This window comes from Streptomyces sp. NPDC045701, assembly GCF_056432045.1.
This window is the reverse complement of record NZ_JBWKJV010000026.1, coordinates 1-57671: the sequence shown is the minus strand read 5'-3', so window position 1 is coordinate 57671 and position 57671 is coordinate 1. Positions and strand designations below refer to the sequence as shown.

The window sequence follows — 57671 nt, the reverse complement described above, 5'->3', positions numbered from 1 at the left end:
GCCCGTCCCCGGCCGTCGACGTACGCGTACCCCGGCCTGTCCTTCACGTCGCGCGAGACGACGAGCCGCAGGGTGCGCAGCATGTACGCGTGGTCCGGCCCGTGGCCGGCGCCGCGGATCTCCTCGTCCAGCCGGTCCATCCACTCGAAGTCGGACTCCTTGCCGTCCCGCAGGCCCTCGACGGTGGGAAGGGTGGACCGGTCGACGGTGCCGACCATGCGCATCTGCGGGTGGAGCGTGAAGCCCGCCAGCCGGTAGCGCCGGGTCGCCCCGGGGTGGACGGTGGAGGAGAACATGCCCCGGCGGCCGTCCGCGTGCGCCAGGACGGCGTCCATCAGCCGCTTCCCGACGCCCTTGCCCTGCTGTCCGGTGAGAACGCCGTACGTGGCCAGGTACCAGAGCTTCCCGCGGTTCTGCGAGATCGCGAACCCGACGATTTCCTCGTCCTGGTCCACCGCCACCCAGCAGCCTTCCGGGTCCTGTGCCAGGAAGTGGCCCATGCGCTCGATCCACTGTTCCGACTGTGCCGCCGAACGCGGTTCGATCTCGGGCTCGCTGACCCTTCTGCTCTGCCGGTCGGCCTCGTAGAAGGTCACCGCCGACGCCCGCTCCGCCGGCCGGAGGTCTTCCTCGCGCATCAGTCGCACTCGCACAGAGTCCATGATGTCCATCATACCGTCAGTTTTCCTGCCTAATCGTGGTGTTGGGGATTTCCCGGGCATCACCTCGGGCGCCCCCGCCGGGGCGGGGTGGCGGGCGAGCCCGACGCTCCGCGTGCCGGCGCGCCGTGCGGTCAGGTCGCCGCCTCCCGGGGGGCGGCGACGCCTTCCCCGCCGCGCAGGCCCGCCAGTGTCTCGGCCAGTCCACGCCATGTCTCGGCGGCCAGGTCGACGTTGCGCGCCTCGTGCGCCCGCGCGGCGAGCTCCCTCATCCGCCGTACGCCCGACTCCGTGCGGCCGTCGAGGATGTCCAGCCTGCCGCGCAGTGCCTGCAACCGGATGTGGTCGCGGAAGGAGAGCCGCGCGCCCGTGCGCTCCACCTCGGCGCACAGGGCCCTGGCCTCGTCCGGCCGGCCCTCGGCGAAGGCCAGGTGGGCCCGGATCGACAGCACCTCGTGCCGGTGCCGCTCGGTGCCGACCAGTTCGAGGGCCGGCCCGGTCTCGTCGAGCAGGGCCCGCGCCCGCGTGGTGGGCTGCGGCGTGATCTGCAGCAACAGCGAGGCCGCCGCGAATCGCAGCCGCATCCACAGGACGAGGTCCTCGCGGCTGTCCAGAGTCCGCAGCGCCCGCTCCAGCAGGTCGCGCGCCTCTCGGTGGGCGCCCTGCCGGATGCAGACGGCGGCCGTGGCCCACAGCGCCTTGGTGTACGCCGCGCCGCCGCGTTCCTCGGTGAGCTCACACATCTGCTCGGCGTGCCCCCGGGCCTCGGCCAGCCTTCCCGACTCCGCCTCGGCGGACACCAGCGCCTGCAGGGCGGTGACGCGGTCCCCTGCGGGCAGGCCGGCGGCCAGCGCGACGGCCTCGCCGGCGTGCCCGCGCGCCGCGGCGGTGTCGCCCAGGGTGAGCGCGCAGCGGGAGAGCCGGGCGCACACCCTGGCGCGCAGCTCCGGCAGGGCCAGTTCACCCGCCAGCTCCGCCAGTTCGGTGAGCAGGGCGTACTCGTCGCCGTGCCGCCCCTGCGCCCCGCGTGTCCGCACCAGGAGCCACAGTGCCTGCCAGCGCAGTGCGGGGGCCTGCCCGTCGTCGGTCCGCAGGGCCTCGGTCAGCGCCTCGGCCACCTCCTCGGCCGGGCGCTCCTCGGCCGCCGAGGCGACGGACGCCAGCAGCTCGGCCAGCGACGCCCCCCGCCGCGCCGCGAAGTGCGACACGGGGACCCCGAGCCGGCCGGCCAGATACGTGACGATCCTGACGGTCGGCGGCCGGGCCCCGGACTCCAGCCGGGACAGATAGCCGGGCGACATCGACCCCCCGGCGAGCGTCGCCTGGGACAGTCCCCGCTCCACCCGAAGCGCCTTGAGGCGTTGCCCGAAATACGGCTGTTCCAGCATCTGGACCTCGGAGGCTCGTCGGCACCTGCGAGGTGCACCGGTCACGTGCGTGGGAGCTCCCGGGCGATTGTGACAGATATGAAGGATGTTTGGCAATATTGGTCAAGTGATTGGTCGGTGGATTTTCGGCGAAACGCGGTGATGGGCGCCCGACAGCTGGGCGCCCCGGCGGGTGGGTGGTCCGCCGGGGCGTGTCTGCTCGGGCCGGGTGCGCCCGGTGGCCGACGGCCGGGCCGCCGTCCGCCGGCCGTGGTCAATACCGGTCGACGCCGTCCCGCCCGCCCAGGAGAGCGGGCCCGCCGGGTCGTGGCGTCGGCCAGTCGATGTCGCCGGCCACCGCCGTGAGACTGCCGGCGGGACCGCCCTGGACCGGCCAGTCGATGTCGTTCGCCGCGCCGAGCATGAAGACGCCCAGGCTGGTTACAAGGAAACCGGCGGTCGTTACTAACTGCATGCGCATGACAAAGCCCCCGTGCGGGTCGATGTGGGAGGGAGGGTTGTCCGATGGAAGTGCCGAGACGTGTGCGTCGCGCTCGGCGTGGCCACGAATCTAGGGCGCCGAGTACCCGCTGGCAAGCTTTTTTGACTTTTGTTGCCAAATCTCCCGCTTAACCCAGTGGTGTTCGGCAAATATGTGGCACAGTCCTGTCATTGCCTGGGCTGTCACGTTGCCTTACCATGCAGGCATCCTGACCTGCGCGCCACGGACCGCCGGCGCACACCGAGTTGACGATTGCGGGGCCGCCATGGCAGAAGAGACGCCCTTCGGCTTCCGTCTCAGAGCCCTGAGACAGCAGCGGGGACTGTCCCAGGCCGCGCTGGCCGGCGAGGAGATCTCCACGGGATACCTGTCCCGCCTGGAGTCCGGCGCCCGGCAGCCCACCGAGCGCGTGATCACATACCTCGCCCAGCGCCTCGGGGTCGACCGCTCCGCCTTCTTCGCCCCACCCAGCAGCAGCTCCCTCAGCCGCGCGGTGAGCATCGCCGCGTCCACCGACGGCGAGGAGGCCGTCGAGCACCTCGTCGACGTCCTGGCCTCGGCCCCGGACGAGGACCCGCTGCTCCGCTGGCACGCCCTGTGGCTCATCGCCGAGTTCCGGCACCGGCGCGGTCAGCGCGCCGAGGAGCGGGCCTGCCTCGAAGAGCTGGCGCAGATCGCCGAAGGTCTCGCCCTCCCCGAGCTGCAGTGCCGGTCACGCACGCGCCTCGCCCACTGCCTGCGCTCGGAGGGGCTGCTCCCGCAGGCCCTGGAACTGGCCCTCAGCGCCTACCAGGTGGCGAAGCTGGCGGATCTCTCCGTGGCGGACACCGGGAAGGCGCTGCAGACCCTCGTCTCCGTCGAGGCGGAGGCCGGCCGCCTTCCCGACGCCCGCTCCCACGTCGACGAGCTGGTGCGGCTCATGGCAGACCGGCCGGAGGTCCCCCGCGCCGAGGCCCTGTGGTCGGCCGCCACCGTCCGCTCCCGGCAGGGCGAGGACGAGGACGCCCGGGCGTACATCCAGCGGGCCATGAGCGTCCTGGACAGCCGCGACGACCCCGTGCTGTGGGCGCGGCTGCGCCTCGCGGCGGCTTCCCTGTACCTCCAGGCCAGGCCGCCCCTCACCGAGGCCGCCCGGGCGTGCCTGGCCGAGGCGCAGGCGGCGCTCGTGCTCGTCGGGACGCCCCTCCAGCAGCAGGAACTGCTGGCGCTGCAGGCGCACCTCGCCTTCGAGGAGGGCCGCCCCGGCGACGCCCGGACCGCCCTCGACCAGCTGGACGTCGACGCGATGGTCCTCGGCTACCGGGACCGGGTCAGGCTCCAGACCCTCGACAGCCTGCTGCTCATCGCGGAGGGCGACCGCGAACGCGGACTCGCCCGGCTCAAGCGCCTCGGGGAGGAAGCCCACCGCGCGTCGAACATGGACCTCGCCGCCGAGATCTGGCGGGTCCTCGCCGAGGCACTGGAGAGGGCCGGCCGGGACGACGCCGCGGTCGCCTGACTCCCGGCCGCCCCGTACGGCGAGGGCCCGGTCCGTGCGGACCGGGCCCTCGCCGTACGGGCAGGGCGGCTCACCGGCCCACGGCGACCTCCCCGGCCGGCTCCGCCACGTCCTCCACGACGAACTCGACCGACTCCGCCAGCCGCCGCGCCAGCTCGCGGGCCCCGGCCGGCGTCGGCGCGCCGACCACGACGTACCCCGCGCGGTCGCCGGACTCCCGGACGGGCGCCACCCGTGTGCCCGGCCCCGAGGTCAGTTCGGCGTGCAGCACGGCCGGATGGGCGAGGACCCCCTCCCACCCGCGGACGGCGGTGATCCGGCCCGGCGGCGGCGCCAGGAACCGCACCGCCGCCGCGCGGGTGGCCGCCGGCCGCTCCACCGGACGTCCGAGCACGTCGTCGTACAGGAGGCCGAACAGTTCGAGACCGGGCATCGCGTACGACATCAGCCGGTGCAGCCAGTCCCCGCCCGGGCGGGGATGCACCTCGCCGAGCACCACCCCCTCCCGCGTGAGCCACAGCTCCACGTGGAAGACCCCGAAGCGCAGGCCCAGCACGGTGAGGGCCCGCGCGACCTGCTGTTCGACGTCGAGCAGGAGCTCCTCGGGAAGATCGGCGGGGAGTACGTGACCGACCTCCACGAAGTGCGGGGGCGGCAGCGTCTCCTTGGCCGTCACCGCCAGCACCATCGGCCTGCCGCCGACGAACACGCCCTCCGCGCTGAACTCCGCTCCGTCGACGAACTCCTCCACCAGGAACACGTCCGGGTCCGGCAGTCCGGCGAGCGCCGCGGGCAGGTCACCGGGCCCGGTCACCTTGCGCACGCCGACGCTGCCCGAGCCGTCCGGCGGCTTGACGACCCAGGGCCCGGCCGACTCCCGCAGGAACGCCGCGGCCTGCGCCGCCGAGGTGCACCGGCGGACCGCCGGCTGGCGGAAGCCCGCCGCGGCCAGGGCGGCCCGGCAGGCATCCTTGTTCCGCACCCGGTGCACCACCTCCGGGGGGTTGCCCGGTGCGCCGGCCGCCTCGGCGGCCAGCGCCGTCGCGACCTGGACACTGTCCCGCAGCCCGAGGACCACGTCGAACCCCTCGCCCCCGGTCACGCGTCCGGCGATCCACCGCAGCGTCTCCTCGGGACTGTCCGGATCCACCGCGGACACCTCACCGGCGAGGCGGGTCACCGGGCGGGTGCGGGCCAGCATCTCCGCCCGGTGCGTCGTATGGGTGCGCATGCCCCGGGCCGCGGCCTGGTCCAGCGCCTGCCCGACGATGTCGAGGCTCGACGGCAGCGGGTTCGCCCCGCCGACGATCAGGAGCCGGGGCGCGGACGCCGCCTCCACGGCCCCTCCGGCCGGGTCGCGGGCGGGGTCCCGCGGGTGCCGGCTCATCGGGCCAGCACCCGCCGCAGCCAGGCCACGCGTGCCTGGTGCGCCGCGCGGGAGACGACCGCGTCCGGAACCCACTCGTCGAAGCTGTGGAACGCCCCCGACCAGACGTGAAGTTCGGCCTGGCCGCCGGCCCGCCAGACCCGGGACGCGTACGCGACGCCCTCGTCGCGCAGGGCCTCCACGGAGCCGACCTCGACCAGCGCCGGCGGCAGACCGGACAGGTCCTCGGCCCGGGCCGGAGCGGCGTAGCGGGACACCTCCGGCGTGCCGCGCCGCTCACCCAGCAGAGCCGTCCAGCCGGCCCGGTTGGACAGTCCGTCCCACAGGCCCACCCGGGCCATCTGGCGGGCGGAGAAGGAGTCGCACCGGTCGTCGAGCATCGGGAACTGCAGGTGCTGCCCGACCGGGCGCGGACCCGAGCGGTCGCGGGCCAGCAGGGCCAGACCGGCGGCGAGCGCCCCGCCCGCGCTGTTGCCGCTCAGGACGATCCGGTCCGGATCCACGCCCACGTCGGACGCGTGGGCGGCCAGCCAGCACAACCCGGCGTAGCAGTCCTCGACCGGGGCGGGGTCGGGATGTTCCGGCGCGAGCCGGTACGCGACGGAGACGACCGCCAGCCCCAGCTCCTGCGCCCGGTTCAGCTCGCCGGCCAGCTCCGTGCTGCGGTGGCTGCCGGCCACCATGCCGCCGCCGTGGGTGTGGTAGATCGCCGGGACCGGGCCGTCCGCGGCGGCGGGCCGGCAGATCAGCAGGGTGATCGAGGGCGCCCCGGCCGGGCCGGGCACGGTGCGCTCCTCGGTCTCGAACGCGCCGTCGCGGCGGATCTCCGCGTCGCTCAGACGGCCCGCCAGGGACCGGCGGCGGCGGTCCGCGACCAGCTCCGGGGTCAGGGGCGTGGGCAGGTCGTCCAGGATCCGCCGCAGGGGGGCGGCCAGTTCGGCGTCGAACGGCGGCGGCGCGGCCTGCGCGTCCGCCGGCCCGGTGTGCGTGGTCGTGACGGTCATGGCGTTCCTCACTCCGTGTCGGTCAGGGCGAGCGCGTCCACCTCGAGCAGCAGGTCGGGGCGGTAGAGCGCGACGACCTGGACCACCGTGCTCGCCGGGGGACGTCGGGTACCGACGAACTCGTCGCGGACGGCGAGGACGTCCGGCACGAACGCGATGTCGGTGACGTAGTAGGTGAGCTTGACGACGTCGTCGAAGGTGGCGCCGGCCGCGGCGAGGCAGCGCTCCATGTTGGTGAACACCTGCCGCGCCTGGGCCACCGGGTCGCCCGGTCCAACCAGTTCGCCCTCGGTGTCGAACGCCATCTGGCCGGCGATGGCCGCCAGCCGTCCGCGACCGGACACCACATGGGTGTAGCCGGAGCTCGGTGCCACATCGGGCGGCTCGGAGAGGTGGGTGAGCCCGCCGCGCCGTGCGCCCGTGTCCGCGCCCGGCCCGCCCTCCGGCCGGACCACAGACTCCTCCGGGAACCACCGCGCCATCCGCCGCATGCGCTGGACCACCTGCTCCTCGTCCGCCCCCTCCACGACGGCCAGGGCGGCCGGGACGTTGGACGCCTTCGCCGGGTCGGGCCGAAGGTCGCCGGGGCGGGCCCGCAGGGACACCTGCCGCACGCCGTCGCACCGGGCCACGTCGTCCTCGCCGGGACACGACTCCAGCACGCCCCCCGGGGTGAACAGGGACACCCACCCGAACCACGTCCGGGCGACCGAGGGCGTGGCGGTCGGTGCCAGGCCGAGCAGGGCCCGCGCCCATTCCACGTCGAGGTCCACCCCGTGCTGGTGGCGGACCATGGCGGCGATCTCCCCGCCGGGGATGCGGCCGGCGTACTCACCGAAGACCAGCCGGTCGTCCTGCTCGAACGCCTCCATGTGGAAGACGCCGTCGCGGTGCCGCAGCGCCGTGGAGGCGCGCTGTGCGAGGTCCCGCGCGCGGGCGTACAGCTTGTCGTACGCCAGCGGGTGCAGCACCCGGGACGCGAAGACGCCCCCGCCCCTGATCTCCAGGGCGTTCTGCAGGTAGCGGCCGACGGAGACGAACACCACCTCGCCGTCGCGCACCACGCCGTCCACGTGGACCTCCGAGCCCTCCACCCACTCCTCCGCGAGCCACGGACCGCGGGTGCCCTCCTCGGTCAGCCGCCGGGCCAGGTCCAGGCGCTCCTCCTCGCCGTGCCAGGCCAGCACACCGACGGTCCCCGTGCCGTCGAGCGGCTTGAGGACGCCGCGCCGCCGGGTGAACCCGACCAGCTCGCGGGCGTGCACGACGGGCCGGGAGTCCGCGACGGGGACGCCGGCCGCCCGGACGCGCCTCTTCTGCAGGTCCTTGTCCCGCAGCAGCAGCGCGTCCCGCGGGGCCATCGCCCCGCGCCCGCCCGCGAGCACGGCGGCGGCGAGGAGCGGGTTCTCGCCCGGCGCGCAGATCACGTCGAAGTCCGTGACCGACAGGCCGTACCGCTCCAGGCCGGCCAGCACCGACCCGGCGTCCGCCGGGTCCTGCACGGGAACCGTGTGGGCGTCGTCGAGGAGGCTCGCCCGCTTCTCGTCGTCGGCGGCGGTCAGCACGCAGGTGACGTCGGCGCCGAGGTCGCGCAGAGCCGTCAGCGACTCGCGCCGCCAGCCGAGCTGAAGCACCTTCTGATCCGTCATGTGGTCGGCTCCTTGAGGAGAGTCGGGGGGTACGGGGAGGGGGACGCGGTGCGTGGGGACACGGGCCGTCACCTCGGGACGAGGTGCACGGGCAGCCGCTCCGGCCCGTTGACGGCGATGGAGCGCAGCCGCCGGACCGGACCGGCCTGCTCGATACGGCTCGTGGAGTCGAGCAGCGCGGAGAAGAGCACGCCCATCTCCGCCCGGGCGAGGGTGCTGCCGATGCAGAAGTGCTCACCGGCGGCGAGGGCGATGTGACGGTTGGGCCTGCGGGAGATGTCGAACCGGTACGGGTCGTCGAAGACGCCCTCGTCGCGGTTGGCGGACGGCAGCCACAGCACGACCCGGTCGCCCGCCTCGATCCGCTCGCCACGGATCTCGCACGGCCGCGTCGCGACGCGCATGCTGTGCGTGGCGCTGGACGTCCACCGCAGGATCTCCTCGACGGCCCCCGGCAGCAGGCTCCGGTCGGCCGCCAGTCGCCGCCACTCACCGGGGTGCTCCAGGAACGCCTGCATGCCGCCGATCAGCGCCAGACGGCCGTTCTCCGTCGCCCCGATGAGGTTCTCGCAGTTGAGGACGGCTTCCTCCTCGGTGAGCAGTTCGCCGTCCACCGTGCCGTGCACCAGGGCGCTGACCAGGTCGTCGGTGGGCTCCTCCATCCGCTGGAACAGCAGCTCGGTGAAGTACTCCACGATCCTGGGGTGCGCCAGCAGCGAGGTGTGGGCCTCGAACGCCTCGTTGGTCCAGCGGTACAGGTCCTCGTGATCCCGCTCGGGGACACCGATGATGTGGCTGATGACCGACAGCGACAGCCGTCCGCCGATGTCGGTGGCGAAGTCGCAGGTGCCGTGGGCGAACGCGCGGTCGAGGACGGCGCGGGTCGCCGCGCGGATGTAGCCGTCCAGCGCGCGCACGGCACGCGTGTTGAACCAGTCGGCCATGAGGCCGCGCAGCTTGCGGTGACGGGGCGCGTCGGTGAGCGCCAGGGCCAGGCCGCCGCCCGGGTCGTCTCCCAGGCCGGCCCTGCGCAGCAGCACCCCCCGCGTGGAGCTGAACGTGGCACCGTCCTGGTAGACGGCGCGGATGTCCTCGTGACGGGTCAGCGACCAGAAGGCGGGCAGGTCCGTCGCGGGTTGCCGGTGGACGGGGGCGTGCGCGCGCATCCACGCCCACACCGTGTGCGGGTCGCCCTCCGCGTGCGTGGCCGGGTCCGTGAGCAGGGCGGGGTCGGTGAGCAGGGCGGGCGGCGCGGTGGTCGTCGTCATGAGGAGGCTCCTGAGGCGTCGGTGTGCAGGCGCTCCGCGAAGAGCTTGGCGACGTCCCGGGCGGTGCTCTCCGCCACCGCCTCGGGCCGGTGGGACACGTCCAGGCGCAGCCCGCCGTCCCGCTCGGGCCAGAGCTCGGCGTGCAGTTCGAGGGGCAGGTCGAGGTACGGCTGCCGTACGAAGGTGGTCCGCGCGGGAGCGAGGTCGAGCGCGGGCGGCGCGTTGTCCTGGTAGGCGAAGAGCGTCTGGTACAGCGGAGGCCGGCCGGCCGGCGGCGGCTCCGCCACGTCCAGGACGTCCGCGAACGGCACCTCCTGCGCGGCGAGCGCGCGCGCGGCGATCCGCGCCGTCGCCTCCACCGCCGCCCTTCCGCCGCCCAGCGCGGCACCGCGCAGGCGTGGGCAGACCATCGTGATGTGGCAGCCGACGGCCCGCTCCAGCTCCGGCGCGTCACGCTGGGCGACCGGTACGCCGACCGCGAAGTCCCGCCGGCCGGTGACCTCCGCCAGGCTCGCGCCCCACCGGGCCAGCAGGACCGCGAAGCGGGTGGCGCCCGCCTCGGCGGCTGCCGCGTCCACCCCGGCGACGGCCTGGGGGGACACCGCCACCTCGACACGGCCCGGTTCTCCCGGACCGTCCGCCGGCGCGCCCGCCGGCCACCGCAGCGCCGGTACGCCGGCCAGTTCGGCCCGCAGGAGGTCGCGGTGGGCGGCCGCCCCGGACTGCCGCAGGCGCTCCCGGCGTACGGCGTGCAGCGCCGCCAGCGACGGCCGGGGGCCGATCGTGGCGGACCCGGAGGCGCGCGCCGTGCGGTAGCCGGCGGCGAGGTCGTCCGCGAGGACGCGCTCGGACCAGCCGTCGAAGGCGACGTGGTGCACCACGCAGCCGAACACCGCCGTCCGGCCGCCGTCGCCGACCGGGACCAGGACGGTGCGCCACACCTCGCCCTCCTCGGGGGCGAGGCCGTCGCCGAGCGCGGTGCGGGCGGTGCGCAGCGCGTCCTCGGCGGAGGCCCGGGAGGGAAGGACCTCCAGCGGCGGCGGGCCGATGTCCACGAGCCGGGCCACGGGCCGGGGGTCGAGGACGTACGCCGCGCGCAGTGCCTCGTGCCGGTGGTGCGCCTCGGCGATGGCCGCCCGGAGCGCGGCCGGGTCCAGTTCGCCCTCCACCACCCAGGTCAGCAGGCAGTGCCCCGTGCGGTCCGCCGGATCGAGCAACGTCCTGGTCAGCTGCGCCAGTTGCACGGCCGACAGTGGGATGCCGGCCGGATCGGCGGTCTCGCCGGGGGGCGCCGGCGGCGGTGCGGCGGCCAGCCTGCGGGCGAGGCCGGTGACGGTGGGGTGCTCGTGGAGCCAGGCGACGGGGACGGGCCGGGAGAGCCGCGCCGACAGCCGGGCGCACACCCGTCCGGCGCCGAGCGACGTGCCGCCGAGCCGGACGAACGGCACGCCGACCGGGACGGCATCGCGCTCCAGCACCGACGCGAAGGCCTCCGCCACCGCGCGCTCCACCGGATCGGCCAGGTCCCGGGGGCGCACGCCGCCGTCCGGGGGCGCGCCCGGCCCCCCGGGTGCCGGCGACGCGGCCGGCGGCGCCAGGGCGAGCAGCCTCCGCTCGTCGAGCTTGCCCTGCGCGGTCATCGGGAAGGCGTCCACGCTCACCACCGCCGCCGGCCTCTGGTACGGCACCAGGGCGTCGTGCAGCACCGCCGGCGCGCCGTCCAGCGGATCGCCGGGGCTCACCGGCACGCAGAACGCGACGAGGTGGCGCTCACCGCGGGCGGCGTCGCCCCGGGGCAGCACCCGGCACCGGCGTACGTCCGGCAGCAGCCGCTCCACCTGCCGTTCGACCTCGGCCGGCTCGACGCGGTGTCCCCGGATCTTCACCTGCCGGTCGGCCCGGCCCGCGAAGCGCAGCAGCCCGTCCGGGCCCCAGTGCCCCAGGTCGCCGGTGCGGTAGACGCGCTCCTCGCGCCCGTCGACGCCGATCCGGGTGAACTTCGCGTCGGTGAGGGCCCGGTCGCCCAGGTAGCCCAGCGCCAGTCCGTCGCCCGCCAGGCAGATCTCCCCGGTCTCGCCGACCGCGCACGGCCGGGTTCCGTCCAGCACGTGGACGCGGGTGCCGGGGACCGGGCGGCCCAGGGGGATGCCGCCGGGCAGGTCGCAGTCCGCCTCGGTGACGCGGTGGGTGGTGGCGAACACGGTCGACTCGACGGGGCCGTAGCCGTTGAGGAGGGTGATGCCGGGGTGCCGGCGCAGGAACCGCCGGACGTGGCCGGGGGAGAGGCGCTCGCCGCCGGTGAGGACCTGGCGCAGCCCTCCGAAGGCCTCCGGGGCCTCGTCGACGACCAGGTTGAACAGGCTGCTGGTGAGCCACACGGTGTCCGCCCCGTGGCGGGACACGGCGTCGCCCAGCGCGGCGGGGGAGAGATAGGGGTCGGCCACGACCAGGGATGTGCCGCCGTTGAGGAGCACCGACCAGAGTTCCAGGGAGAAGGCGTCCCAGGGCGTGGCGGCGGCGAGCGGCATCACCGTGTCGGCGCCGAAGCGGGCGAAGCCGTTCGGCTGGAACAGGCGGGCGGTGGCCCGGTGCGGACTGAGCACGCCCTTGGGCCGGCCGGTCGTGCCCGAGGTGAAGAAGACGCACGCCGGGGCGTCGGCGCCGACGGCCGCGGGCCGGAAGCCGGCCGGGGCGGCGGCGTCCGCGCCGGGCGGTGACCACACGGCGGCGGCGCCCGGAACCGACCCGCCGGTGTGTGTGACCGCTAGCGGTGGCCGCAGTTGCCGTACCACCTCCCCGAGGCGGTCGGCCGGCCAGTCCGGGGGAAGCAGCGCGTAGGCGGCGCCCGTCTTGAGCACCGCGAGGAGCGCGGTCACCAGGTCGGTGCCGCGCGGCAGCAGCACCGGCACCACGGAGCCGGCGGTAACCCCGGCGGCGGCGAGGCGCGCGGCCCACGCGTCGGCCGTGGCGTCCAGCCGTCCGTACGTCGTGGTGCGTTCGCCGTCGATGAGCGCGGGGGCCTCCGGGTGCGCGCGTGCCCGGCGGGCGAACGCTTCGTGCAGCCCCCCGCCGGGCGCGGTGTTCGGGGGCCCGGCGGTCCAGGTCGGATCCGGTCGCAAGCTGTCCCTCTCCCCTCGGTGCCGGGCGGTGCGCGTCAGGCCGCTCCGCCGCCCACCGCGGTGGTGGCCCACCACCGCGTTGACAACGACATTGCCATTAACTTGCCTATGCTGGCAACCTTGTGGAGACCTCCCGGGCCGCCACCGTGTGCGGCGCCCCGGGCCGGTTCGCCGTCCCGGCCCAGAGGACGGCCCAGTGCTGATCGAAGGTGGTTGCATGGCGCGCGATCGTTCCCTTGACATCGCCGTGACCGGCGTCTCCGGACGGTTTCCGGGCTCGTCGGACCTGGCGGAGTGGTGGGCGTCCCTCCAGGCGGGACGGATCCTCACCACGCGGTACGACGAACAGCGGATGCTCGACGCCGGAGTCTCCGAGGACCTGGTCCGCGACCCCGACTACGTGCCGGTCCACGGTCATCTGGAGGACGCCGACCGTTTCGAGCACGCCCTCTTCCGGGTCAGCCCCCGCGAGGCGGAACTGATGGACCCCCAGCACCGGCTCATGCTGGAGTGCGCGTGGGCCGCCCTGGAGGACGCCGGCGTCGACCCGCTGGGCGGCACGCGCACCACCGGCGTGTACGCCTCCGCCAGCGGCAGCGGATACCTGCGCGCCATGCTCGCCGGCGGCGAACTGGACCCGCTCACCCTGGAGGACGTCCTCCACGGCACCGAACCCGACTTCCTGGCGAGCCTCATCTCGTACAAGCTCGACCTGACCGGGCCCGCGCTCTCCGTCCAGACCGCCTGCTCCTCGTCCCTGGTCGCGGTCCACCTGGCCGTACAGGCCCTGCTCAACGGCGAGTGCGACCAGGCCCTCGTGGTGGCCGCCGGCATGGCCTACCCGCAGGCCGGCCACCTCTGGCTGCCCGGGGGCATCCACTCGGCCTCCGGCGACTGCCGGCCCTTCGACGCGGGCGCCGACGGCGTGGTGGCGGGCTCCGGCGTGGCGTGCGTCGTCCTGCGCCGCCTGGCCGACGCCCTGGAGGACGGCCCCGATCCGTACGGAGTGGTCCTGGGCACGGCGGTCAACAACGACGGGGCCGCCAAGGCCGGTTACTACGCCCCCTCCGTCACCGGCCAGGAGCGGGTGATCGAGGCCGCGCTGGAGGCCGCCGACGTGGACGGCGCGAGCATCGGCTACCTGGAGACCCACGGCACCGGCACCCGCGTCGGAGACCCCATCGAGTGGTCCGCCGCCTCCTCCGCGCTCCGCGCGGCGGGCGCGCGCCCCGGCCAGGTGGCCGTGGGGGCGCTCAAGGCGAACACCGGCCACCTCGACAACGCCGCCGGACTGGCCGGACTGATCAAGGCGTTGCTCGTCGTACGGGACGGGGTGGTGCCGCCCGTCGCGGGCTTCACCCGGCTCAACCCGCTGCTCGAAGCGGAGGACTCGCCCCTGTACGTACCGGAAAGGGCCGCCCCCTGGACGGGACCCGAGCCGCGCCGGGCGGGCGTCAGCTCGTTCGGTGTGGGCGGCACCAACGTGCACGTGGTCGTCGAACGCGCCCCCGCCCCCGTCCCCGCCCCGGACGACGGCACCCCGGCGGCCCACCTGGTGCTGCTGTCCGCCGCCGACACGGACGCCCTGACCCGCTCCGCCGACGCGCTCGCCCGCCACCTCACCGACCACGGCCCCCGGCCGGCCGATGTGTCGCGGACGCTGGCCACCGGGCGCGCCGCGCTCACCGAGCGGCTGGCCGTGACCGGGCGCACCGCCGCCAAGATCGCCGCGCGACTCGCCTCGGGCGCCGCGGTACGCGGCAGCCGCCCGCCGGAAGGGCCCGCGCCCCTCGTGCTCGCCTTCCCCGGCCAGGGCTCCCAGCGCCCCGGCATGGCCGTCCCGCTCGGCGCGGCCCTCCCCGGCTTCGACCGGGCGCTCGCCGACTGCCTCGACGCCTTCGAACCCGAACTCGCCGCCACACTGGAACGCGCCCTGTCCGACCCCGGCTTCCCGGTGGCCGAGCTGTCCCGCACGTGGCTGGCGCAGCCGGCGCTCTTCGCGGTCGAGTACGCCGCCGCCGCCGCGCTGCGCGGGCTGGGCCCGGCACCCGCCGCGCTGGTCGGGCACAGCCTCGGCGAGATCACCGCCGCCTGCGCGGCCGGGGTCCTCACCCCGCGCGACGCAGCGCGGCTCGTGACCGTGCGCGGCCGGGCGATGGAGGAGTGCCCGCCGGGCGCCATGCTCGCCCTCGGCTGCGGCGAGAGCGAGGCCCGGGAACGGATCACCGCCTCCGGTCTCGCCCTGGACCTGGCCGCCGTCAACTCCCCGGAGGGAACCGTGGTGGCCGGCACCCCCCAGGCGGTCGAGGCGTTCCGCGCCCTGCTGGAGGGGCAGGTCCACACCCACCGGCTGCGCACCGGCCGCGCCTTCCACTCCCGGCTCATCGAGCCCGCCCTCGCCCCGCTGGCCGACGAGCTGTCCCGCACCACCCTGCGCCCGCCCACACTGCCCTGGGCCACCGGCAGCGGCCGGCTGCTGCTGCCGGGGGCGGACGTCGGCCCGGAGCTGTTCACCGGGCAGGCCCGCGACACCGTGCGCTTCGCCGACGCGCTCGACGCGCTCGCCGCGCACCTGCCGGGCGCCCTCGTGGTGGAGACGGGACCCGGCCGGGCGCTGTCGGCCATGGCCGAGGCGGCCGACCTGGCCGCCGTCCCGCTCGCCCCCGACCGCACGGCGCACCCCGACGAGGAGGTGCTGGCGGCGCTCGGCGCGCTGTGGACGCGGGGCCAACCGCTCGACGCGGGGGCCCTCTGCCGCCCGGGCCGCCCGGTCCACCTGCCCGGCTACCCCTTCGCCGGCCCCGGCCGGATCGCCCCGGAAGCGGCCCCCCGCGCCGCCGCGGCCCGGCGCGCGGACGGCCGGAGGGCGCGACCCGCGCCGGCCGCGGCACCGGACACCGGTCGCACGGCGCCCGCCGGCCGCCCCGGGCCGCTCCCGGTGAGGCCGGGGGCGGCCGGCGGGACGGCCGGCACCGACGTGCCCGAACTGCTGCGGCGGCTCTGGGCGGACCTGCTCGGCCATCAGGGGCTCGCCGACGACGCCGACTTCTTCGCGCTCGGCGGGGACTCGCTGCTGGTCACCCACCTCGCCCGCAAGCTCCGCGAGGCGCTCGGTGTCCGGGTCCCGATGCGGGACCTGCTGGTGGGCAGGACGCTCGGCCGGCAGGCGGAGGTGGTGCGCGGCATTCTGGAGCAGGCCCCGGCGGCCGTACCCGCGACCGCCCCGGCCGCGCCCCCCGCCCCGGCCGCGGTCGGCGCAGCCCGCTGACCGGCGCCCACTCCGGCGGCTCCGCAGACGCCTCCGCCCCGGACCGGAGTCCGGGGCGGAGGCGCGTACGTGTCCGGGTGGCCGGGCGTCAGCCGGGTCCCTCCGTCAGCCCGATCCGGCGGACGCCCGGCGCGTCGAACCCGAACACCTCCGCGTACGCGGCGAGTTCGGCCTCCAGGCAGGCGGCGATGGTCTCCGCCCGGCGGAAGCCGTGCTGCTCGCCCTCGAAGGTGAGGTACGCGTACGGGACCCCGCCGTCCTTCAGCCGCTCCAGGAACCGCTCCGCCAGTTCCGGGAGGCAGACCGGGTCGTCCAGCCCCTGGAACATGACGAACGGCGAGCGCACCCGGCCGGCCCGCCGCAGCGGCGACACCTCGGCGTACCGCGCCGCCGCCCGCGGCCACGGCCCGATCAGGCTGTCGAGGTACCGCGACTCGAAGTCGTGCGTACCTCCTTCGCTCCAGCCCTCCGGATCCAGCAGCGGGTAGTAGATCCCGGCCACGCGGTACAGGTCCGGCTCGGCGGCCAGCGACGCCGCCGAGGTCCAGCCGCCCGCGCTGCCGCCGCGGATGCCGATCCGGTCCGGATCGGCCGCCCCCTCCGCCACCAGGCCCCGGGCGGCCGTCGCGCAGTCGCGCACGTCGACCACCCCCCACCGGCCGCGCAGCCGTTCGCGGTAGGCCCGTCCGAACCCGGTGGAGCCGCCGTACTGCACGTCGACGACACCGATGCCGCGGCTGGTGAAGTAGGCCACCGACAGGTCCGCAGCCAGCGGCGTGCGCGTGGTGGGACCGCCGTGGGCCTGCACCAGGAACGGCGGCAGTTCGCCGTCCGGCGCCGCGAACCCGGGGTTGTACGGCGGGTAGACGTGGGCGTGCACCTCGCTGCCCTCCGCGTCGCGGAACACCGCGTGGTAGCCGGGCGGCAGGTGGTCCGCGTACGTCGTGTCCGGCGCCCGCAGCACCTCGGCCACGGGAGCCCGCCGATCGGGGTCGACGAGCAGCAGCACGCGGGGGTGGCGGGGCCCGACGGCCGTCGCCACCACCCGCCGGCCGTCACCGGCCAGCGCCGCCCACTCGCCGTACGGTTCCTCCCCGCAGACGTCGCGGAGCGAGCCGTCCGCCTCCAGCACCGCCAGACGCCGCCCGGCCGTGCCGTGCGTGACGAGGAGCCGCCCGCCGCCCGCCGGGAAGAACCACTGCGCCCCGATGCGCCACAGCGCGCCGCCGAACTCCTCCTCGCGGGGGCACAGCGCCCGGGCCGCGCCCGTCAGGTCCACCTCGTAGAGGTTCCACCAGCCGTCGGGATCGCTCAGCACGTACAGCGTGTCCGGCCGGTCCGGCGCCCACTCGGCCTGGCTCACGGCGACTCCGGGGCCGCCCGTCACCACCCGGGCGGGGCCGAGCGTGCCGTCCGGGCCGACCGGCGCGCACATCAGCTCGGTCCCGTCCCACGGCATCGTCGGATGGTCCCAGCCGAGCCAGCACACCTGCCGGCCGTCGGGGGACACCTTCGGGCCCGTCATGAAGTGGTGGCTCGCGCCGAGCACCCGGACCGCCGCCGGATCACGCCCCGCCGACCCGTCGAGCGGCAGCGCGACCAGATCCCGCCGCACGTCGGCCGGGTGGGGGCCGGTGATCTCCTCGCGCAGGCACCACACCTCGGCGCCGACCCGTGCGAAGTCGCCGTAGCGCGCCCCGGCGGGCCGCGCGGGCTCGGGGCTGATCGGCTCGGGGCCGCCGCCGGGCACCGCCCGGTACACGCGCTGGTCCTCCCCGTGCGTGAACACGAACCCGGCCGAGGGGTCCGCGCCGAGCGGCAGCCAGGGCCGCCCGCCGTACTCGATGACGCGGGTGCGCACGTCCCAGCGGGGGCCGAGCACGTCGGCGACCGAGCCGTCCGGGGCGCGGCGGACCAGCGCGGTGCGGCCCGACTCGCCGGGGCGCAGCTCCGTCCACCACACCTCGTCGCCGACGAACGCCGCCCACTCGACCTGGGTCTCCCCGGCCGCCGCCGCGGCGGCGCCGACCGGGGACGCCCAGGTGCCGAAGGGGGCGCGCCGCACCTCTCTTCCCGCCCGCGCCGCCTCGTGCCCGCCGCGCGTCGTGTTCTCCGTGGTCACGGCGTCAGCCGGCGTCGGCACCGGTGCCGACGCCCGTGCTGTAGGCGCTCGTGTCGCCGCGCAGGGCCACGCTCGGCCGGCCGTCGACGCCCACCGGTGTGGGCGCGGCGACGGTGAGGCGCTCGCCCCGCCGGTACTGGTCGCCGTAGTCGAGGATGGCGTAGTGCGCGGTCGACTGGTTGTCCCAGATGGCCACGTCCCCGACGCGCCAGCGCCACCGCACGGTCTGCTCGGGCCGGGTCAGGTACTCCTGGAGCAGCCTGATGATGTCGCGGGACGCCTGGGGGCCGTAGCCGACCACGCTGCGGGCGAAGCCGCCGAGCAGCAGCGACCGTTCGCCGGTCTCGGGGTGCACCCGCACGGCGGGGTGCTCGGCCTCGAACGGGGTGGAGATGTAGTGGCCGCGCTCGATGACGGTGTCGTCGGTGAAGTCGCAGTCGTTGCTGTGCACGATCCGCAGCCGGTCGGCGAACTCCCGCAGCTCCGGCGGCATGGACCGGTAGGCGGTCGCGGCGTTGGCCCAGATCGTGTCGCCGCCGAAGGGCGGGATGACCTTGCTGTGCAGGAACGCGAAGGCCGGCGGGCGCTCGATGAAGGTGAGGTCGGTGTGCCAGTGGTTGGCGCGGGTGCCCTGCTTGGAGTCCATCTCCCGCAGGTTCGGCCGTCCCTCGGGCGCTTCGTAGATGGGGTGGCCGAGGGTCAGCGTGCCGAAGCGCCCGGCGAAGGCGACCTGGGCGTCGTAGTCGAGGTCCTGGTCCCGCAGGAACACCACCTTGTGCGTCAGCAACGCCGATCGGATGTGCGCGACGGTCTGGTCGGAGAGCGGGCCGCCGGCGTCCACACCGCCGATCTCGGCCCCGATGTTTCCGGCGAGCGGGGTGACGGTCACGCCGGTCCTGGTCAGCAGCTCGGTCATCGTCCTGGCCTTTCCACGGAGTCGCCACACGGGCACGAATGTCAGGCGAGGCAAAAGGTTGCCACGACTTTGACTACCCTGGCAATATCGTGCCTCGCGCAGCTTCAGACGGGTCGGCCCCCGGCGACGAGCCTTACCGGCGGGGCGGCGGGCCCGGACACCGACGACCAGTGGAGGAATCCTGATGGCGACGCTGTCGCAGAACGACGTGCCGGGCACCCCGGCCGCCGCGTCCCTGCCGAGGGGGCACGGCGAACCACTGCCTCCCGGCGCGCTCACCCCGGTCCACGAGCTGGTCGCCGGACACGCCGGGCGGACCCCCGCGCGCATCGCCGTGCGGAGCGGCACGAGCAGCATCGGCTACGGCGACCTCGACACGTGGGCCGGCGAGGTGGCCGCCCGGCTCGCCGAGGCGGGGGTGGAGCGCGGCGACCGGGTGGGCGTGTTCGTCGAGCCCTCCGTCGCCATGGTCGCCGCCGTCCTCGGCGTGCTGCGGCGTGGCGCCGCCTACGTCCCCGTGGACCCGGCCCACCCCGACCGGCGCGTCGCGGAGGTCCTGACCGACGCCCGGGTCAGCGCCGCCGTCGTCGGCGAGACGACCCTCCCGCGCCTCGCCGCGTCCGGCCTGCCCCTGATACGGGCGGAACGCGCCGCCCGCCGGGACGGCGCCCACGACCCCGCCGGCCCCGCACCCGGGCCGCCGCCCGCCGCCGTGACCGCGTCGGACCCGGCGTACCTCATCTACACCTCCGGCAGCACCGGGGAGCCCAAGGGCGTCGTGGTGGAGCACGGCCAGCTCGCGGCGTCCACCCTGGCCCGCCGCATGGTCTATCCGGGCGAGCCGGTCTTCCTGCTCGTCTCGCCGCTCGCGTTCGACTCCTCCGTGGCCGGTCTGTGGGGGACCCTGACCGCCGGCGGAACCCTCGTCGTGGCCACGGCGGACGAGGTCCGCGACCCCGAGCGCCTCGTCGGGCTCGTCGGTGAACACCGGATCACCCATCTGCTCTGCGTGCCCTCGCTCTACAGCGTCCTGCTCGACGCGGCGGTCCGGCTCGGGGCGGACCGGCTGGGCTCGCTGGAGACCGTGATCCTGGCCGGGGAGCCGCTGCCGCCGGAACTGGTGGCCCGTCACTTCGCCCGGCGCACCGGCCCCGCGGTGCTCGTCAACGAGTACGGGCCCACCGAGGCCACCGTCTGGGCCAGTCACCACCGCTTCGACGCCCCCGGCCCCGTCTCCATCGGCCGCCCCGTGCCCGGCGCCCGGCTGTACCTGCTGGACGACCGCCTGCGTCCCGTGCCGCCGGGCGCCGAGGGCGAACTGTTCATCGGCGGGGCGGGCGTCGCCCGCGGTTACCACGACAGGCCCGAGAGCACCGCACGGGTGTTCCTGGACGACCCCTTCGCTCCGACACCGGGCGCCCGCATGTACCGCACGGGAGATCTCGCCCGCTGGAACGAGGACGGGACGCTGGAGTTCCTGGGCCGCCGCGACCACCAGGTCAAGGTCCGCGGCCACCGGGTGGAGCTCACCGCCGTCGAGGCCCACCTGTGCGCGCTTCCCGGAGTGCGGGAGGCGACCGTCGTCGTGGACGACACGGCCGACGCGCTGGTCGGTTTCGTCCTCGCCCCGGCGGCCCCGGCTTCCGCCCCGACCCCGGAAGTCCTCAGGGAGCAGCTGGCCGGCCGGCTGCCCGCCGCCATGGTGCCGGCCCGTATCGAGGTGCTCGACGACTTCCCGCGCACCGTCAACGGCAAGACCGACCGCGCCGCGCTCAGGACCAGGGCCGGCGAGCGGCCCGCGCCCGCCGTCTCCGGCACGGAGCCCGTGGCCCCGGGGGCCCGCCCGGCCGCCGGCGGCGAGGCGGGCGACCTCACCGCTCGGGTCGGCCGCGGCGTGGGCCGAGGTGCTGAAGAGGCCGCACGTGCCGACCGACGTCAACTTCTTCGACCTGGGCGGTCATTCGCTGGCCATGTTCCAGCTCAGGGAGGCCCTGGAGCGGCACACCGGGGAACGGCCGCCCGTCGTCGCGCTGTTCAGGCACACCACCGTGGAGGCCCAGGCCGCGATGCTCCGCGAGGGCGCCGGCCGGACCGGCGCGGCGGGCGGGGAGGACGTACGCGCCCGGCAGGCGGCGGCCCGCCGCGCGCGGGCGGAGCGCGCACGGCGCCGTGCCGCCGGTCAGGAGGTGGCCCGGTGACCGCCTCCGCGCTCTGGCTGCACTGCCCCGCCCCCCTGACCGATCCGGCCGTACGCCTGGTGTGCTTCCCCCACGCCGGCGGCTCCGCGTCGTTCTTCCGCGACTGGGCGCACCGGCTGCCGGGCGTCGAGGTGTACGCCGTCCGCTACCCCGGGCGCGCCGAGAGGATCGCGGAACCGCCGCCGACGGACCTGCGCCTGCTGGGCCAGGAGGTCGCGGACGCGGTGGCGGAGCTGGCCGACCTCCCCGTGGCGCTGTTCGGCCACAGCATGGGGGCGGCGGTCGCCCTGGAGACGGCGGTGGCGCTGGAGGCCCGGGGCATCGAACCGGCCCACCTCTTCGCGTCCGGCTCCCGCGACGCCCCGTACCCGCCGCCGGAAGAGTGGGAGGAGAGTGCCGAGGAGGACGACGCGGCCGTCGTCGAACGTCTGCTCACCCTGGGCGGCACCGACCCCGAACTGGCCGCCGACCCGGACTTCCAGGAGCTGGTGCTCCCGTACGTCCGGGCCGACGGGCGCATGTTCCACACGTACGTCCCACAACCCGGGCCCGTCGTACGGTGCCCGGTGACGACGATCGCCGGTGACGTGGACGAGGACGCCGACCGCCGCCCCTGGAGCCGGCTGACCCGAGGCGCCGTGCGGGAGGTGACCGTGCCGGGCGACCACTTCTACCTGGTGGCCGAACCGCCCCTCACCCTGGTCCGGGAGTCCCTGCCGTCCCGGGCCGTCCGCTGAGACGACCGCCGCCCGGCACCGCCCGTGACCGATGTACGGTCACGGGCGGTGCCGGGCGCGTTCCACGGGCGGTGCCGGCGCGGCCACCCGGAGGCCGGCGGCGCGCCGGGTACCCGGAACGACGGGGGTTGTTCAGGGAGTCCGCTGGTTCACCCAGCGCCGCAGGCCGTCGGGCCACTTCCCACCGGCCGGCCCCGCCGCGGCCCTCCGCCCGGCTCCGGGCTGTTCGGCGGTACCGGCCTTTCCGGCGTTCCCGGTCCCGGCCTTCTCACGCGGCCGTTCGCGTTCGGCGAGGCCCCCGGCCGCCACGATGACCAGGGTCACCATCCCCCCGCCCAGGACGGCTGCCGCGGGGGACAGGAAGGTCAGCACCAGCGCCGAGGAGGCGGCCACGACGCTGTACCCGACGCCCGTCGCGGCGTACATGATCGCGTACCCGGCGGTGTGCGAGGCGGCGGGCAGCCGTTCACGGAGCGAGAGGTTCCGGGTCACCAGCACCGCGGCCTGGAAGGCGCCGCCGACCGCGAGGCCGAAGCCCATCCCGACCGCTCCGGGGAGGAGGGCGACGGACGTCAGGGCGACGGTGGTCACCAGCAGGCAGACCAGGCTCTGCCGGCGCACGCCGCCCGGCCACGGCCGGCGGCCGTACACGACACCACCGGCCACACAGCTCACCCAGAAGACCATCAGCAGCGGCGCCGCCGTGCCGACGTCCATGCCCCGGTACTCCACGAGGGCGGGCAGCACCAGCTCCATGGTGGACAGCATCGCCATGGAGGCGGCGGCCGTGAGGTACACGGGCCAGGCGCGGACGAGCAGGCCGAGCGCCGACGGGGTCTCCTCCGCCTCCGCACCCGCCGTCCCCCGCCCGGCCGCGTCCGCGTCACCGTCCGCCCGAGCGCGGACGTCGTCGTCGGCCGCGCCGCGCCGCCCGGCCGGCAGCACCATCACCAGGCACAGGGCGGCGACGTCGAGGGCGGCCGCGACGGCGAACGGCACCCCGGGGTGGGTCGCCAGCGCGACGAACGCGACGAGCGGCGGCGCGCCCGCCCACACCAGCCCGTTGAGCACCACCTCGGCGCTCAGCACCTTCGACACGTCCCGCTCGGGCACGAGTTCCGTGAGCAGGGCCCGCATCCCGCCCGGCGTGGCCGCCGGCCCGAAGCCCGCGAGGAACACCAGCGCCACCACGGCGGGTGTCGGCAGCGAAGGCCCGAAGAAGAGGGCCGCGTACGCGACGGCCCCGGTCCCCAGGCCCAGTCCCAGGTGGAACCCGGCGCGCTCCGGCCGGAACAGCAGCCCGAGGACGGGTGCGCCGACGACCTCGGCGACCACCCAGACCGCCGCCAGGGTCGCCCCCAGGGCGTAGCCGCCGGGCCGCTCCCGGGCCAGGAAGACGCACGCCAGGGGCGCCATGGAGATCGGCAGTTTGTTGGCCAGCGCGGCGACCGACCACACGTACACCTGCTTGGTCGCGATGCTGCGATATCCCACTGCGGTCATGCCCGTCCGCTCTCCCCGCTCACCCGTACTCGTACCTCCCTGTCCGGTGCCGTCCCGGCTCCGTCAGTCGCCGAACAGCCCCACCATCGTCCGCTCCAGTTCCTCGGCCTCCCCGGCGTCCCGGCCGATGACGGCCGCCTCGCCCCCGAGCCCGTCCGGTCCGGTCCCGTACACCGGGATCAGGACACCCGTCCGGGTCTCCGGGTCGTACGCCAGGCCGTGCTCCTCCAGGGTCCGCAGCGCCGTACCGAAGGACGGGAAGGCCGTCTCGCGGCGTTCGATCAGGCAGCGGTCCCGCAGGAAGTCCCCGCCCACCACCCGCCGTCCGATGGCGAACAGATGGCTGGAGCCGCCGTAGCGGCCGTTCCACTCGTTGAACATGACGCGTCCGTCGGCGGTCAGCATCGCGTCGATGTTGGTCACCCCCCGGTAGCCCATGGCCCGCATCGCCTCGGCGAGGCGCTCGAGGTCGCGCAGGAAGCGGGGAAGGGCCTTCGCGTGGCCCGACGACCCGGGTACGGGGATGACCACGCCGTCGCACACCGGCTTCATCCGGATCCTGCCGTAGCCGTACACGTCGACCGACTCCTCGGCGACCACGGCCTCGCCCCAGACGGGCAGGGCGCCGTCCACGTAGTGCTCGACGACCACCCGGCCGCCGGTTCCCGCCGTGTACCAGGCCCACCGCTCGGCCACGTGGTCGGCGAGCGCGCCGCGGTCGGTGAACACGTGGCAGCGCAGGGCGCCCAGCGCCTCGATGCCGGCGGTCGGGGTGAGGATCTCGTTGCCGAACCCGCCGGCGTTCACGTCCTGCTTGACGATGGCCGCGCGGCCCGACGACAGCATCTCCCACACGAAGTCGACCACCGTCTCCGGCGCGTCGGCGACCACGCCGTCGGGGAGCGGCAGCCCGATCCCGCTCGCCACGGCACGGAACGCCACCTTCCCGTTGAGCAGTTCGTTGCCGCCCTGGTCCATGAAGGCGAAGCCCGTCGTGCCCTCGGCCAGGCCGAGGGCCTTGACGAACCGGTTGACGTAGCCGTCGAGGTAGTACGGCTCGGCGGCCCGGACGCCGCGTTCCCGCAGCAGGCCGCGCAGTCCGGTGAGGAACCCCTCGTCCATGAGGCGGTCGCCGGTCAGGACGTCCCCGCCGAGCTTGCCCTCGGGCGGGACGACCACGGTGAGGGACGAGGCGGGGAAGCCGAGCTTCCCGGCGACGTACGCGAGGAAGTCCTCGTCCGGAGCGAGCGGCAGGACGACGACGTCACCCGGCCGGGACAGCCACAGCATGCGCTGCCCCTGACTGCCGACGTGCCTGCGCTGTTCGGGCGGCATGTCCGCCGGTCCGGTCTCGTTGGCCCAGTTCCCGACGACGAGCCTTGCCATGGAGTCACCCCAATTCGGTGCGCGCGATGGACGGTCCGGAAGACCCCGGTTCCCGCTAGAAGAACGTCCGGACGAAGTCGACGACGGTCTCTCCCCGGGTCACCGGGATGAGTTGCCACTTGTCGAACGCCGTGCACGGATAGGCGAGGCCGATGCCGGCCCAGTCCCCGACCTCCATCGTGTTGCCCGGCGCGAGCCGGATGAACGCGTGCTGGTCGTTGATCTCCTTGATGACGCAGTCCCGCAGCGGACGGGTCACGCCGTCGGGCCCGCGCACCACCTGCGGTTCGGGCGGCCAGGCGTCGAAGGACAGGTCCCGCTTCCCCGCCGTGACGAGCGCCAGGCCGGGCTCCGGCCGGGAGGTCACCCGCGCCCAGGCCCGCAGGGCGGGACGCAGCGAGCCATCGGCGCCCGCGTCGCGGGAGAAGGGCGACATCCAGCGGTAGAAGCCGTCGTCGTGCGCGACGTAGCAGCCGCTGCGCAGCACCGGCCGGACGTTCAGGCCGTCCGGCCACGGCCGGTTCAGCATGTCGGCGACCTGGTCGAAGAAGCAGCTGCCGCCCGCGGTCACGATCACCGTGTCGGTCTCGAACAGGCCTTGCCGGTGCAGGAGTTCGGTCACTTCCCGCATCCGGCCCAGGAAGCCGTCGATCACGCTGAGGCTGTACGGCGACGGGTCGTTGACCAGGACGCCCTCGTACCCTCCGACGCCGGCCAGGCGCAGCACCGGGCTCGCGGCCACGGCACGGGCGGTGGCGAGCGCGTCCTCCACGGTGCGCGCCCCGGCGCGGCCGCCGGTCCTGCCGATCTCGACCAGCACGTCGACGGGCCGGGACGGCGCCGGCCGCAGGGCGGTGAGCGCCTCGGTCATCCGCGTGACGACGGCGGGGGAGTCGGCGAAGCAGCTGAAGGTGAAGCCGGGGTCGCGGTCCAGTTGGTCCGCGACCCAGGCCAGGGAGGGGGCGTCCACGAGTTCGTTGGCGAACAGCACGTCGGCCACGCCGAACGCGCGGTACACCCGCAACTGGGCGGTGTTGGCGGCGGTGATCCCGCAGGCCCCGGCGTCGAGCTGGCGGGCCCACAGCTGCGGGGCCATCGTGGTCTTGCCGTGCGGAGCGAGGTGGACGCCGCGTTCCGCGCACCACTTGGCCATGGTGGTGATGTTGTGTTCCAGGGCGTCGGCGTCCAGGGTGAGGAGCGGACCGACGAACCCGTCGTCGAACACGTTGAGACGGCGGGCGGCCAGCTCGGCGACCGTACTGCCCTCCGCCGAGACCGGCAGCCCCTTGAACCGCCAGTCGACCCGCTCGTCACCGAGCGCCCGTACGGCCGCCCTGTCGATCGCGTGTTCCGCCCCCACGGGGCCTCCCGTCAGCTCGCCCTGTTCCATGGACCCGCCCTCCTCCTGTGATCGATGTGGTCTTTCACGGCGAACGCCGGCAGCGCGCCTCGCGGTGGTTCACCGGCCCCGCCTCGGGACCCGGCCGCCCCGCCCGGTCTCAGAGCGCCGCGACGGGACGCCGGCGCAGCACCTCGCCGAGCGCCCCGGCGAACTCCTCGATGTCGTCGGGGCCGTTGTGGTGGTGCGGGGACACACGGACCGCCTCCGTCACCCCGTGCCGCCGCATGTAGAGCGGCGTGTGGCTGCCCAGCGCCACCCAGACGTTGACGCCGCGGGCGGCCAGCTCCTCCCGTACCCGCGCCGCCGGGACGTGCTCGCAGACGAAGGTGACGAGGGAGGCGTGTCGGGTGCCCGGATCGACGAGCCGGGTTCCCGGCAGGCTCTCCACCACGGCGCGCACCCGCTCGCGCAGCGGCGACGGCCGGACCTCCCCGCGCTCCGCGTGCTCCAGGTGGTGGCGGAGCGCCGCGTGGAGACCGGCCACCGCGGCGCCGCTGCGCTCGGCGTACTCGAACCGCCGCGCCCCGTCGGTGTGGACCTCGTACGCGTCGTCGGAGGTCATGTCGGCGACGTGCAGGTCGTGGAAGGGCGGGGACGCCGCGGCGCGCAGCCGCGGTCCGACGAAGGCGAACCCGGTCCCGCGCGGCCCGCGCAGGAACTTGCGGCCCGCCCCGGTGAGCAGGTCGCACCGGATCTCCCGCACCGATACCGGAAGCTGTCCCACCGACTGGCAGGCGTCCACCAGGTACAGGCAGGGCCAGTCCGCGAGGATCCGCCCGATCTCCTCGACCGGGTTGACGATCCCGCAGCCCGAGGGGACGTGCGGGACGGAGACGACGGCGACGTCCTCCCGGATGTTCCGGCGCATCCAGTCCAGGTCCGGGTCCCCGTCCGGCAGCAGCGGCACCACCTCGACGCGCACCCCGGCGCGACGGCGCAACTCGGTCCACAGGATGAGGTTGCCCGCGTACTCGTACGGGGTGACCCAGACCCGGTCCCCGGGGCGGAGGCGGAGCGACCCGACGGCCGAACTCCAGGCCCGGGTCGCGCTGTCGAACAGCGCCATGTCCTCGACGGGCGCGTCGACCACGCGCGCGAGGGTCTCGTACACGCCCTTCTCCAGGACGGACGCGTGCCGCTGCTCGGTCTCGTAGGCGCCGCCCGCGGCCTCCTCGCGCAGGTAGGCGGTCATGGCCTCGACGACGGCGGGCGGCATGAGACCCGCCCCGGCGGTGTTGAGGTGCACGGGCATCCGGCGGTCTCCGTTCGGGTCAGGCGGACCGGGCGAGCGCCGCGGCCTCGGCGAAGGAACCGCCGCCGTCGATGTGTGCGGGATCGCCGCCCGTCCGGCGCCAGCGGCGGTACTTCGCGGCGTAGCTGAGCAGCGTCTCCTGGTCCTTGCGGCCCCGGGAACGGGTGAGGACGCCGGCCCACAGGCCGTCCCAGCGGGCGTAGGCGGGGTCCTGGAGCAGCACCCGGTGCGCACGCTTCATGTTCCAGAACGGCACGCCCGTGTTGAGGTGGTGCACCAGGTGGTAGTTGTCGTGGTGGCGGCCGAGCAGGAAGCGTTCGAGCGCCCAGCCGTGCCGGTTGCGGGTCATCAGGATCTGCCGTGACTCGCTCTCCGGCAGCGGGTAGTGCTCCGCCAGCTCCGACAGCCAGCCGATGGCGATGGCCGTGGTGAACAGGGGGACGAACCAGAACAGCAGCAGTTCCAGCAGCCATCCCTGCCAGGCGCACAGGGACACGATCGCGGCCCACTGCAGGAGCAGCAGCACCCGCTCGGTCCCCTGCCGCACCGGCATCGACACGGCGACGTCCTCCGCCCGGAACAGGACGCGGTCCCGGACGACGTACGTCACATACGCGGCGGCCCGCAGGCCGAGGACCGCGGAGGCGATGTTCCGCACGAAGAACTTCCGGTCGGACTGCGTGTGGTCGTAGATGCCGACGTCCACGTGGAAGCTGTAGTCGGGGTCCTTCTCCGGGTCGCCGAGGAAGCGGTGGTGGAACCCTATGTGGGAGTTGCGGTACGGGTTGTACATGTGCAGGACGAGGTAGCCCGAGAACACCGTGCCGAAGAGCAGGTTGAGACGCCCGTTCCTGGCCAGCACCTTGTGCGAGGACTCGTGCAGCAGGTTCACGAACGCCCGCTGCGTCGACCCGATGAGGACGAGGGCGAGGGGGTAGAACCAGTAGGAGACTCCCACGCACAGGTACACGGACGCGGCGACGAGCGCGTAGTCGCCGAGGAGCGCCAGGGGCGCGTGGTGGTTGTCCAGGGCGCAGAGCTCCCTCAGCTGCTTGCGCACCCGGCGGTCGAGCCTGCTGAAGTCGAGACGGAGATCCTCGTTCTCCAGGGATGTCGTCACGTTGCCTCTCCATGGTCTGAGGGGAGCGGAGACGGACCCGCGGTGGGGGTCGCGGGGCGTGCGGGATCGCGCGGGCGCGGGCGGCGCCGGCGGCGCGGTCCCGCCCGGCCGCGCCGCCGCCCGCGGTCCGGGGGCGCCGGCCGCCCCGGGGGGTCATTCCGCCACGGGCCCGGCCAGGATCGCGTCGAGCAGCGGGGCGGGCCCGTACCGGAGCACGTCCGTGGCGGGCAGCCCGGTCTCGGCCTCGATGCGGGCGAGCTCCGCCCGCGCCTCGGAGTCGGGGACCCCCTTGGTGATCACGGAGATCCCCACCACCCGGCCGGGGCCGTCGGGCCACAGCCACTGGGCCGCCTGTTCGTTGATCTCGACCGCCCGGCGCAGCGGGGGCAGCGGCCACTCGGGCATCAGCTTGATGGCCGGACGCCGCAGGTCGTGGCAGAGGATCATCGCGTCCGGCCGGGTGCCGTGCAGCAGGCCGAGCGTCACCGCCGAGAAGCGCGGGTGGTTGAGCGCGCCCTGGCCCTCGACCAGCACCAGGTCGTGGTCGCGCGTGGCGGTGCACACCTCGTCCTCGACGACGCTGTTCACGAAGTCGCTCATGATCGCGTCGACGGCCACCCCGCGCCCCGTGATCATCATGCCGATCTGACCGGTGGCCACGAAGTGGGGCGCGAGTCCGCGCCCGGTGGCCTCCCGTTCGATCTCCAGCATCGTCGTCATCTTGCCGATGCCGCAGTCCGTGCCCACCGCCAGCACGGTCCGGCTGCCGGGACGGTGTTCCCGCGCTCTCAGGACGGGCCGGCCGTCCGGCGCGACCTCCGTCCGGTAACGTTCGGTCGGCTCGCGGCGCACGTCCCAGATCGTGGCCCCGGAGCGCTCGGCGGCCGCGCGGATCTCCTCGTCCGCCGACAGCTGGGCGTGCAGGCCGTTGACGACGTCGAGGCCCGCCTCGACGGCGGCGAGTATCTCCGCCCGCCAGTACGGGTGCAGCGCGCCGCCGGTGGGCTCGGTGGCCAGGAGCACCGCGTCCGGCTGGAGGTCCCTCGCCGCGGCGACGTCGCGGACCACGGGGATGCCGTGGCCGAGGCCCACGACCTCTCCCGTGTCGCGGCCGGCGTTGCCGCGGTCGACGACCGCCACCACCCGGTCGGACCGGTACCGCAGCACACCGGCCAGGGTCTTCGACGGTTGGGGGGTCATCTCCTCGTCCGCCAGGACGGCAAGGCGCTTCAGGTGGTCCATCTCCACTCTTCCTCTCGCTTGCTGTCGGCGTCGCGTGCGGCGGGCCGGCGGGGCGGACCTCGTGCGGCCGCCCGGGCTCATGAGGTCGCCCGCACGCCGGCCCCAGTTGGCAATCATGCTGCCAGACCTTGCCAAGATGGGCAATGTCTTGTCGCCAGGAGGGGAAGTCAGGCAATGCCGTTGTACGGGGGCCGGATGTCGTCGGCCAGGCGGCGCAACGCCCGGATGGTGGTCCGCACTTCGAGCAGGTACTCGGTGGCGGTGAAGCGGTGGGCGAGCGCGGGCGGTACGAAGCCCGGCGGGAGTCCCACGGTGTCGACGGCGCACCCGGTCGGCAGGGCCAGTGTCCGCACCGCGCCGGCGTGCTGCGCCGGCACGTTGATCGGGGACGTCACCAGCAGCAGCCGGTGGGACGGGCCCGGCCGCTCCAGCCGCCCGTTGAAGAAGGCGTACGTGTCGGCGGTGTTCGCCCGGCGCCGCGCCGGATCGGCCGCCGGGGCCGCCACCACCCGTACCGGGCGGCCCGCCGCGTCGGTGTAGCGCCGCACCGCCCAGGCGCCGGGCGCGGGCGCCGCTTGCCCCTCCACGCGCTCCGGCTCCCCGAGCCCGAAGGCCGTGCGGGCGGCGTGGTCGAGCGCCCCGAACTCGTCGTGGACCCCCGGCGCCCCGGCGGCGGCCGCGAGGGCGGACTCGCCGTCGGCGAAGGGCCGGTGACCCCCGAGCGCCGTCACCGTGCCCGCCTCCACCCGGCCGGATCGCACCAGGTGCGCCGCGTAGCCGGTACGCGCCAGGCAACCCCTGATCGACCCGCCGAGGATCAGCACGTGGTCGTAGCGGCGCCATCGCGGCGGGGCCGGCCGGCACATCCCGAGCGCCTCGGCCGCCGCGTGGACGAGGCGGGCCTGCCCGGGGGTCAGGTCGAGCCGGCCCGCCTGGTCGCGCTCACGGCCCTGCCGGGTGTCCCAGCGCTCGGAGAACGCGTCGAGGCGGGCCAGCCGCTCCGCCGGGCCTCCCGCCCCGGCGCGCAGGTCCCGCGCGAGGCGGCGGTCGCGGCGGTCGGCGGCGAACGCGTCGACCAGCGCGCACACGGCCTCCGAGGCCGTCCAGGCCGCGAGTGCGCCCGCCGTGCCGGCGCCGTCGCCGAGGGGAGGGGGCGAGGGGAACGTGTGGTCCATTCGGCGGCTCCGCGGTCAGGGCCGCGAGCCCCGGGGCGGCACGCGGCGCGGCGCCCGGCGGGCACGGACCGGCGCGTCGCTGTGACGTCGCGGTGTTCCCGGCGGGCGAGGGATAGAATTGCCAATTCTGGCAACAAGAGGCATCGTAACGTTGACGCACCGTCACCGCCGCCGGCGCACGGCACGGACAGCCCCGGCCGCCGGCACGTCGAGAAGGAGGCCGCCATGCCGCCGACCACCCGGACCGGTGTCGTCGGGAGTCCCGAGGAGGCCGCGCTGCTCGGCCCCGTCCACTTCATCGGTGTCGGCGGCATCGGGATGAGCGGACTCGCCCGCCTGCTCGTGGCCCGCGGCACCGCCGTGTCCGGCAGCGACGCCCGCGAGTCCGCCAACGCGCGGACACTGCGCGCCCTGGGCGTCACGGTCCACATCGGCCACGACGCCGCGCACCTGGGCGACGCCCGCGCGGTCGTCGTCTCCAACGCGATCGAGGACGGCAACCCGGAGCTGGACGCGGCGCGCCGACGCGACCTGCCGGTGCTGCACCGCGCGCGGCTCCTGGCCGGCCTCATGGCGGGGAAGGACCGCGTCGCCGTGGCCGGCACGGTCGGCAAGACCTCCACCACCTCCATGCTCACCGCCATCGCCTGCCGCGGCGGCCTGGACCCGTCCTTCGCCATCGGCGGCCACGTCACCGAGTTCGGCGCCAACGCGCGCCACGGCACCGGCCGGATGTTCATCGCCGAGGCCGACGAGAGCGACAGCTCCTTCCTGCTCCTGTCGCCGGACACGGCGGTCATCACCAACATCGGCGCCGAGGACCACCTGGAGGTGCACGGCAGCGCCGAGAACTACTTCCGCACCTTCGAGCGGTTCGTCGACCGCCTGCCCGACGGCGGCCTCCTCGTCACCTCGGCCGACGACGCCGGCGCGGTACGGCTCACCCCCTACGCCCGGCGGCGGCTGCGCGTGCGCACCTTCGGCACCTCGCCCGGCGCCGACCTCCGCGTCGCGGACATCACGGTGACGCCCGGCGGCTCCGCGTACCGACCGGCCCTCGACGGCGCGCCGCTGCCCCCGATCGGCATCCCGGTGCCCGGCCGTCACATGGTGATGAACTCCGCCGCCGCCCTCCTGACCGCCCTGGAGCTGGGCCTGCCGGTGGACCGCGCGGCCGAGGCGCTCGCCACGTACCGGGGCGTCGGGCGCCGCTTCGAGTTCAAGGGCGAGGCCGCGGGCGTACGGGTCTACGACGACTACGCGAGCTACCCCCTCAAAGTACGGGCGCAGCTGCGCGCGGCCCGCGTCGTCGCCGGCGCGGGCCGCCTCGTCGTGGCCTTCCAGCCCTCCCTGTTCAGCAGTACGCGCCGGTTCGCCGCCGAGTTCGGCGCGGCGCTCGGCGAGGCCGACGAGGTGGTGGTCCTCGACGTGTCCCGGGCGCGCGAGAAGCCGCTGCCCGGGGTGACCGGCGAGCTGATCGCCGACGCCGTGCCGCTGCCGCCCGGCCGGGTGACCTTCGTACCGCGACGGTCCGAGACCGCGGCCGTGCTGGCGGGACTCGCCCGCTCCGGTGACCTGGTCCTGACCATGGGCAGCGGCGACGTCACCCTGGTGGGGCCGGAGCTGCTCGCACTCCTCGGCGGCGACGGCGCATGAACGGCGGCGCGCGGACCGCGACCGCCCCGGCGCCCACCCGCGAATTCCCGTTGCGCGACCGGGACTTCCGGCTGTTCTTCGCCGCCAGGACCGTCGCCAAGTTCGGGGACGGCATGGTCCCGGTCGCCCTGTCCGCGGGCCTGGTGCTCGCCGGGCACGGCGTCTCCGCCGTGTCCCTCGCGCTCGGCGCCTGGACCGCCTGCTTCGGCGGGTTCGTGCTCTTCGGGGGAGTGGTCGCGGACCGCTTCTCGCCCCGCCGCGTGATGGTGCTCGCCGACGTGCTGCGCCTGGTCGCGGTCGCGGCGCTCGCCGGGGTATTCCTGCGCGGCGATCCCGCGCTCTGGCTCGTCTACGCGCTGAGCGCCGTCACCGGCCTCGGGGCGGCCCTCTTCCAGCCCGGTATCGCGAGCACCATCCCCGCGATCGTGACCGACGTGCAGCGCGCCAACGCCCTGCTGCGTTCCTCGGAATCCCTGATGGCGGTCATCGGCCCGGTCATGGCCGGCGCCCTCGTGGGCCTCCTCGGCGCGGGCGGCCTGTACGCCCTGAACGCGGCCACCTTCGGTGTCAGCGCCGTGTGCCTGTTCCGCATGCGCCGCGGTCCGGCCCCGAGCACCGACGGGCAGTCGATGCTGGCCGAACTGGTCGACGGATGGCGGGAGTTCCGCAGCCGTACCTGGCTGTGGGCCACGATCACCGTCTGGGTCTTCTACTCCCTCGTCGTACTGGGCCCGATGGTGCCGCTGCAAACCGTCCTGATCACCGAGGAGGACGGCGCCCCCGCGCTGGGGGTGATGATGGCCCTCTACGGCGCCGGCAGCGCCGCCGGCGGCCTCGCCGCCCTGTGGCTCTCGCCCCGCCGCCCGCTCGCGGCCGGGGCCGTGACCCTGACCGGCGTGTCGGCGCACCTGCTGGCCCTCGGCGTGGGCGCGCCGCTGCCCGTGCTGGGCGCGGCGTTCCTCCTCGGGGGTGCCGCGCTGACGTTCTGGACCGTGATGTGGGCGACGGCGCTCCAGACCCACGTGTCGGCCCACGCCGTGAACCGGCTGCACGCCTATGACGTCGCCGGCTCGGTCCTGACCCTCGCCGCCGGCCGGGCGCTGGCCGGGCCGGCGGCCGACTGGCTCACGTCCCGCACGGTCCTGATCGCCGGCGCGGTGCTCAACTGCGTCGTCGTCGCCGTGCTGCTCGCGGTGCCGGCGGTCCGCGGACTGCCCCGCGCGGCGACGAAGGAGGCGTGAGCCGCCCGCCGTCCCGAGCGACGGCCGGCGCGGACCCCCCGGCCCACCGCGCGGCGACTGTCCCCGGCGGTGCCGAAGGTGTCGCGACAGCGGCCGGTGCCCACACCTGAGCGCCGCCCGGGCCGGCGCCCGACCGCGTCCGGTGCGGTCGGGCGCCGCGCGAAGAGCCGGGAGGCACCCTCGGACCAGGCGCTTCTTCCCTCTTCCGTGCGCTGTGCGACGTGCCGTGCGCTGTGCGACGTGTTGCCGGTGCCGCACCGCGCTGCCGGGCCGCGGCTCAGGCGTCGATGATGACGGGGATGATGAGCGGCTTGCGGCGGTGGGTGCGGAACGCCCAGTTCGCCACGGCGCGGGCGATGAGCTGTTCGAGTTGGTGCGCGTCCCCGACGCCCTCCTCGGCCGCGGTGGCCAGGGTCTTCTCGATGACGGGGATGACCGGCTCGAAGGTGGTGTCGTCGTGGACGAAGCCGCGGGCCAGGAAATCGGGGGCCTCGGCGAGGGCGCCGGTGTCCGCGTCGACGATCGCCACCACCGTGACCACGCCTTCGGCGGCGAGGGTGAGACGGTCCTTGAGGGACGCTTCGGTGGCGCCGCCGACTTCCATGCCGTCCACGTAGACGTTGCCCGCGGGCACCTTGCCGGTGATGGACGCGCGCCCGTCGACCAGGTCGACGACGACACCGTCCTCGGCGATGACGACCCGGTCCGGGTCGACACCGGTACGGATGGCGAGGTCGCCGTTGGCCCGCAGGTGGCGCCATTCGCCGTGCACGGGCATGACGTTCCGGGGCTTGACGACGTTGTAGCAGTAGACGAGTTCGCCGGCGCTGGCGTGCCCGGAGACGTGCACCTTGGCATTGCCCTTGTGGACCACGTGGGCGCCCCACCGGGTGAGCCCGTTGATCACCCGGTAGATGGCGTTCTCGTTGCCGGGGATGAGGGAGCTGGCGAGCAGGACGGTGTCGCCCTTGCCGATGCGGATGACGTGGTCGCGGTTGGCCATCCGTGACAGAGCGGCCATCGGTTCGCCCTGGGAGCCGGTGCACACCAGAGTGATCTTGTGGTCCGGGAGCTTCTCCAGCTCCTTGGTGCTCACGACCAGACCGGAGGGGACCTTCAGATAGCCCAGGTCACGGGCGATGCCCATGTTGCGGACCATCGACCGGCCGACGAAGGCGACCTTGCGGCCGTGCTGGTGGGCGGCGTCGAGGACCTGCTGGATGCGGTGCACATGGCTGGCGAAGCTGGACACGATGACCCGGCGCGGCGCGGTGCGCATCACCTGCTCGATCGCCGGGTTCAGCTCACGCTCGGAGGTGGTGAAACCGGGTACCTCGGCGTTGGTGGAGTCGGTGAGGAACAGGTCCACACCCTCCTCGCCGAGGCGGGCGAAGGCGCGCAGGTCGGTGATGCGGTCGTCGAGCGGGAACTGGTCCATCTTGAAGTCACCGGTGTGCAGCACCATCCCGGCACCGGTGCGGATCGCGACCGCGAGGCTGTCCGGGATGGAGTGGTTGACCGCCACGAACTCGCAGTCGAAGGGCCCGAAGGCGCGCCGGTCGCCCTCCCGTACCCGCACCGCGCGCGGCCGGATGCCGTGTTCCTTGAGCTTGGCCTCCAGGAACGCCAGCGTCAGCTTGGAGCCGACGACGGGAATGTCGGACCGCTCGCGCAGCAGGTACGGCACGCCGCCGATGTGGTCCTCGTGGCCGTGGGTGAGAACCACGGCCACGATGTCGTCGAGCCGGTCCCGGATCGAGGTGAAGTCCGGCAGGATCACGTCCACGCCGGGCTGGGTCTCCTCGGGGAACAGCACGCCGCAGTCGACGATGAGCAGTTTGCCGGCGTGCTCGAAGACGGTCATGTTGCGGCCGATCTCACCCAGGCCGCCCAGGGCGATGACCCGCAGCCCTCCCTCGGCAAGAGGCGGGGCGGCTTTCAGTTCGGGGTGCGGATGACTCATACCTTGACGTTACCCGGAGAGCGGGACGGGGTGATCCATCGCCTGTGTGATCTCTTCTGCACGGCGGGCACCACAGGGGGCTCCCCGCCCGTGCTCCGGCTGCCGCCGATGCCCCGTAACGCTCCCGGGGACGACGGTCGCCTGCCTGCCTGCCGGAGCGGTGCCGCCCCTGTGCCTGCCACAATGTGTCCGCCTTCCCGCAAGCCCCCGACACAGGGCCCCGCGTGATACGTGAGAGGGTCTGGGGCGTGAGTGAGACACCACCGAACACCCTGCAATACCGCTGCGACGGGCCGGAGGAGGCCCCGGTCCTGATCCTGGGTCCCTCACTGGGCACCACATGGCACATGTGGGACCGGCAGATACCCGAGCTCGTACGGCAGTGGCGGGTCATCCGGTTCGACCTGCCCGGTCACGGCGGCGCCCCCGCCCACCCCGCGACCTCCGTCGCCGAGCTCACCGGCCGGCTGCTGGCCACCCTCGACGAACTCGGCGTCCAGCGTTTCGGCTACGCGGGCTGCTCCATCGGCGGGGCCATCGGCACCGACCTGGCCCTGCGGGCCCCGCACCGGCTCGCCTCGCTCGCCCTGATCGCCTCCTCGCCGCGCTTCGGCACCGCCGACGAGTTCCGTCAGCGCGGGGTGATCGTCCGCGCCAACGGCCTCGACCCGGTGGCCCGCACCGCGCCCGAGCGCTGGTTCACCCCCGGCTTCGCCGCCGCCCAGCCCGCGATCGTCGAGTGGGCGGTGCAGATGGTCCGGACGACCGACGCCGGTGCCTACGTCGCCGCCTGCGAGGCCCTGGCCTCCTTCGACGTACGCGCCGACCTCGGCCGCGTGGGCGTCCCCACCCTCGTCCTGGTCGGCTCCGAGGACCGCGTCACCGGCCCCGCCGAGGCGCGCCACCTGGTCGCGGGCATCCCCGACGCCCGGCTCGCCGTGGTGCCCGGCGCGTCCCACCTCGCGCCCGTGGAGCAGCCCGCGGCCGTCACCGACCTGCTGGTGCGGCACTTCTCCACGTCGTGGCAGGCCGTGTCCGACTCGTCGACCGGCATGGCCGCCCTCGCGGTGCCGCCCGTGGGGGCGGCCATCGCCGCGCCGGCCGCCCCCGCCGCCGCGCACCCCGTCGCGCCGGCCTCCGCCACGCCCGGGCGCCCCGGTGACGCCGCCCCGCACGCGCCGGGCCCCCTCACCCCGGGCCCCCTCACCCCGGGCCCCCTCACCCCGGGCCCCCTCACCCCGGGCCCCCTCACGCCCGGTGCCGCACAGGCCGGAGCCGTACCGCCGGGAGCGCCGGCCGCCGGAGCCGTACCACCCGGCGCCGTGACGCATGGGGCGCCCATGACGCATGGGGCGCCCATGACGCATGGGGCGCCCATGACGCACGGGGCGCCCGTGACCCCCGGTGCCGTACCGCCCGGGGCGGTCGCACCCGGTGCCGTCCCGGCGGCCGGCGTCCACACCGCCGGGCCCGCGGTGGCCGAGCCCGCCGCGGCCGGGCGGCCCGACCCGTACGACGCGGGCATGAAGGTACGGCGCGAGGTCCTCGGCGACGCGCACGTCGACCGCGCCATGGCCGCCGCCGACGACTTCACCGGCGACTTCCAGGAGCTGATCACCCGCTACGCCTGGGGCGAGGTGTGGACCCGCGACGGCCTGGACCGCCGCACGCGCAGCGCCGTCACCCTGACCGCCCTGGTCGCCGGCGGCCACCTGGACGAGCTGGCCTTCCACACGCGGGCCGCGCTGCGCAACGGACTGTCGCCCGCCGAGATCAAGGAGGTGCTGCTCCAGACCGCCGTCTACTGCGGTGTCCCGGCCGCCAACTCGGCGTTCCGGGTGGCCCGGCAGGTGATCCTGGAGGAGACCACGCCGGAGGCGTGATCCGGCCGAGCAGGAGAGGACGCCCTCATGAAGCTGACCAAGATGTCCCACGCGTGCGTGCGGCTGGAGAAGGACGGGCGCACGCTCGTCGTCGACCCCGGCGGGTTCAGCGAACGGGACGCGGCGCTGGGCGCCGACGCCGTCCTGGTCACCCACGAGCACCCCGACCACTTCGACGAGGGGCGGCTGCGGGCCGCCCTGGAGGCCGACCCCGGCGTCGAGATCTGGACGCTGCGCAGCGTGGCGGAGAAGATCGCGCCGGCCTTCCCCGGCCGGGTCCACACGGTCGGCCACGGCGACACCTTCACCGCCGCCGGGTTCGACGTCCAGGTGCACGGCGAACTGCACGCGGTGATCCACCCCGACATCCCCCGGATCACGAACATCGGCTTCCTGGTCGACGGGTCCGTCTTCCACCCCGGCGACGCGCTCACCGTCCCCGACCACCCGGTCGACACGCTGATGCTCCCGGTGATGGCCCCCTGGAGCAAGATCTCCGAGGTCATCGACTACGTGCGCGAGGTGGGGCCGCGGCGCGCCATCGACATCCACGACGCGCTGCTCACCGATCTGGCCCGGCCGATCTACGACCGCCAGATCGGCGCCCTGGGCGGAACCGACCACGGCCGGCTGTCCCCCGGGGACGCGACGGACCTCTGACTGTCACAGGCCCCCGTTAGGCTGTGGCACATGCGCATCGCCACCTGGAACGTCAATTCGATCACCGCCCGGCTGCCCCGCCTGCTGGCCTGGCTGGAGAGCAGCGGCACGGACGTGCTGTGCATCCAGGAGACCAAGTGCACCGCGGAGCAGTTCCCCACCGACGAGCTGCGCGAGCTGGGGTACGAGTCGTCGGTCCACGCCACCGGCCGGTGGAACGGCGTGGCCCTGGTCTCCCGCGTGGGCCTGGAGGACGTCGTCCACGGCCTGCCGGGCGGCCCGGAGTACGAGGGCGTGGCCGAGCCCCGGGCCATCTCCGCCACCTGCGGCCCCGCCCGGGTCTGGTCGGTGTACGTGCCGAACGGCCGCGAGGTGGCCCACGAGCACTACGCCTACAAGCTGCGCTGGCTTGAGGCGCTCAAGCACGCGGTCGCCGACGACGCGGCGGCCGCCCGCCCCTTCGCGGTGCTCGGCGACTTCAACATCGCGCCGACCGATGACGACGTCTTCGACCGCTCCCTCTTCGAGGGCTCCACGCACGTCACCGAGCCCGAGCGCGCCGCGCTCGCCGGACTGCGCGAGACCGGGCTCACCGACGTGGTGCCGCGCCCGCTGAAGTACGACCACCCCTTCACGTACTGGGACTACCGCCAACTGTGCTTCCCCAAGAACCGGGGCATGCGCATCGACCTGGTCTACGGCAACAAGCCGTTCGCCGACGCCGTCAAGGACAGCTATGTCGACCGTGAGGAGCGCAAGGGCAAGGGCGCGTCCGACCACGCGCCGGTCGTCGTCGACCTCGACGTGTAGCGCGCGCCCTGTAGTGCGTCCGGTGGGTTCGGTGCGACGCTGGGCGGTATGAACATCCCTTTCCTGGACGCCTGGCGCAAGCGGCACGGTGGCGGCGGGCACGCCCCCTCCGCGGTGGAGAGAGACGCGGAGGGCGTGGCGGACATGCTCGCCGAGTGCGACCTGCTGCGCTCCCGTGTGCAGGAGTTCGGGGTCCAACTGGACGACACGCCCCGGTCCTTGGAGGCCATCGACCAGTTGCTGCCGCGGTGGCGGGACGACCCCGAGGAGCTGCCCTGGCTGGGCAACGACGCGGGCCTCTACCTCGGTACGGTCATCGTACGGACGGTGGCGGGCGCGCACTGGTACCTGACGCCGGGCGGCCACCCCGTCGTCCGGCTCGTGTCCGGCCGGGAGATCCACGTCGTCGAGGCCGGCCTCGACTGGGCGATCAGCGGTTCGCCCGAGCTCTCCCAGGTCTACGCGGAGGCCGCCGAGGGATAGAAACCGGTTGGGGTGGTTATACGGCTTATGCCCCTCTTATGCGTGTCGTGGGCGTGAAGTCCCTTTTTGGGCTGGATAGTTTGCGCTGACCTCGACACAGCTGAGAATGGGGCAGGGCAGCGTATGGCCGTCGATCCGTTGATCGAGCTGCGTGACGTCGACAAGTACTTCGGGCAGTCGCACGTCCTCCAGGACATCACCCTCACCGTCGGCCGCGGTGAGGTCGTGGTCGTCGTCGGGCCGTCGGGTTCGGGCACGTCCACACCGTGCCGGGCGGTCAACCGGCTGGAGGCGGTCGAGTCGGGCCGGATCATCGTCGACGGGCGGGACCTCCCCGAGGAGGGGAAGGCCCTGGCCGGGCTGCGGGCCGAGGTCGGCATGGTCTTCCAGTCGTTCAACCTCTTCGCCCACCGGACCGTGCTGGAGAACGTCTCCCCGGCCCCCGTCGAGGTCCGCGGCCGTGCGCCGCGGCCCTCTCCCTCGTCCTGGGGGCCGTCCTGGCCGCCGGGCGGCTGTCCGAGCACCGGGTCCCGCGGTGGGCGGCGACCGCCGTGGTGGATTTCTTCCGCGCCAAGCCCGTCCTGGTGATGATCTTCTTCATCTTCGTGGCGCTGAAGGGGCAGTCGCTGCCCGCCCTGGTCACCGGGCTGACGCTGTACGACGGCTCGGTGCTCGCCGAGGTGTTCCGGGCTGGCGTCGACTCGGTGGAGCGCGGCCGGCGCGAGAGGCGACGGCGCAGCCCTAAGGCGGAAGGTCCGCACATCGGACCGGCCGCAACAGGGACGCTGCTGCCGGTGGGTCCCTCCGTGCCGGATTGGGACACGGAGGGGACGCGGCGGCGAGTCGGAGTGCCGGAACACCCGATGGGCCAAGGCCCGCCCGGCAGCGGCCGGAGATCACTTCTCGCGCAGTGGGACCGACACGTACGACGGGTCGGCCTGCGGCGAGGAGAAGGTCAGCCGCGCGCCGGACGGGTTGTGCTCGATGTACAGCGGGTCGACGGTGTCGACGACCAGGGCGAGCCGGTGGCCGGCCGGAACGTCGTAGGAGGTGGAGAACAGCTCCAGGTCCACGGCGAACGGCCGGCCCGGCGTCCGGTCGTGGAAGGTGTACGGGGCGTTGCTCACCAGCTTGCCGACGCCGAGCGGGCCGACGTCGTAGAGGTACGCGACCAGCGTGCCGCTGGACTTGGTGCTGGTGACCGTGGTGTGCAGCTTCGCCGTGCCGCGGACGCGCCGGACGGACTCGTACCGCTCGGACTGCCAGACGGCCGCGAAGGAGCGGGGGAGGAGGGGGATGGACGCGGTGGGCGGCAGCTTGAGGAACTGGTCCAGCAGGTTGGAGAGCATCACGATGCCGCCGTTGGCCCCGGAGTCGACGTTCGCGTACACCCGCTGCTCGCCCGCGAGAGCGATCTTGTGGTCCGTGGCGCCGACCGACTTCCAGTCGGGGTAGCCCTCGTAGGTCCCGCCGGTGCGGGACTTCAGCTGGACCGGCTGCTCGCGGTCGATGCCGTTGTCGACGCCCCTGAGGTGGTGGTCGAACCAGCGGTGGGCGTTGGTCCAGGTGTCGTTGGGCAGGCCGAGCAGACCCGTGGCCTCGGCGGTGGCGTGGTCGCCGGGCCGGAACTCCAGGCGCTTGGGACCGGTGAGCTTCTCGTAGAAGGAGGCGTACTGGTTGGGCGGGAAGATGGTGTCGCCCCAGGCGTTGCCGAGCATGATCGCGGTGCCGTTGGTGTTGATCCGGTCCAGTTGGAAGGCGGGGGAGCGCTTGGCGCCCCACGCGATCATCTCGTCCTCCTTGTCGAGGTTGGAGGCGAGGAAGTCCTTGAGGGTCTGCTGGAGTTCGGGGCTCGGACGGCCGGTGAGGTAGCCGGTGCCCCCGAGCATCGCGGCGGCCTGGAGATGCTGCGTACGGCCGCTGTAGATGGAGTCGATGAGGTCCGCCCAGCCGCTCATCGCGACGACGGCCTTGATCCGCTCGTCGTGCGCGGCGGCGAGCAGGCTGATGCCGGCGCCGTAGCTGACGCCCGCCATGCCGATCCGCTCAGGGTCGGCGGGGGTGTTGGCCAGCGCCCAGTCGATGACCTTGGAGGCGTCGGCGACGTCCGGCGAGCCGGCCACCTCGATGTTCCCCCCGGACTGCCAGAAGCCGCGGGAGTTGTAGCCGACGACGACGTAACCGGCGTCGGCGAGCTTCGTCGCCTGGGCGAGGTACTCGATCTGCGGCATGGACCAGCTGGTGGGCAGCACGATCACCGGGTAGCGGCGCGTTCCGTCGGACCCGGCCGGCGTGACGACGTTGGCCTTCAGCACGGTGCCGCCGTCGCCGGCGATGTCGACGAACCGTATGCCGCCGCTCGTGCCGGTGGCGGCGGCGGTGGGGGCGAACCCCAGAGCCGTCCCGGCCAGCAGGGCGGCCGAGACGGCGCCGGTCGTCGTCGTACGCAGGGCTGTGTGCCGCTTCACCACGGTTCGTTCCCCCATCGCTGTTGAGCGCTTGAAAGGTGAACCGAAGGAAAGCACGAGCGGCTTACCGGAGGTAACCCATCGGTAAGTTACGCAGTAGTAACGAATGTTGGACGCCCAGTCGACGAAGGATCAGCGAAGGGCGCTCTTCGCCTGCCAGTCGGCCCAGGACAGGTTCCACTCGCCGTAGCCGTTGTTGAGGGCCTGCGTGCCCTTGGCGTCGCCGCCCTCCACCTCGAACGGGTCGCCGACCCGCACCTGGTCGTACACCCACCGGGCGTCCGGGGTGTCCATGCCGATGCAGCCGGAGCTCTTGTTGGCGCTGCCCATGTACCGGGCGTTCCACGGCGCGGCGTGCGCGTACATCCCCGACCAGGTCAGCCGCATCGAGTAGTCGACCATCTTGTCGTACGCGTCGCCCAGGCCGACCGTCTCGGAGCGCATGTTGATCGTGCCCTCCTTCGACATCAGCACGGTCCTGCCGCGCCAGGACGCCTTGTCGCCGCCCGGTGTACCGCCCGACACCGGGACGTCCCCCACCTCCCGGCCGTCCCGGAGCAGCTTCAGCCGGTGGCTGTCCAGGTCGACCTTGACCAGCTGGTTCCTCCCGACGGTCATGTCGGTCGTGTAGTCGCGGACGAACCACCCGCCGCCTTCCCCCGAGTCGACGCCGTTGAGCTCCGCCTTCAGGGTGACCTTCGTACCCGGCTTCCAGTACTCCTTCGGCCGCCAGTCGACCCGGTCCTTGCCGGACCAGTCCTCCATCCAGCCCCACGACCCGACCGTGCCGTTCGACGTCGTCACCTTGAGGTGCTTCTCCACCTCGGCCCTGTTCCCCACCGGGTGGTCGAAGACGACCGACAGCGGGTGGGCGATGCCGACCGTGCTGTTCCTGCCCGGGGCCAGCGTCAGCTTGTTCACCTTGCCCGGCGCGGCCGTGGCGAAGTCCGCCCTGGCGGTGCCACCGTCCACGGAGCGCGCCTCGACGGTGTATCCGGTGCCGGGCGCCGCCACGCGGGTGGAGGTCCAGGTGCGGCCGTCGGCGGAGACCGTGCCGCCGAGCGTGGTGCCCCTGGAGTCGGTGACGGTCACCTGCCGGAGTTCGCCCTCGGCCAGCGTCACCTTCACCGGCTTGCCGGCCTTCGCCTGCCCGCCGGACAGGTTCACCGAGATCCGGGCCCCCGGCGCGGCGCCCTGCCCGTCGGCCTTCGCGGGCCCCGGGCCGCCCGAACACGCGGTCAGGGCCGCCGCGGCGAGGACCGCACCGCTAGCCAGGGCGGCGGGGCGGAAGGGGCTGCGCGGGCGTGTGCGGGTCACCTGGAAAACCTCCGATGCGTTTCTGTGTCCCCCGGTGAGAGGGTGATCGGAGGCTCCGGGTTGCCCGGAAGCGCCGGAAATCTCCACCCGTGACGGGTGGGGTGTCAACCGGCCTCGACCGCCGGGGCCGTCCGCGCCGTACGGGTCACGTCCGCGACCAGCTCGACGACGTCGGGACCGTACGCCTGCGAGTTGACCACCTTCAGCAGCAGCACGAAGGAACCGTCCGCGCCGTACTGGCGGGCCAGCCGCTCGTGGTGCCGGACCAGGTAGCGGCTGGCCGCCTGGTTGGTGATCGCGCGCTGGCCGCAGAAGAGGAACACCGGCCGGGCGCCCTCACCGGCGGTGAGCCGGGCGAGGAGGACGTACTCGGACGTCCCCGCGTCCATCGGGTAGCGCTCGCCGCCGATCGTGAACGCGCCGCGCCCGGCGACCGGCTCCACCTCCGTGTTGACGTCGACACCCGGGAGCAGGACGGCCAGGTGGGCGGCCATCCGGCGGTTCGAGTACGGGCCGCCGAGGCAGAACTCGGTGCGCTCGCCGAAGCCCTGCTGCGCCGTGTCGTGGTGCACGATGCGGGCGTGGGCGCCGCAGTCCTTGATGAGCGCCGACAGCTCCAGCAGCGCGAACACGTCGAAGCGGTGCACCACACCCTCGCCGCCCGCCTCGCGGTTGACCACCAGCAGGCACTCGGCGTTCCCCGGCAGTCCGAAGAAGGCCTGCTTGCGGCGGAGCCGGCGGCGCCACAGCGCGGTGCGGGCCAGCCAGCCGAGCGACGCGCTGACCCCCGTGGCGATGACGCCGAGCACGATGTTGAGCAGGTCTTCATACATGGGCGCGCATGGTAGCGGGGGAGCGGAACGTTGTTCGAGGCGGTCCTGGCACGGGGCTGCCCGCGAAGTTAGGCTGCCCGGACGGTCGTTGACTGGAGGTACGGATGCGTCGGTCCCACGTACGTAACGTCTCGCTCGCCGCTGTCGCCGCCACGGTCCTCGCGGTCGGCGCCGCGGCGCCGCCGCCGACGGAACGTCCGGCACCCGTCAAGGAACCGGTGGCGGTCGGGTACGGCGGAGCCGTCGCGAGCGTGGACCCGGACGCCTCCGCCGCCGGGATCGAGGTGCTGCGGCGCGGCGGCAACGCCGTGGACGCTGCGGTCGCCACCGCCGCCGCGCTCGGCGTCACCGAGCCGTACTCGGCGGGCATCGGCGGCGGCGGGTACTTCGTGTACTACGACGCCAGGACCCGCACGGTGCACACCGTCGACGGCCGCGAGACGGCCCCCCGCTCCGCCGACTCGTCGCTGTTCCTCGGCGGCGACGGCAAGCCCCTCCCCTTCGAGGAGGCCATGACCAGCGGGCTGAGCGTCGGCACCCCCGGCACGCCCGCCACCTGGGACACCGCGCTCGACGCCTGGGGCAGCAAGTCGCTGCGGGACCTGCTCAAGCCGGCCGAGCGGCTGGCCCGCGACGGGTTCACCGTCGACGCCACCTTCCGGGCCCAGACCGCCGCCAACGAGGCGCGGTTCCGCGACTTCCCCGCCTCCGCCGAGCTGTTCCTGCCGGGCGGGCGGCTGCCCGTCGTGGGGTCCGTCATCAGGAACCCGGACCTGGCGCGCACGTACGAGAAGCTGGGCCGCCACGGCGCGGGCGCGCTGTACCACGGCGACCTGGCCCGCGACATCGTCCGCACCGTCCAGGACCCGCCCGTCCGGGAGGGCGCCACCCGCCGGGTACGCGCCGGGGACCTGACGCGACGCGACCTGGCGGCGTACCGGACCAAGCGGCAGCGCCCCACGAAGACGTCGTACCGCGGCCTCGACGTCTACGGCATGGCGCCGTCCTCGTCGGGCGGCACCACCGTGGGCGAGGCGCTGAACATCCTGGAGCGCACCGACCTGTCGTCCCTGCCCGAGGCGCGGTACCTGCACCGGTTCATCGAGGCGAGCCGCGTCGCCTTCGCCGACCGGGGCCGGTGGGTCGGCGACCCGGCGTTCGAGGACGTCCCGGTCAAGGGCCTGCTGTCGCAGCGCTTCGCCGACTCGCGCGCCTGCCTGATCCGTGACGACGCGGTCCTCACCAGCCCGCTCGCCCCGGGCGACCCCCGCCACCCGGTGCCGTGCGCGGCCGGCGGGAAGGCGGCGCCGACGACGTACGAGGGCGAGAACACCACGCACCTGACGGCGTCCGACAAGTGGGGCAACGTCGTCGCGTACACCCTCACCATCGAGTCGACGGGCGGCAGCGGCATCACCGTGCCGGGACGCGGCTTCCTGCTCAACAACGAGCTGACCGACTTCTCCTTCGCCCCCGCCGACCCGGCCGTGCACGACCCGAACCTCCCCGGCCCCGGCAAGCGCCCCCGCTCCTCCATGTCGCCCACGATCGTCCTGGACCACCACGACCGGCCGGTCCTCGCCCTGGGCTCGCCGGGCGGCGCGACCATCATCACGACCGTGCTGCAGACCCTGACGGGCGCCCTCGACCGCGACCTGCCCCTCGTCGAGGCCATCGCCGCCCCGCGCGCCAGCCAGCGCAACCAGACCACCACGGAACTCGAACCCGCCCTCTACGACGGCCCGCTGCGCGCCGAGCTGGAGGCACTGGGCCACGCCTTCAGGAAGAACCCCGAGATCGGCGCCGCGACCGGCGTCCAGCGCCTCCCGGACGGCCGCTGGCTCGCCGCCGCCGAGAAGACCCGCCGGGGCGGCGGCTCGGCCATGGTGGTCCGCCCGGCGGGCCGGCCGTAGCGCCGACGCCCCCGGCCGGCGCGGGGCGGGGACGGCCGTGACCGCCCCGTCCCGCCCGGCGCCGGAAGGCGCACCGGGAAGGCCCCCGTGGTCCGGCCGCTCCCGATTGCCGAAGGGCTGCCGGGCGCGTTCGATGGAGGGGGAGCCCGGCGGACCGCCCGCCGGGAGGAGAGGCGACCATGGACGTGGTACTGCGTCCCGGACGTGCGGACGACGCCCCGGAGTGCGGCAGGATCTGCTTCGAGGCCTTCGACGGCATCGCCCGGGAGCACGGGTTCCCCTCCGACATGCCGGGTCCGGAGCCCGCCGCCGACATGTTCCGGATGGTGTTCGGCCACCCCGGGTTCTACACCGTGGTCGCCGAGCTCGACGGCCGGATCGTCGGCAGCAACTGCCTCGACGAGCGTTCACCCGTCCTCGGCGTGGGTCCGATCACCGTGGACCCCGCCGTCCAGGACGGGGGCATCGGGCGCCGGCTCATGCGCGACGTCATGGAGCGGGCGGCCGACCGGGGAGCACCCGGCATCCGGCTGCTGCAGAGCGGCTACCACTGCCGGTCCTTCGCGCTCTACGCCGGCCTCGGGTTCGCCTTCCGCGAGACGCTGGCGTGCCTCCAGGGGCCTCCGGTCGGCGGGACGGTGCCCGGGTACGAGGTGCGGGCGGCCACCGACGCCGACCTGGCCGCCTGCGACGACCTGTGCCGCCGCGTGCACGGCGTCGACCGCGGCGGCGAACTCGCCGACGCGGTCCGGGCGGGCACGGCGCGGGTGACCGAGCACGACGGCCGGATCACCGGATACGCCACCGACCTGTCCTTCTTCGCCCACGCGGTCGGGGAGACCAGCGAGGACGTCCGGGCGCTCATCGCCGCGGCGCCGTCCTTCGGCGGCCCCGGCATCCTCGTACCGGCGCGCGACAGCGACCTGCTGGGGTGGTGCCTCGGCAACGGGCTCAAGGTGCGGCAGCTCATGAGCCTCATGACCGTCGGCCTCTACAACGAGCCGGCCGGGGCGTACCTGCCGTCCGTCCTGTACTGAGGAAGCGGGTGCCGGTCGGGGCGCGGCCCGCTCAGAGCACCGTCAGGATGCGCGGGCCGTCGTCCGTGATCGCCACGGTGTGCTCCGCGTGGGCCGCGCGGCTGCCGTCCCAGGTGCGGACCGTCCAGCCGTCGTGGTCCGTGCGGTGGTCGTCCCCGCCGCCGGCGATCACCATCGGCTCGATGGCCAGCACCATGCCGTGGCGCAGCGGCATCCCGCGCCCCGGCCGGCCCTCGTTGGGCACGCCCGGGTCCTCGTGCATCCGCCGCCCCACGCCGTGACCGCCGAACCCGTCCGGGATGCCGTAGCCGGCGGCCCGGCACACCCGGCCGACCGCGTGCGCGATGTCCCCGATCCGGTTGCCGACGACCGCCGCCGCGATACCCGCGTCGAGTGCCTCGTACACCGTGTCGACCAGGCGGGTGTCGGCGGGACGGGCCCGCCCGACCGTGAAGCTGATCGCCGCGTCACCCGCCCAACCGTCCAGTACGGCACCGCAGTCGATACTCACGAGGTCGCCGTCGCGCAGCCGGTAGCCGTCCGGGATCCCGTGCACCACCGCGTCGTTGACGGACGTGCAGAGCACCGCCGGGAACGGCACCGGAGCCCACTCCGGGCGGTAGCCGAGGAACGGCGACCCGGCGCCCGCCTCGCGCAGCACCTCGCGCGCGACCGCGTCCAGCGCTTCGAGCGCGACGCCGGGGGCGGCCGCGCTCCGTGCCGCCGCCAGCGCCTCGGCGACGACCCGTCCTGTTGCGCGCATGGCCTCAAGGGAGGCATCGGTTTTGATCTCCACCATGCCAATTACTATACCGGTATTAGTATGGGCGCATGGTCCGTACCCCCCTCACCCCAGAAGAGCGTGAACGCGGCGAGCGCCTCGGCCGGTTGCTGCGCGAGGCGCGCGGTCCGCGCAGCATGGTCGAGATCGCGGCGACCGCCGGGCTCTCGGCGGAGACCCTGCGCAAGATCGAGACGGGGCGCGCCCCGACCCCCGCCTTCTTCACCGTCGCGGCCCTGGCGGGCGCCCTCGGCCTGTCGATGGACGACCTGGTGTCCCGGTGCGCACCGGTGCCGTGCAGCGACGCGGCCTGAAGGTCCGCCCGGCGGCTCCGCATCGGCGAGGCGCGGTCGGCGTGCGAAGGTGTAGGCTCCCCGTCGTGATACCTGAAGGGTTGCGGCGCGGCCGTTATGTCAGTCTGACCACGTTCCGCAAGAACGGCACGGGGGTCGCCACACCGGTCTGGTACGCGGTGGACGGCGGCGAACTGTACGTCTGGACGCGAGAGGACTCCTGGAAGGTCAAGCGGCTGCGCCGCGACAGCCGGGTACTCGTCACCGCCTGCGACGCGCGGGGGCGGGTGGCGGACGGCGCCGCGAGCGCCGAGGGCACGGCACGGCTGATCGACGACGTCCGGGCCGTCCGGAAGCTGATGGCCCGGAAGTACGGCTGGCAGTTCTGGCTGGCCGACCTGCCGGCCGTCCTGGTGCGGCTGGGCAAGCGGCCGCACCTGGGGATCGCGGTGAGGTTCCCCGCCGAAAAGCCCTTGTAGCCCCTCGTCACACGGCTGGGGGCGAATGCCTCCGGGCCGGAGGACTCCGGCCGGCCGCGGGTGGGGCGAACATGACGGAGCGGCAACTCCGCGATGACGTACGGGCGTCGCGCGCTTCCTCGCGCGCCTGGTCGCCGTGCTCGACGAGGGCGGCGGCTGGTACGGCGTCTTCCTGCGGCGCCCCGCACGGGATGAGGGGTTGCCTCGACGGCGCGGAGGTGCCGCCCTGGGACGTGGTGGAGGCGCTGCTCCAGGGCCTCGCGGGACGCGGCGGGGGACCCCGGGCGGAGGGGTACGCGCGCGGGAGCCGCACGCCGCCGCGGCCGCCGCGCACGACCGGCGCCCGGGCGGCCGGGAGGCGCTGCGGGAGCGGCTGGGGCTGATGCGGCACGCGCGGGCCGACGCCGTACGGCGCGGCGAGGAGCTGGTCGGCCGGCTGGCGACCGGTCCCGAGGGCACCCCGGACGCGGAACGGCTGGCCCACTCCCTCGCCCGGGCGCGCGACGACCACGCCAGGGCGTCCGCCCGGATCACGGAACTCGGCGCCCGGCTCGCGGCGCTCCCGGAAACCCCCGTACCCCGGCCCGAACCCGTGCCCGGCCCGAACCCGTGCCCGCACCGGCACCCCGGGCCCGCACCGGCACCGGCACCCCGGGCCCGCACCGGCGCCCGAACCCCTGCCCGCACCGGAGCCCGCCCGAAAGCGCCCCCGGGGCGCCCGGTACGCCTGGGTCGCGGAGGGCCCCACCCGGGCGCCGCCCCGTCCCCGCCCCCGTACCCGACCTGCCCCTCGCCTACGCGACGCCGCGCGGCGCCCGCTTCGGCGGAGGTGCCGGGCGGGAGGAGCGGCACCGGCCCGGCGGCCGCACCCCGTACCGCACCCCGCGTCGTTCGAGGACCCGGCGGGGCACCGCGCCGCCCGGGACGCGGTCGCCGTACCGCTGCGGCTCCGCGCCGAGGGCCGGGGCGGCGGGGCGCACCCCTGCTCCGCGAGGCGCCGCCGCCTGGCCCGCCGCCCACGTCCCGCACCGGCTGGTCCCGCCCCTGCCGGTCGCCGCCCCGCCGCCCCCGCCGCCGGGCCCTGCTCCACGCCCTCCGCGTCGCGGGCCCGCCCACCTCCTGACGCGCCGCGGGCGCCCCCGCTTGCGAACCCGGTGCGCACGTGCCCGATGTGGACCAGTCGGGTACGAAACATGATCGACTCCGGCCGTAGTCGGCGGCGGTCTTGCCCAGCAGTGTGACGAGGCTTACGTTCGCTTTCTACGCACCCCGTCTACGTGCGTAGAGGCTCTGACGCCGTGCCGAAGGAGCAGCTCATGTCCCACATCGTGCGCGCCGCCCTCGTCCAGGCGACCTGGACCGGCGACACCGAATCCATGATCGCCAAGCATGAGGAGCACGCCCGGGAGGCGGCCCGGCAGGGCGCCAAGGTCATCGGCTTCCAAGAGGTCTTCAACGCGCCCTACTTCTGCCAGGTCCAGGAGCCGGAGCACTACCGCTGGGCCGAGCCCGTCCCCGACGGCCCGACGGTCCGGCGTATGCAGGACCTCGCCCGCGAGACCGGCATGGTGATCGTCGTACCCGTCTTCGAGATCGAGGACGCCGGGTTCTACTACAACACCGCCGCCGTGATCGACGCCGACGGGACCTACCTCGGCAAGTACCGCAAGCACCACATCCCGCAGGTCAGGGGCTTCTGGGAGAAGTACTACTTCAGGCCCGGCAACCTCGGCTGGCCGGTCTTCGACACCGCCGTGGGCCGCGTCGGCGTCTACATCTGCTACGACCGCCACTTCCCCGAGGGCTGGCGCCAACTCGGCCTCAACGGGGCCCAGCTGGTCTACAACCCCTCCGCCACCCACCGCGGCCTGTCGTCCCACCTCTGGCAGCTGGAGCAGCCCGCCGCCGCGGTCGCCAACCTCTACTACGTCGCCGCCATCAACCGCGTCGGCCAGGAGGAGTACGGCGACAACGACTTCTACGGCACCAGCTACTTCGTGGACCCCCGGGGGCGGTTCGTCGGTGACGTGGCCTCCGACAAGCAGGAGGAGCTGCTCGTCCGCGACCTCGACTTCCGGCTCATCGACGACGTACGGCAGACCTGGGCCTTCTACCGCGACCGGCGCCCCGACGCCTACGAGGGGCTGATGAAGCCGTGACGAAGGACCTCCACGCGGCCGGCCTGCACGCCCGCCACAAGGCCGTCATCCCCGACTGGGTCTCCCTCTACTACCGGGACCCCATCGAGATCACCCACGGCGAGGGCCGGTACGTCTGGGACGCCACCGGCAAGCGCTACCTCGACTTCTTCGGCGGCATCCTCACCACCATGACCGCCCACGCCCTCCCCGAGGTCACCAAGGCCGTCACCGAGCAGGCCGGGCGGATCATCCACTCGTCCACCCTCTACCTCAACCGTCCCATGGTGGAGCTCGCCGAACGCGTCGCCCACCTCTCCGGCATCCCCGACGCCCGCGTCTTCTTCACCACCTCCGGTACGGAGGCGAACGACACCGCCCTGCTGCTGGCCACCGCGCACCGCCGCAGCAACCAGATCCTGGCCATGCGCAACAGCTACCACGGCCGGTCGTTCTCCGCGGTCTCCGTCACCGGCAACCGCGCCTGGTCGCCGACCACCTTCTCCCCGCTCCAGACGCTGTACGTGCACGGCGGCGTCCGCAACCGAGGCCCCTACGCGCACCTGTCCGACGCGCGGTTCATCGAGGCGTGCGTCGCCGACCTCGAGGACCTGCTCGGGCACACCGGCGACGTCGCCGCGCTGATCGCCGAGCCCATCCAGGGCGTCGGCGGCTTCACCTCCCCGCCGGACGGGCTGTACGCCGCCTTCCGCGAGGTCCTCGCCCCCCGCGGCATCCTCTGGATCGCCGACGAGGTGCAGACCGGCTGGGGGCGCACCGGCGAGCACTTCTGGGGCTGGCAGGCGCATGCCGCGAGCGGCCCGCCCGACGTCCTGACCTTCGCCAAGGGCATCGGCAACGGCATGTCCATCGGCGGCGTCGTGGCCCGCGCCGAGGCCATGAACTGCCTGAACGCCAACTCCATTTCCACGTTCGGCGGTTCCCCCGTCACGATGGCCGCCGGCCTCGCCAACCTCTCGTACCTCCTCGAACACGACCTCCAGGGCAACGCCCGGCGCGTCGGCGGGCTGCTCATCGAACGGCTCCGCGCCATCACGGCGAGCCACCCGCTCGTCCGCGAGGTGCGCGGGCGCGGCCTGATGCTGGGCATCGAACTGGTGCGGCCCGGCTCGGACGAGGCCAACCCGCAGGCCGCCGCCGCCGTCCTCGAAGCGGCCCGCGAAGGGGGCCTGCTCATCGGCAAGGGCGGCGGACACGACACCAGCGCGCTGCGCGTAGCCCCTCCGCTCTCACTGACCGTCGCCGAGGCCGAGGAGGGCGCCGCGATCCTCGAACGGGCCCTGCACGCGATCTGACCCAAGGGGGCGACCCACCCATGAGCACCACCCGCACCCTCGTCCGAGGCGGCCTCGTCATCACCGCCACCGACGAGACCCACGCCGACATCCTCATCGAGGACGGCCGGATCGCCGCACTCGCCGCCCACGGCTCCACGGTCTCCGCGTCGTGGACCGCCGAGCGCACGATCGACGCCACCGGCAAGTACGTCATCCCGGGCGGCGTCGACGCCCACACCCACATGGAACTGCCCTTCGGAGGCACCTTCGCCTCCGACGACTTCGAGACCGGCACCCGGGCCGCCGCGTGGGGCGGCACCACCACCATCGTCGACTTCGCCGTCCAGTCCATGGGCCACGCGCTGCGCGACGGCCTGGACGCCTGGCACGCCAAGGCCGACGGCAAGTGCGCCATCGACTACGCCTTCCACATGATCCTCTCCGACGTCGACGAGTCCTCCCTGAAGGAGATGGACCTGCTGGTGGGGGAGGGCGTCACGTCCTTCAAGCTCTTCATGGCCTACCCCGGCGTCTTCTACAGCGACGACGGCCGGATCCTGCGCGCCATGCAGCGCGCGTCCGCCAACGGCGGGCTGATCATGATGCACGCCGAGAACGGCATCGCGATCGACGTCCTCGTCGAACAGGCCCTCGCCCGCGGCGAGACCGACCCCCGTCACCACGGCGAGGTCCGCAAGGTGCTGCTGGAGGCCGAGGCCACGCACCGCGCCATCCAGCTCGCCCGGGTGGCCGGCGGCACCCCGCTCTACGTGGTGCACGTCTCCGCCGAGGAGGCCGTCGCCGAGATCGCCGCCGCCCGCGACAAGGGTCTGAACGTCTTCGGCGAGACCTGCCCCCAGTACCTCTTCCTGTCCACCGACAACCTCGCCGAGCCCGGCTTCGAGGGCGCGAAGTACGTGTGCAGTACGCCGCTGAGGCCGCGCGAGCACCAGGCGGCCCTCTGGCGCGGCCTGCGCACCAACGACCTCCAGGTGGTCTCCACCGACCACTGCCCGTTCTGCTTCAGCGGGCAGAAGGAGCTGGGCCGGGGCGACTTCTCCAAGATTCCCAACGGCCTGCCCGGCGTGGAGCACCGGATGGACCTCCTCCACCAGGCCGTCGTCGACGGGCACATCAGCCGCCGCCGCTGGATCGAGATCGCCTGCGCGTCCCCGGCCAGGATGTTCGGCCTCTACCCCAAGAAGGGCACCCTCGCCCCCGGCGCCGACGCGGACGTGGTCGTCTACGACCCGCACACCGAGCAGACCATCTCCGCCGCCACGCACCACATGAACGTCGACTACTCCGCGTACGAGGGGAAGACGGTCACCGGCCGGGTCGAGACCGTCCTGTCGCGCGGCCAGGTGGTCATCGACCGCGGCACCTACACCGGCCGCCCGGGGCACGGCGTCTACACCCCCCGCTCCACCTGCCAGTACCTGAACTAGGAGGCCAGGACAGTGGACTTCGGACTCGTCCTGCAGACCGACCCACCCGGCTCCGCCGTCGTCGGCCTGATGCGGCGCGCGGAACGCAACGGCTTCCGCTACGGCTGGACCTTCGACTCCGCCGTGCTCTGGCAGGAACCCTTCGTCATCTACAGCCGGATCCTGGAGCACACCCGGAAGCTGATCGTCGGCCCCATGGTCACCAACCCGGGCACCCGCACCTGGGAGGTCACCGCCTCCACCTTCGCCACCCTCAACGACATGTACGGCAACCGCACCGTGTGCGGCATCGGGCGCGGCGACTCCGCGATGCGCGTCGCGGGCCGCAAGCCCAACACGCTCGCCCGGCTCGGAGAGGCCATCGACGTCATCCGCGACCTCGCCGAGGGCCGGGAGGCCGTCGTGGACGGCCAGCCGGTCCGCATCCCCTGGGTGAAGAACGGCAAGCTGCCCGTCTGGATGGCCGCGTACGGCCCGAAGGCCCTCGCCCTCGCCGGGCAGAGGGCGGACGGCTTCATCCTCCAGCTCGCCGACCCCTTCCTGACCGAGTGGATGATCAGGGCGGTACGGAGGGCGGCCGGGGAAGCGGGCCGCGACCCGGCCTCGGTGACCATCTGCGTCGCCGCGCCCGCCTATGTAGGCGACGACCTGGAGCACGCGCGTGACCAGTGCCGCTGGTTCGGCGGCATGGTGGGCAACCACGTGGCCGACCTGGTGAGCCGGTACGGGGAGCACTCCGGCCTGGTGCCCGAGGCCCTCACCGCGTACATCAAGGCGCGCGAGGGCTATGACTACGGCCACCACGGCCGCGCCGGGAACCCCTCCACCGACTTCGTCCCCGACGAGATCGTCGACCGCTTCTGTCTCCTGGGCCCGCCGTCCGCGCACATCGCCCGGCTGGAGGCGCTGCGCGACCTTGGCGTCGACCAGTTCGCGGTGTACGCCATGCACGACGCGAAGGAGGCGACGATCGACGCGTACGGGTCGGACATCATCCCGGCACTCGGGGGCTGACGGTCGGGCCGTCTCCGGCCGTCGGCTCCGGCGGGGCGGCATCCGGTACCGGCGGCCGCGTCCAGCCCGCGAACCGGGTCGTTAACCACGGCGGTAGCGGGCAGGCTACTCACTACGCAAGGAGCCGGGGGATCCCCCGAACGAAGAGGAGGAGCGCGGTCGTGAGCAGTGCGAAGGAGGCCGAGCCGGGCAGTCGGAGGGCGGCCGGTCCGGCCGTGACCGAGCAGGTCGCCGATGTGCAACTGCAGATGCTGTGCAAGCTGCTGGCCCAGAACCCCCGGTCCAGCCTGCCGATCACCCTGCACCTGCCCAGTGGTGTCGTCTACGGGGACCTGATCGCCCACGAGGCGTGGAAGGCCGAGTGGTCGCAGGACCTGCGTCATGTCGAGGGACAGGGCGTGCAACTGCTGGCGACCCTGCCGGAAATGGTGGACCAGACGATCGACGAGCTGCCCGGCGAGACCGCCTCGCACCTGCCGCGGTGGATCCATCTGCGCGAGGTCACCAGCGTGACCGGACCGAAGCTGGTCACCGCGTCCTTGTGGCGGGGGCGGCTGGCGGACGTCGTGGGCTGGTCCCTCGGCAAACCGCCCCTGTAGCGACCGAGCCCGCGCGGATCGGCCGGCTCCGCCGCGGCCGGTCTCCGGACGAGCCACAGAGACGACGCGGAGACCGGACGACCAAGGGATGGGGCAGGCATGAGCCCGGAACTGAAGACCGCGCTGGTGGTGGCGGCCTGCGTGGCCGTGGTGACGTGCGTCCTGGCGATCGTCCTGCTGATCAGGCTGGCAGCGGTCCGTCGCCGCTTGCGCTCGGCCGGTGTGCCACTGGAGAACAAGGCCCTCTTCTGGGGCGCGATCGTCTACGCGCTCTGTCCGGTCGACCTTCTCCCCGATCCGATCTTCCTGGACGACATCGGGTTGCTGCTGGTCGCCCTTCGGGCACTGACGTCCGAGGCCGACCGGCACACGCGCCCGGCGGTCTCGGCCACCACCCTGAAGTCGCCCCGCCCGCAGCGCCGGTAGAGCCGCAGGCTCAGGGCACGCGGGCCGTCCACTCGGGTGAGCCGAACTTCGTCCGGGCCAGCTCACGCGCGCGTGCCATCTCGTCGTCCGTGACCCGGCCCTCCGACAGCCCGTACCGCTCGCGGAACGAGCCGATCATCCGCTCGATCACCGTCGCGCGCGGGAGGCCCGTCTGGCGGCGCAGCGGGTCGACGCGCTTCTTCGCGCTGCGGGTGCCCTTGTCGGACAGCTTCTCCCGGCCGATGCGCAGCACTTCGGTCATCCTGTCGGCGTCGATGTCGTAGGCCATCGTCACATGGTGCAGGACCGCCCCCTCGCCGCCGGCCAGCCGCTTCTGCGCGGCCCCGGCGATCTTGCCCGCCTCGGTGGCGATGTCGTTGAGGGGCTGGTACCACGCCTTGATGCCCATGTCGCCGAGCGCTCCCAGCACCCAGTCGTCGAGGTACGCGTAGCTGTCGGTGAAGGACAGCCCCTGCACCAGGGCGTCGGGCACGGAGAGCGAGTACGTGATGGTGTTGCCGGGCTCGACGAACATGGCGCCACCGCCGCTGATCCGGCGCACCACGGTGATGCCGTGCCGTTCGGCGGCCGCCGTGTCCACCTCGTTGCGCAGCGACTGGAAGCTGCCGATCACCACCGCCGGAGCGGCCCATTCCCACACCCGCAGGGTCGGCGGGCGGCGCCCGGCCGCGACCTCACCGGTGAGGACCTCGTCCAGCGCCATGTGCAGGGCGGGCGGCTGGGCGTCGTCGTGGACGAGCTGCCAGTCGTAGTCGGTCCAGTCGGTGGCGTGCGCCAGAGCGCGTCGTACGGCGACCCCGATGCCCTCGGTGGTGAGCCCGAACATCTGCGTGCCGGGCGGCAGCGCCGCGTCGATGCGGGCGGCGAGCCCCGACGCGTCGGTGTCGGCGGGCGCGCCCTCCAGAGCCCGGTCGATGGCCGGCAACGCCTCGTCCGGCTCCAGGAAGAAGTCCCCGCCGACCCTCACCCGGCGCAGCACCCCGTCCTCCGCGTCGAGGTCGACGACCACCAGCTTCCCGCCCGGAACCTTGTATTCGCCATGCACGTCCCGCGTCTCCCATCCGTCCCCGAACCGACCGTCATGTCACCCTATGCCCCGATCACCCGTCGGCGCCCCGGCCGCCCGGCACCCCGCGTCCCGACGGCCTCGCGCCCCGGCGGCCCACCACCCCGGCCACTTCGGCACCCCGGCGCCCCGCCCCGTACCGGGCGCGGGCGGCCGCCGATAGCCTGCTCGCCCTGCCCGGGTCCTCCCACCACCGGGTCCGCGAAGCGAGGTGACGGGCCGTATGTTCACCACCCGACCGACCCTCCAGGGCACCTTCGGCATGGTGTCCTCCACGCACTGGCTCGCCTCCCAGTCGGCCATAGCCGTCCTGGAGGAGGGCGGCAACGCCTTCGACGCCGCGGTGGCCGCCGGGTTCGTGCTGCACGTCGTCGAGCCGCACCTCAACGGACCCGCCGGAGAGGTGCCGGTCGTCCTCGCGCCCGCCGGCCGCCCGGTCCGGGTGCTGTGCGGCCAGGGTCCCGCGCCCGCCGGCGCGACCACCGCGCACTACCGGTCCCTCGGCCTGGACCTGGTCCCCGGCACCGGGCCGCTGGCCGCCGCCGTACCCGGCGCCTTCGACGCGTGGATGCTGCTGCTCCGCGACCACGGCACCCGCACCCTCGCCCAGGTGCTGCGGTACGCCGTCGACTACGCGGAGAACGGCCACCCGCCCGTGGAACGGATCGGCGGGACGGTGGAGACGGTCCGCGGCCTCTTCGAGCAGGAGTGGACCTCCTCCGCCGACGTCTACCTCCCGGCCGGCCGGCCCCCCGCTCCCGGCCGGCTGTTCCGCAACCCCGCTCTCGCCCGGACCTGGCGCCGCCTCGTCGACGAGGCGACCGCCGCGGCCGGTGACGACCGGACCGGCCAGATCGAGGAGGCCCGCCGCGTCTGGCGGGAGGGTTTCATCGCCGACGCCCTCGTACGGCAGGCCGCGCGCCCCACCATGGACACCAGCGGCGCCCGCCACACCGGCACTCTGGCCGCCGCCGACCTAGTGTCCTGCGCCGGGAATTCGTTGAATTAGTAAGCTGTCTCCATGGCGAAGATGGGGCGGCCGATGGCCGAGCTGGTGTTGTCGGAGGATG

General features: G+C 74.2%; 44 protein-coding genes and 4 pseudogenes (1 of these 48 running past the window's edge). 24 read left to right on the top strand and 24 right to left on the bottom strand.

From position 1 onward, the window contains the following. The 3 genes from AC07DW_RS24005 to AC07DW_RS23995 form a co-directional block, all read right to left on the bottom strand. A protein-coding gene (locus tag AC07DW_RS24005; RefSeq protein WP_478859733.1) for an N-acetyltransferase family protein crosses the window boundary here: on the bottom strand, positions 1-662 show its 5' portion. Its footprint begins 223 nt before the window's first position; 662 of the gene's 885 nt are visible here — the first part of the coding sequence; its start codon is at positions 660-662; the stop codon falls past the left edge of the window. Between the two features lie 131 nt (positions 663-793). Continuing rightward, on the bottom strand, positions 794-2047 hold the full coding sequence (locus tag AC07DW_RS24000; protein ID WP_478859732.1) for a helix-turn-helix domain-containing protein: 1254 nt from the start codon (positions 2045-2047) through the stop codon (positions 794-796). A gap of 253 nt (positions 2048-2300) precedes the next feature. Continuing rightward, positions 2301-2507 (bottom strand): hypothetical protein, encoded by a 207-nt coding sequence (locus AC07DW_RS23995; protein ID WP_478859731.1) that lies wholly within the window; start codon positions 2505-2507, stop codon positions 2301-2303. Positions 2508-2793: 286 nt separating this feature from the next. Here AC07DW_RS23995 and AC07DW_RS23990 point away from each other — a divergent pair, with 286 nt between their 5' ends. Then, positions 2794-4026: a helix-turn-helix domain-containing protein gene (locus tag AC07DW_RS23990; RefSeq protein WP_478859730.1), complete on the top strand. Its 1233-nt coding sequence runs from the start codon at positions 2794-2796 to the stop codon at positions 4024-4026. A gap of 70 nt (positions 4027-4096) precedes the next feature. Here the strand turns inward: AC07DW_RS23990 and AC07DW_RS23985 are convergent, their stop codons facing one another. The 5 genes from AC07DW_RS23985 to AC07DW_RS23965 all read right to left on the bottom strand — a co-directional run bounded on the left by AC07DW_RS23985 (position 4097) and on the right by AC07DW_RS23965 (position 12453). After that, the gene (locus AC07DW_RS23985) at positions 4097-5413 is read right to left on the bottom strand and encodes an ATP-grasp domain-containing protein (protein WP_478859729.1); all 1317 of its coding nucleotides are present in this window, start codon (positions 5411-5413) and stop codon (positions 4097-4099) included. After that, positions 5410-6417 carry an alpha/beta hydrolase gene (locus tag AC07DW_RS23980; RefSeq protein WP_478859728.1) on the bottom strand — a complete coding sequence of 336 codons (1008 nt, stop codon included), beginning with the start codon at positions 6415-6417 and terminating at the stop codon, positions 5410-5412. The genes AC07DW_RS23985 and AC07DW_RS23980 overlap by 4 nt, the downstream gene beginning before the upstream one ends. An 8-nt stretch (positions 6418-6425) precedes the next feature. Beyond that, positions 6426-8066, bottom strand: a complete 1641-nt coding sequence (locus tag AC07DW_RS23975) for a Rid family hydrolase (protein ID WP_478859727.1) — start codon at positions 8064-8066, stop codon at positions 6426-6428. Positions 8067-8134: 68 nt separating this feature from the next. Continuing rightward, positions 8135-9334 carry a cytochrome P450 gene (locus tag AC07DW_RS23970; RefSeq protein WP_478859726.1) on the bottom strand — a complete coding sequence of 400 codons (1200 nt, stop codon included), beginning with the start codon at positions 9332-9334 and terminating at the stop codon, positions 8135-8137. Next, positions 9331-12453: an amino acid adenylation domain-containing protein gene (locus tag AC07DW_RS23965; protein WP_478859725.1), complete on the bottom strand. Its 3123-nt coding sequence runs from the start codon at positions 12451-12453 to the stop codon at positions 9331-9333. The genes AC07DW_RS23970 and AC07DW_RS23965 overlap by 4 nt, the downstream gene beginning before the upstream one ends. 217 nt (positions 12454-12670) lie before the next feature. Between AC07DW_RS23965 and AC07DW_RS23960 the strand changes: the two genes are divergently transcribed. Further along, the gene (locus AC07DW_RS23960; RefSeq protein ID WP_478859724.1) at positions 12671-15721 is read left to right on the top strand and encodes a type I polyketide synthase; all 3051 of its coding nucleotides are present in this window, start codon (positions 12671-12673) and stop codon (positions 15719-15721) included. A gap of 88 nt (positions 15722-15809) precedes the next feature. Here the strand turns inward: AC07DW_RS23960 and AC07DW_RS23955 are convergent, their stop codons facing one another. Beyond that, positions 15810-17843 (bottom strand): prolyl oligopeptidase family serine peptidase, encoded by a 2034-nt coding sequence (locus AC07DW_RS23955; RefSeq protein WP_478859723.1) that lies wholly within the window; start codon positions 17841-17843, stop codon positions 15810-15812. Positions 17844-17847: 4 nt separating this feature from the next. Beyond that, on the bottom strand, positions 17848-18759 hold the full coding sequence (locus AC07DW_RS23950) for a TauD/TfdA dioxygenase family protein (protein ID WP_478859722.1): 912 nt from the start codon (positions 18757-18759) through the stop codon (positions 17848-17850). Positions 18760-18943: 184 nt separating this feature from the next. Here AC07DW_RS23950 and AC07DW_RS23945 point away from each other — a divergent pair. The 3 genes and pseudogenes from AC07DW_RS23945 to AC07DW_RS23935 all read left to right on the top strand — a co-directional run. After that, a pseudogene (locus AC07DW_RS23945) lies at positions 18944-20455 on the top strand (amino acid adenylation domain-containing protein); the annotation flags it as partial. Between the two features lie 208 nt (positions 20456-20663). After that, on the top strand, positions 20664-20957 hold the full coding sequence (locus AC07DW_RS23940; protein ID WP_478859762.1) for an acyl carrier protein: 294 nt from the start codon (positions 20664-20666) through the stop codon (positions 20955-20957). Further along, positions 20954-21694 carry a thioesterase II family protein gene (locus AC07DW_RS23935; RefSeq protein WP_478859761.1) on the top strand — a complete coding sequence of 247 codons (741 nt, stop codon included), beginning with the start codon at positions 20954-20956 and terminating at the stop codon, positions 21692-21694. Before AC07DW_RS23940 ends, AC07DW_RS23935 begins: the two co-directional genes overlap by 4 nt. A 132-nt stretch (positions 21695-21826) precedes the next feature. Here the strand turns inward: AC07DW_RS23935 and AC07DW_RS23930 are convergent, their stop codons facing one another. The 7 genes from AC07DW_RS23930 to AC07DW_RS23900 all read right to left on the bottom strand — a co-directional run bounded on the left by AC07DW_RS23930 (position 21827) and on the right by AC07DW_RS23900 (position 30774). Continuing rightward, complete coding sequence (locus AC07DW_RS23930; protein ID WP_478859721.1) at positions 21827-23197, bottom strand: MFS transporter; 1371 nt, start codon at positions 23195-23197, stop codon at positions 21827-21829. Positions 23198-23260: 63 nt separating this feature from the next. Beyond that, positions 23261-24583, bottom strand: coding sequence for a preATP grasp domain-containing protein (locus AC07DW_RS23925; protein WP_478859720.1), 1323 nt, complete (start codon positions 24581-24583; stop codon positions 23261-23263). Between the two features lie 55 nt (positions 24584-24638). Next, positions 24639-25973: an alanine racemase gene (locus tag AC07DW_RS23920; protein ID WP_478859719.1), complete on the bottom strand. Its 1335-nt coding sequence runs from the start codon at positions 25971-25973 to the stop codon at positions 24639-24641. Positions 25974-26082: 109 nt separating this feature from the next. Beyond that, entirely contained in the window at positions 26083-27237 is a 1155-nt protein-coding gene (locus AC07DW_RS23915) for an aminotransferase class V-fold PLP-dependent enzyme (RefSeq protein ID WP_478859718.1), read from the bottom strand. A gap of 19 nt (positions 27238-27256) precedes the next feature. Then, positions 27257-28357 (bottom strand): fatty acid desaturase, encoded by a 1101-nt coding sequence (locus tag AC07DW_RS23910; protein ID WP_478859717.1) that lies wholly within the window; start codon positions 28355-28357, stop codon positions 27257-27259. A 153-nt stretch (positions 28358-28510) separates the two neighbouring features. Beyond that, on the bottom strand, positions 28511-29599 hold the full coding sequence (locus tag AC07DW_RS23905; RefSeq protein ID WP_478859716.1) for an N-acetyltransferase DgcN family protein: 1089 nt from the start codon (positions 29597-29599) through the stop codon (positions 28511-28513). A gap of 167 nt (positions 29600-29766) precedes the next feature. Next, positions 29767-30774 carry a hypothetical protein gene (locus tag AC07DW_RS23900; RefSeq protein WP_478859715.1) on the bottom strand — a complete coding sequence of 336 codons (1008 nt, stop codon included), beginning with the start codon at positions 30772-30774 and terminating at the stop codon, positions 29767-29769. Between the two features lie 225 nt (positions 30775-30999). Here AC07DW_RS23900 and murC point away from each other — a divergent pair, with 225 nt between their 5' ends. Beyond that, positions 31000-32430 (top strand): UDP-N-acetylmuramate--L-alanine ligase, encoded by a 1431-nt coding sequence (murC, locus tag AC07DW_RS23895; RefSeq protein ID WP_478859714.1) that lies wholly within the window; start codon positions 31000-31002, stop codon positions 32428-32430. Further along, the gene (locus AC07DW_RS23890; RefSeq protein ID WP_478859713.1) at positions 32427-33671 is read left to right on the top strand and encodes an MFS transporter; all 1245 of its coding nucleotides are present in this window, start codon (positions 32427-32429) and stop codon (positions 33669-33671) included. The genes murC and AC07DW_RS23890 overlap by 4 nt, the downstream gene beginning before the upstream one ends. A gap of 277 nt (positions 33672-33948) precedes the next feature. Here AC07DW_RS23890 and AC07DW_RS23885 read toward each other — a convergent pair whose 3' ends face one another. Beyond that, entirely contained in the window at positions 33949-35634 is a 1686-nt protein-coding gene (locus tag AC07DW_RS23885; RefSeq protein WP_478859712.1) for a ribonuclease J, read from the bottom strand. 248 nt (positions 35635-35882) lie between these two features. On the opposite strand from AC07DW_RS23885, the gene pcaC reads away from it, so the two are divergent. From pcaC to AC07DW_RS23855, 6 genes and pseudogenes are all read left to right on the top strand, one after another. Next, positions 35883-37517 (top strand): 4-carboxymuconolactone decarboxylase, encoded by a 1635-nt coding sequence (gene pcaC / locus AC07DW_RS23880; protein ID WP_478859711.1) that lies wholly within the window; start codon positions 35883-35885, stop codon positions 37515-37517. Between the two features lie 27 nt (positions 37518-37544). Further along, positions 37545-38177, top strand: coding sequence for an MBL fold metallo-hydrolase (locus tag AC07DW_RS23875; RefSeq protein ID WP_478859710.1), 633 nt, complete (start codon positions 37545-37547; stop codon positions 38175-38177). A 30-nt stretch (positions 38178-38207) separates the two neighbouring features. Next, a complete protein-coding gene (locus AC07DW_RS23870) occupies positions 38208-38987 on the top strand; it encodes an exodeoxyribonuclease III (RefSeq protein WP_478859709.1) in 780 nt (259 codons plus the stop codon). 48 nt (positions 38988-39035) lie between these two features. Continuing rightward, positions 39036-39470 carry a DUF6278 family protein gene (locus AC07DW_RS23865; RefSeq protein ID WP_478859708.1) on the top strand — a complete coding sequence of 145 codons (435 nt, stop codon included), beginning with the start codon at positions 39036-39038 and terminating at the stop codon, positions 39468-39470. 123 nt (positions 39471-39593) lie between these two features. After that, positions 39594-39932 (top strand): annotated as a pseudogene (locus tag AC07DW_RS23860) (ATP-binding cassette domain-containing protein); the annotation flags it as partial. Positions 39933-39934: 2 nt separating this feature from the next. Beyond that, a pseudogene (locus AC07DW_RS23855) lies at positions 39935-40195 on the top strand (ABC transporter permease subunit); the annotation flags it as partial. A gap of 171 nt (positions 40196-40366) precedes the next feature. Here AC07DW_RS23855 and AC07DW_RS23850 read toward each other — a convergent pair. The 3 genes from AC07DW_RS23850 to AC07DW_RS23840 all read right to left on the bottom strand — a co-directional run bounded on the left by AC07DW_RS23850 (position 40367) and on the right by AC07DW_RS23840 (position 44088). Continuing rightward, a complete protein-coding gene (locus AC07DW_RS23850) occupies positions 40367-41941 on the bottom strand; it encodes an alpha/beta fold hydrolase (RefSeq protein ID WP_478859707.1) in 1575 nt (524 codons plus the stop codon). 129 nt (positions 41942-42070) lie between these two features. Next, entirely contained in the window at positions 42071-43255 is a 1185-nt protein-coding gene (locus tag AC07DW_RS23845; protein WP_478859706.1) for a L,D-transpeptidase, read from the bottom strand. 104 nt (positions 43256-43359) lie between these two features. Continuing rightward, a complete protein-coding gene (locus AC07DW_RS23840) occupies positions 43360-44088 on the bottom strand; it encodes a hypothetical protein (protein ID WP_478859705.1) in 729 nt (242 codons plus the stop codon). 104 nt (positions 44089-44192) lie between these two features. On the opposite strand from AC07DW_RS23840, the gene ggt reads away from it, so the two are divergent. Both ggt and AC07DW_RS23830 read left to right on the top strand, forming a co-directional pair. Further along, entirely contained in the window at positions 44193-46001 is a 1809-nt protein-coding gene (gene ggt / locus AC07DW_RS23835) for a gamma-glutamyltransferase (RefSeq protein ID WP_478859704.1), read from the top strand. A 179-nt stretch (positions 46002-46180) separates the two neighbouring features. Continuing rightward, entirely contained in the window at positions 46181-47038 is an 858-nt protein-coding gene (locus AC07DW_RS23830; protein WP_478859703.1) for a GNAT family N-acetyltransferase, read from the top strand. A gap of 31 nt (positions 47039-47069) precedes the next feature. Here the strand turns inward: AC07DW_RS23830 and map are convergent, their stop codons facing one another. Beyond that, positions 47070-47837: a type I methionyl aminopeptidase gene (gene map / locus AC07DW_RS23825; protein WP_478859702.1), complete on the bottom strand. Its 768-nt coding sequence runs from the start codon at positions 47835-47837 to the stop codon at positions 47070-47072. Positions 47838-47869: 32 nt separating this feature from the next. Here map and AC07DW_RS23820 point away from each other — a divergent pair, with 32 nt between their 5' ends. Together AC07DW_RS23820 and AC07DW_RS23815 are read left to right on the top strand one after the other, a co-directional pair. Beyond that, positions 47870-48133: a helix-turn-helix domain-containing protein gene (locus tag AC07DW_RS23820; protein WP_478859701.1), complete on the top strand. Its 264-nt coding sequence runs from the start codon at positions 47870-47872 to the stop codon at positions 48131-48133. Between the two features lie 65 nt (positions 48134-48198). After that, complete coding sequence (locus AC07DW_RS23815) at positions 48199-48591, top strand: PPOX class F420-dependent oxidoreductase (protein ID WP_478859700.1); 393 nt, start codon at positions 48199-48201, stop codon at positions 48589-48591. 794 nt (positions 48592-49385) lie between these two features. On the opposite strand, the gene AC07DW_RS23810 is transcribed toward AC07DW_RS23815, so the two are convergent. Beyond that, positions 49386-49571, bottom strand: a complete 186-nt coding sequence (locus AC07DW_RS23810; protein WP_478859699.1) for a hypothetical protein — start codon at positions 49569-49571, stop codon at positions 49386-49388. Between the two features lie 336 nt (positions 49572-49907). Between AC07DW_RS23810 and AC07DW_RS23805 the strand changes: the two genes are divergently transcribed. From AC07DW_RS23805 to AC07DW_RS23780, 6 genes are all read left to right on the top strand, one after another. Further along, the gene (locus AC07DW_RS23805; protein ID WP_478859698.1) at positions 49908-50750 is read left to right on the top strand and encodes a nitrilase-related carbon-nitrogen hydrolase; all 843 of its coding nucleotides are present in this window, start codon (positions 49908-49910) and stop codon (positions 50748-50750) included. Further along, a complete protein-coding gene (locus AC07DW_RS23800; protein WP_478859697.1) occupies positions 50747-52045 on the top strand; it encodes an aspartate aminotransferase family protein in 1299 nt (432 codons plus the stop codon). Before AC07DW_RS23805 ends, AC07DW_RS23800 begins: the two co-directional genes overlap by 4 nt. A 20-nt stretch (positions 52046-52065) precedes the next feature. Next, a complete protein-coding gene (gene hydA / locus AC07DW_RS23795) occupies positions 52066-53475 on the top strand; it encodes a dihydropyrimidinase (protein WP_478859696.1) in 1410 nt (469 codons plus the stop codon). A gap of 12 nt (positions 53476-53487) precedes the next feature. Further along, entirely contained in the window at positions 53488-54489 is a 1002-nt protein-coding gene (locus tag AC07DW_RS23790; RefSeq protein ID WP_478859695.1) for a TIGR03842 family LLM class F420-dependent oxidoreductase, read from the top strand. A gap of 161 nt (positions 54490-54650) precedes the next feature. After that, on the top strand, positions 54651-55088 hold the full coding sequence (locus AC07DW_RS23785) for a hypothetical protein (RefSeq protein ID WP_478859694.1): 438 nt from the start codon (positions 54651-54653) through the stop codon (positions 55086-55088). 99 nt (positions 55089-55187) lie between these two features. Next, positions 55188-55514 (top strand): YkvA family protein, encoded by a 327-nt coding sequence (locus AC07DW_RS23780; RefSeq protein WP_478859693.1) that lies wholly within the window; start codon positions 55188-55190, stop codon positions 55512-55514. A gap of 10 nt (positions 55515-55524) precedes the next feature. On the opposite strand, the gene AC07DW_RS23775 is transcribed toward AC07DW_RS23780, so the two are convergent. After that, positions 55525-56580 carry a lipoate--protein ligase family protein gene (locus AC07DW_RS23775; protein WP_478859692.1) on the bottom strand — a complete coding sequence of 352 codons (1056 nt, stop codon included), beginning with the start codon at positions 56578-56580 and terminating at the stop codon, positions 55525-55527. 244 nt (positions 56581-56824) lie between these two features. On the opposite strand from AC07DW_RS23775, the pseudogene AC07DW_RS23770 reads away from it, so the two are divergent. Beyond that, positions 56825-57580: pseudogene (locus AC07DW_RS23770) on the top strand (gamma-glutamyltransferase); the annotation flags it as partial. Positions 57581-57671: the final 91 nt, after the last annotated feature.

Bases quoted from the DNA above. Each gene is read 5' to 3' on its own strand.
- AC07DW_RS24000 (WP_478859732.1), bottom strand. From the start codon at position 2,047: ATGCTGGAACAGCCGTATTTCGGGCAACGCCTCAAGGCGCTTCGGGTG.
- AC07DW_RS23995 (WP_478859731.1), bottom strand. From the start codon at position 2,507: ATGCGCATGCAGTTAGTAACGACCGCCGGTTTCCTTGTAACCAGCCTG.
- AC07DW_RS23990 (WP_478859730.1), top strand. From the start codon at position 2,794: ATGGCAGAAGAGACGCCCTTCGGCTTCCGTCTCAGAGCCCTGAGACAG.
- AC07DW_RS23985 (WP_478859729.1), bottom strand. From the start codon at position 5,413: ATGAGCCGGCACCCGCGGGACCCCGCCCGCGACCCGGCCGGAGGGGCC.
- AC07DW_RS23980 (WP_478859728.1), bottom strand. From the start codon at position 6,417: ATGACCGTCACGACCACGCACACCGGGCCGGCGGACGCGCAGGCCGCG.
- AC07DW_RS23975 (WP_478859727.1), bottom strand. From the start codon at position 8,066: ATGACGGATCAGAAGGTGCTTCAGCTCGGCTGGCGGCGCGAGTCGCTG.
- AC07DW_RS23970 (WP_478859726.1), bottom strand. From the start codon at position 9,334: ATGACGACGACCACCGCGCCGCCCGCCCTGCTCACCGACCCCGCCCTG.
- AC07DW_RS23960 (WP_478859724.1), top strand. From the start codon at position 12,671: ATGGCGCGCGATCGTTCCCTTGACATCGCCGTGACCGGCGTCTCCGGA.
- AC07DW_RS23950 (WP_478859722.1), bottom strand. From the start codon at position 18,759: ATGACCGAGCTGCTGACCAGGACCGGCGTGACCGTCACCCCGCTCGCC.
- AC07DW_RS23930 (WP_478859721.1), bottom strand. From the start codon at position 23,197: ATGACCGCAGTGGGATATCGCAGCATCGCGACCAAGCAGGTGTACGTG.
- AC07DW_RS23925 (WP_478859720.1), bottom strand. From the start codon at position 24,583: ATGGCAAGGCTCGTCGTCGGGAACTGGGCCAACGAGACCGGACCGGCG.
- AC07DW_RS23920 (WP_478859719.1), bottom strand. From the start codon at position 25,973: ATGGAACAGGGCGAGCTGACGGGAGGCCCCGTGGGGGCGGAACACGCG.
- AC07DW_RS23915 (WP_478859718.1), bottom strand. From the start codon at position 27,237: ATGCCCGTGCACCTCAACACCGCCGGGGCGGGTCTCATGCCGCCCGCC.
- AC07DW_RS23905 (WP_478859716.1), bottom strand. From the start codon at position 29,599: ATGGACCACCTGAAGCGCCTTGCCGTCCTGGCGGACGAGGAGATGACC.
- AC07DW_RS23900 (WP_478859715.1), bottom strand. From the start codon at position 30,774: ATGGACCACACGTTCCCCTCGCCCCCTCCCCTCGGCGACGGCGCCGGC.
- murC (WP_478859714.1), top strand. From the start codon at position 31,000: ATGCCGCCGACCACCCGGACCGGTGTCGTCGGGAGTCCCGAGGAGGCC.
- AC07DW_RS23890 (WP_478859713.1), top strand. From the start codon at position 32,427: ATGAACGGCGGCGCGCGGACCGCGACCGCCCCGGCGCCCACCCGCGAA.
- AC07DW_RS23885 (WP_478859712.1), bottom strand. From the start codon at position 35,634: ATGAGTCATCCGCACCCCGAACTGAAAGCCGCCCCGCCTCTTGCCGAG.
- AC07DW_RS23875 (WP_478859710.1), top strand. From the start codon at position 37,545: ATGAAGCTGACCAAGATGTCCCACGCGTGCGTGCGGCTGGAGAAGGAC.
- AC07DW_RS23870 (WP_478859709.1), top strand. From the start codon at position 38,208: ATGCGCATCGCCACCTGGAACGTCAATTCGATCACCGCCCGGCTGCCC.
- AC07DW_RS23865 (WP_478859708.1), top strand. From the start codon at position 39,036: ATGAACATCCCTTTCCTGGACGCCTGGCGCAAGCGGCACGGTGGCGGC.
- AC07DW_RS23840 (WP_478859705.1), bottom strand. From the start codon at position 44,088: ATGTATGAAGACCTGCTCAACATCGTGCTCGGCGTCATCGCCACGGGG.
- ggt (WP_478859704.1), top strand. From the start codon at position 44,193: ATGCGTCGGTCCCACGTACGTAACGTCTCGCTCGCCGCTGTCGCCGCC.
- AC07DW_RS23830 (WP_478859703.1), top strand. From the start codon at position 46,181: ATGGACGTGGTACTGCGTCCCGGACGTGCGGACGACGCCCCGGAGTGC.
- map (WP_478859702.1), bottom strand. From the start codon at position 47,837: ATGGTGGAGATCAAAACCGATGCCTCCCTTGAGGCCATGCGCGCAACA.
- AC07DW_RS23820 (WP_478859701.1), top strand. From the start codon at position 47,870: ATGGTCCGTACCCCCCTCACCCCAGAAGAGCGTGAACGCGGCGAGCGC.
- AC07DW_RS23805 (WP_478859698.1), top strand. From the start codon at position 49,908: ATGTCCCACATCGTGCGCGCCGCCCTCGTCCAGGCGACCTGGACCGGC.
- hydA (WP_478859696.1), top strand. From the start codon at position 52,066: ATGAGCACCACCCGCACCCTCGTCCGAGGCGGCCTCGTCATCACCGCC.
- AC07DW_RS23780 (WP_478859693.1), top strand. From the start codon at position 55,188: ATGAGCCCGGAACTGAAGACCGCGCTGGTGGTGGCGGCCTGCGTGGCC.